Source organism: Pseudoalteromonas sp. SG45-3 (genome assembly GCF_014164075.1).
In the GTDB taxonomy this organism is placed as follows: domain Bacteria; phylum Pseudomonadota; class Gammaproteobacteria; order Enterobacterales; family Alteromonadaceae; genus Pseudoalteromonas; species Pseudoalteromonas distincta.
On record NZ_JACJEN010000011.1, the window covers coordinates 57672 to 115342 of the forward strand.

Below are 57671 nucleotides of genomic sequence, written 5' to 3' on the forward strand. Positions count from 1 at the left end.
CCAATACGTATAATATTTTTAACGCCAAAGCTTACAATTAGCTCACGTGCATAAATAGACATTGATGGAATGCCCATGCCTGAACCCATGATGCTTACTGGCTTACCTTTGTAAGTACCAGTGAAACCGTACATGTTACGAACACCTGTAACTTGTACTGCATCATCTAAAAAGTTTTCAGCAATATATTGCGCACGTAGCGGATCGCCTGGCATTAATACTGTTTCGGCGAAATCACCAACGTTTGCACTGATATGCGGAGTACTCATTAATTGTTTTCCTTTTTATTTGGCGTTGTTAGCTCATTTAAAAAGCTGTCGCCGTAATCAAGCGCAGATAAGTTAAACCACTGTGCCAGTGTTTGACCGATATCTGCAAAGCTGTTGCGTTCACCTAGAGGTGTGTTACTCATACCTGGTTTATATGCAATAACCGGTACGTATTCGCGAGTGTGCTCAGAACCTGGAAAGGTTGGGTCACAACCGTGATCTGCAGTGATCATTAATATGTCATCTGCGTTTAACTGCTTTAGTATAGTTGGTAAATAGTCATCAAATTCTTTTAATGCTTTTGCATAACCTACTGGGTTACGGCGATGACCAAATTTTTCATCAAAATCAACCAGGTTAGTAAAGATTAAGCTGTGTTCTGGTGCGCTTTTCATTACTTCGCTGGTTTTTTCTAGCAAGTTCATAAGCCCAGGTGCTTTATGCTTTTGGGTTATGCCCTGATGCGCGTAAATATCTGAAATTTTACCAATACTAATTACTTCGCCGCCGTCTTTTGCTAACACATCTAGCAATGTTGGTGCTGGCGGAAGCACTGAATAGTCGCGACGATTACCCGTTCGAGCAAAGTCTTGGCTATTTGAACCCAAAAATGGCCGCGCAATCACTCGTCCTATATTCATTTCATCAAGTAGCGCCCGTGCGATTTCGCAAACTTGATAAAGCTTCTCTAGGCCGAATGACTCTTCATGCGCGGCTATTTGAAACACGCTATCAGCTGAGGTGTAACAGATTGGTTTACCTGTTTTTACGTGCTCTTCACCTAGCTGTTCTAAAATGGTTGTTCCCGATGCATGGCAGTTGCCTAAAATGCCAGGAATACCAGTACGAGCTATAAACTCGTCTATAAATTCTTGTGGGAAACTTGGCTGTGTTTTTGGGAAATATCCCCAATCAAATAACACAGGTACTCCTGCCATTTCCCAATGACCTGATGGCGTGTCTTTTCCGCTAGATAATTCTTTAGCGTAACCCCATGCCCCTTGAGAAGCTTGGCGGTCTGAAATTAAACACGGTTCTCCACCGGCAGCTTCACATGCATCCACTAACCCAAGTTTTGATAGGTTAGGAAGCGATAATGCAGCGCCTGTTTCGTCGTAATATGCTTTTAGTAAGTGAGCGAATGTATTAGCCCCAAGATCGCCGAATTTATCTGCATCTGGTGCTGCACCGATTCCTAGGCTATCTGCCATTAAGATAATTGCTCTTGCCATTTTGACCTCACTTTGATTCTAGGTGGTTACTTTATCCGCTGATCGATTTTTCCGTACAGGACAAAAGTCCTGTTTCATAAAACCTAAACATTATAAATTTGCATTCTTAAGCGAAGCAAAAGAGATTAATCGTGTCTTTTTTGCTATTGTGATCTACCAACAATATATCCTTCTGTGTGGGTGAGAACTTTAGTGACACGAACTACTATTATAGCTATTGCAGGCGCGTCTGCGTCGGGCAAATCTCTTTTTAGCCAAACTATATACAATGAATTGGTTAATGAGCTTGAACCAGGCGCTATCGCCATTATTGAAGAAGATGCTTACTACAAGGATCAGTCGCATTTACCGATGGCGCATCGTACGCAAACGAATTACGACCATCCTGATGCATTTGAACATGCGTTAATGCTTGAGCATTTAACACAGCTTCGTAGTGGAAATTCAGTTGAAGTACCAACGTATGATTATGCACAGCATACACGTAGCGAGAAAACTCGCCGAGTGCCTGCTGCTAAAATACTCATTGTTGAAGGTATTTTATTATTGAGTGACAAAGCGCTTAATAAAGAATTTGATATTAAGGTGTTTATAGATACACCTTTAGATATTTGCTTAATGCGCCGTATGCAACGAGATATGGAGCAAAGAGGCAGAACATTACAATCTGTTGTTGAGCAATATCAAGCAACTGTTAGACCGATGTTTTATCAATTTATTGAGCCTTCTAAGCATAATGCTGATTTAGTTGTGACTCGAGGCGGTATGAACCGTGTTGCGATTGATATTATTAAAAGTAAAATCAAATATTTACTACAAGAATAATAACGGGAAACATGGGTATGACAACATTTATGAGCTTAGTTGGCATGGTTGTGCTGCTAAGTATTGCTTTTGCGGCTTCAACAAACCGTAAAGCAATTAGTTTAAGAACCGTTGGTATAGCGTTTGCCATGCAAGTTGTTATCGGCGGTTTTGTTCTGTTTTTTGAAGCAGGAAAAAATGTATTAACTAGCATGTCGGCAGCCGTTTCATCGGTAATTGGCTATGCAAACGACGGTATTGGGTTTTTATTTGGCCCGCTAGCGTCACAAGATACACTGGGTTTTATATTCGCAATTCAAGTATTGCCGGTTATTGTGTTTTTCTCAGCGCTTGTTGCTGTTTTATATCACCTTGGCATTATGGATTGGATAATTAGGATTTTAGGCGGCGGTTTACAAAAATTATTGAAAACCTCTCGCACAGAATCGCTTTCAGCGACAGCAAATATTTTTGTTGGCCAAACTGAAGCACCGCTAATAGTTAAGCCATTTATAGCAACAATGACTAAATCGGAATTGTTTGCAGTGATGGTAGGTGGCTTAGCCACTGTGGCAGGCTCTGTAATGGCCGGTTACGTTATTATTGGCGTAGATCTTAAGTATTTAATAGCAGCGAGCTTTATGGCTGCTCCAGGTGGTTTTTTAATGGCCAAGATGATTGTGCCAGAAACTGAAACGCCTAAAGATAACTTAGCTGATTTAGATTTAGATGACGAAGATAAGCCTGTAAATGTAATTGATGCAGCTGCATCAGGTGCAGCAAACGGTATGCATTTAGCACTTAATGTAGGTGCAATGTTACTTGCTTTTGTAGCGCTAATTGCACTACTAAACGGTTTATTAGGTGGTATTGGTGGGTGGTTTGATTACCCAACATTAACGCTTCAAGAAATATTAGGTTATGTATTTGCTCCTGTTGCATGGTTACTAGGTGTGCCATGGGATGAAGCAATTATAGCCGGCAGCTTTATTGGTCAAAAGATAGTAGTGAACGAGTTTGTTGCTTACTTAGACTTTATAAATTATCGCGATACGTTAAGCGCGCACACACAAGCAATTGTTACTTTTGCTCTATGTGGCTTTGCTAACTTATCATCGATAGCCATTTTACTAGGTGGGTTAGGCGGTATGGCGCCTAGTCGGCGGAAGGATATCGCACGCTTAGGGCTCAGAGCAGTGTTAGCAGGATCTATGGCTAACCTTATGAGCGCAGCAATTGCTGGGTTTTTCCTCTCGCTAGCTTAGAAACTTATTGAGATGAACACCGGTGTTGCAAAACAAGAGGATAGCGCTTTAAGGGGTTAAAGCTCTATCTGACTTGAACGATACTTCACCAAGGGCCGCAAGGCCCTTTTATCGTTTTAGGCCTTCCACATTTATACACTCCCCCACCTTCAAGCTATTTAACCTTATTTATGGTTATATATAACTCAAATAAACCAATATCTTAGTAACAAATTCACATAAATATTTTTTGTGTTTTTCGTATTTTCAGCCACACTTATATTACTTAAGCTAACCGACTAACGATCCGCTATTGTGAAATATATTCTTTATTCTCTTTTTTTAATTTGCTCTGTGTATGTTCAAGCAAAAGAACCCATCCTTGTTGTTACAGAGTTAGCACCGCCAAACCAGGTGTTGATTGATGGTGAGGTAGCAGGTGAAGGTACTCAATTTATTAGAGATATATTTGCTGAGGCTGATCTAACACCTAACATTCAAATGTACCCTTGGGCACGTGCTTATAAAATTGCAGATGAGCTTAAAAATACCTTTATATACAGCCTTGCACGCACTGTAGAGCGAGAAGACAAATTTTATTGGATAGGACCTGTCGAACGTTTTGAACTAGGCTTTATTGGCCTATCAGAGCGAGATGATCTTATTATAAACACTACTGAACAAGCTAAAGTGTACAAAATTGCTATGCAGCGCAATGATTTTTCAACACAAACCCTCGCAAAACTGGGGTTTGAAGTTGTTTTAACCTCTGATATTCAAAAGTCATACTCTTTACTACTCGCTAAAAAAGTAGATTTAATTGTAGACGATCCTTTATATATGCAGCAGATGAGTGATTATCTAAAGCTCAAACCAGCACACTTAAAGTTTATTTATAAAATAGATGAGCTAACAATTGATGCTTATTTAGCTGCGAATAAAAAAACAGATATGCATTTAATAGAATCACTGCAAGCTGCATTTTTAAAAATAAAGCAAAAGAAAGGGCTGCCTTACAGGTACTAACATTAGCGCTTATAACGTTTTTTATAAGCCGAAAAGTTATCCTTCTTTTTAAGCTTTTCAAACTCCCTATTAAAACGCTCTACAATGTAATTGGGTACTGATTTATTAAACGCGATGTAGTTACCTGCTATCTCAGGTAATGGTAATTCCTGCAGCCTAACGACATCGTCTTCACTATACCCAAAAGGCGAAAGTTGATAACCAATGGTGTATTCAGATCCTAAAATCAAATCTATCTTACTATTTAAAAATAAGTGCATGTACTGCATTTCATCGCCTATAGCTAAAAGGTTTTTACCTGATTCAAACCCTACTTTTTTTACTATAGATTCGTAAATATCCCCTCTTACAATAGCAAGTGAAAACTGCTTTGCATCATTTAGGTTATTCATTTTAAGATTGGTATTCTTTTTAAGCTTATAAAAAAATGTTTGACTAGATGCCAAAGGCCCAACCCAGTTAAATATAGGAGCTCTCTCAGCCGTTTTAGCAATAGAGATAATGCCAGAATGCTCTTTTTTTTGAACTAAGCTATAGGCTCTTTTCCACGGCAGCATTTGAAAATCACACTTTATGTCTGAAGCAATACATACATCTTTTACAATATCGAGATTTATGCCAACAAGCTGACCCGCTTTATTTTCAAAGTTGTATGGCGAAAAATGCTCAGTGTAAATTGTGAGCTCAAAAGCTTCAGCTTGTGCATAATAGCTGAAAAAAATAAAAAAGAGTGAAAGGAAGGACTTAATAATAACAATACCTACTTGATAAACTTACATTAATAATAGGTGCAGGTTGAGTTGAGTCAAATTTCAGACACAAAAAAAGCGCCTTAAGCGCTTTTTTTCATTTTACTTAAAAAGTAAAATTATACAGCTGTGATGTTATCAGCTTGAGGACCTTTTTGACCTTGTGAAAGAGTGAACTCTACACGTTGGCCTTCAGCTAAAGTTTTGAAACCTTCGCTTTTGATTGCTGAGAAATGTGCGAAAACGTCTGGGCCATTTTCTTGCTCGATGAAACCAAAACCTTTAGACTCGTTGAACCACTTAACTGTACCTGATACGATGTTAGACATTGTAATATCCTGATATAAAATAAAAAATATGCTCATGTGAGCGGGTGTAGCAAAAAATGAGATGGTACTTTAAAAACTTCAGGACGGTACTACAAGTATTACTTATACAACATCGAAATGGAGATTTATAGCTTACATGCTTTCTTTCTAGCTGCAGCCCACTATATAGATTTTTTAAAATATGTCAAGTACCTATCTATAATCAGAGTGATAAACAACCAAAACCGCTTTCCTTGGTTATTAAAATTCAAATTCTAATGCGAGCCTAAAACTATGATTTTTTTCTGATTGGCTTATCTCAGTGATAAAACCCGCTTCCCATTTTAACTGCTTTTGTCCATCAAAACGCTGCAAACCTATAAACCCAGGCCCTATGCCAACAAAGTCTTCTCCTACGTACACCTCAATAGATGGCTGAAAAGCAGAACGATAGCGATAGCGATATTGCGCTCTAAACTCGCTTTCCCATTCATTTTGAATATCCTGCCCCCACTCGTACACTAAAAGGGCATTCATAGTTAAGCTTGTTTTGCCAAACTCTTTTTCGATCACAAAACCCGAAGTTGCTTCATACACATCTTCATTATGTTTTTTTTCAAGCTCAAATAATGCCCCCCAATCAGCCCATAATTTACCTTGCTCAATTAATTGCCAGCGTAGTTCAAGCTCATAAGCTTCTAAACCAAAGTCGCCGTTGTCATCTCGCTCACCAACTAAATAGCCTTCTAGTGCCATTGTATCGTTAATAGCACCGCCACCACCCAAACGCTGCGCTAGTATGTTGCCACTATCTGTTTGGTGCGACACTAACCGCCATTCAAACTCTCGCTCAAAAGGTAAAACATAGGGGTGATATACCTTATCAACAACAATTCCATCGGCCTTTGCTGGGATTGAAAGTACCAACAAACAAAAAACGGTAAAGCTAAGCGCTAAATATAGGTTGAGTGCTTTCATACACGTTCCTTAGATATTGAAGCCGAAATAACATAACAAAGTGATAAAAATATCACGCTACTAGTACTATATATAAGTACACTCATTAGATCAGGGGTAGCCTCGTAACCAACAAGAGCACGCAGTACGCGCCCGAGCTCAGAGTTTTCGCTTAATACATCGCGTAAATCCCACACGGTTGCGGTGTTGGTAATTAAGTCTATTTGGCTTGCCAAATCCAGTGCAACTAATAACTTAGCCGCGCTGTTAAAAGCAAGCAAAGTAAAAAGCGGATACATACCAAAGCGGTGCTTAATTGCATTCATTAAAAAGTACAGCAATACGCTAAAACTTAAACAAATTCCAACACCTAATAAAGTGCCAATAAATAAGCTTTGCCCTGCATCATTACTTTGCCAAAAACTGGTGAGGTAAATAATATAGTGGCTTAAATACAATGTTATTGTGCTTATAACAGCAATATAAAAAGCCGCTGATTTTTGTTTTATTGCAAATACTAATACGGCTATAAATATAGTAATACATAGCCCTATTTGTGAGTACTCTAGCCCTTGGTGTTCAAACCACTGGCTCACCCACGACGCACTTTGCATGTACAAAAACGACATGAGCGCGCCAATTAATAAAGCAGATCCTATTTTTAAAGCGCTTTGTTTTTTAACTACTTGTAGTAGCACTAATAAAATAGCCACAGGTAGCAATTGATTAAGGCTCATGACTAAACTAGTTATTAGCATGCTTCGCCTCCTCATCACCAACTATTACAACGCCCCTTGCTGTATTGGGCGAAAACTCACCAAAAAATTCGTAATACCCTTTACTAAGCGGCCCTATATAAATAATGCTTTTACGGTTTGGGTAGAGTACTTTTTCTCTGTTTAGATCAAAGCTATCAAACTCTTCTGGTGTGCTGTCTTGGTTTTCTATCAATAATTTTACTTTTTTATTCGCGGGAATGGTAATTTGCGAGGGATAAAACAAATGATCTTTTAAAATAATAAGGTACTCTTTACTCGCCGCGTTAAACGACAAAAGTAGCAAACAACAAAGGCACCGATTAAATAAACGTTTAGTCACTTTTTACTCCTGTAAAAGTAACCTTAACGGTTAGTCCGCCTAAAGGGCTATTCGCTAAATGAATAGTTGCGCCATAAATAGCAATTATGTGTTGAACAATCGCCATACCTAAACCGGCACCTTGCTCGCCTGATGGATGCTGATCACCACCTACGCGATAAAAGCGATTGAATATTCGCTCTTTTTGCTCTTCAGTCATACCCGCACCAGAATCATCAATTTGCCAACTAAAGCCGTTATTACTTGATACTAATTTGATTATAATTTGACCATTATTGGGTGTGTACTTTATGGCATTGCTAAGTAAATTAGCGATGAGTGTGGTTAATGTAAATTCATCACCATTAATTACAAAATCATCGCCTTCAAGACTAATGGTTTGGTTTTTTTCATCTATTTTGTCGTATTGATCCGATACGACTTGCTGAGTAATCGTTAGCAATGATTGTTCACTAAACTGCCTCTGCCATTGTTCAGGCTGAGTGCGCCCTAAAATTAGCATTTGCTCGACAATATTACTTAAGCGATTAATGCCCTGCGACATAGCTTGTAATTCTTGATGGTCTTGCAGATTACTTTGTTTATTAGCCAAATTATGTACGTTAATTTTTAAACTACTAAGTGGAGTACGTAATTCGTGAGCTGCATCTGAGGCAAAAAAGCGCTCCCGTAAGTAGGCCGTTTCTACGCGTTTAAATAAGTCGTTTAAACGATTAATAACCGGTTTAATTTCCTCGTCGGTTACTTGCCAGTTAATTGGCGTAAAGTCGTTCGCTTGGCGAGACGCCAACTGCTTAGATAATCGGGTAAGAGGGACTAATGCGTATTTAACAAAAAAGCTAATAAAAATAGCAAGCAGAGGGACTGCCCAAAGCATAGGTAACATTGCAGATAAAATAACGGCTTCAGCTAATTCAAAACGCTTTGCCATAGGTTCAGCAACGATGACTTTACGGGTGTTTTTACTCATCACAAATACCCGCATACGCTGCCCTGCTACATTGGCCGTTTGAAAGCCCTCGCTAAAACTAATTTGGTTATTCGTTAAACTCGATGAGCCACTAAGTAAATTATTATTTTGCCAAATTTGATACAACAACTGAGCGCTATTATTACTTACTTGTACTGCATCTGTGCTTAGTGCCAATGGTTGCTCAATTAAAACGCCAGCTACTATTTTAAGTTCATCATCAAGCAAACTTTCGCCGTGGTGCATACTTTTTTGATAGCCTTTTACTAATGCTAAAAAGCAAGTTAGCACCATCATTGAAAGTAAAATTAAGGTCAGACGTTTACGAATAGACATTTTCAACCTCGAAAAACAAATACACTCTAACGCTTACCAACCACGTAGCCAATGCCACGTAAGGTTTTAATAAAATCACTAGGGAATTTTTTACGAAGATGATGAATATGCACCTCTATGGCATTAGAGCCAACTTCTTCACCCCATTGGTAAAGTTTGTTTTCGAGTTGTTGTTTTGATTGTACCCTTCCCTGATTTTCCATCAGCGCTTTTAAAAGCATGTATTCTCTTCGCGGTAGCGTAAGTGACTGCCCACTTAGTTTAACTGTATGAGCAGAGGTATCCATTACTACATCACCACAGCGCAATAAGCTTGACTGAGTTTGGTTAATGCGCCGGCTTGCTACACGTAATCGAGCAAATAACTCAGCAGGGTCAAACGGCTTTGCAAGGTAATCATCTGCCCCCATATCGAGCCCTTGGACTTTGTCGTCAATACTGCCGCGAGCAGTTAAAATAACCACAGGAATAACTTTTTTTTGCGCTTTAATATGCTTTAAAACTTGCGAGCCGTCGCCATCAGGCAATCCTAAATCGAGAATAACAAGCTCAATCTCACCACTAGAAAGGCACTCTAAGGCGTGCTTTACTGTGCCACTGTGCTCTACGCTGTAGCCCTCTTGGCGCAAAGAGCGAATAAGCCCTTGCGCCACTAAATGATCGTCCTCAACGAGTAATAAATGCATTATCTGTTTATCTTTTTAATTTTTTATCTACTTTTGCCAATAGCTGACTTATTGCTTGTTGACGATATTTATCTGCTTTTGCCCGAGTATCACGAATCCCAGCAGCTTGTGCTACAACTAGTCGCACTTTAGCTTGTTTATAATCGCCTTCGTCATACAAGTATTCACCGTATAAGTAATTAGTATCAATGCCTTCGAGATTAAAAGCGAGCGCTTGTTTAAATAATTTTTCAGCTTTGTCGTCATCACCAAAACCAATTGGCCAACCAGGTACTTTGCTATAAAGCGTTGCAAGGCTTGCGTAAGCTGAGCCATTTAATGCAGTGCCATCAATCGAGAGTGCATTTTCGAGTGACGCTTTTGCTTCTTTTGCTAAACCAAGTGCGCCCAAGCCCCCTTTTGCGCCAGCAAAGCTGGCTAACACAATGCCATTCCAAATATGTGTTTGCGCTGAGCTTGGATAGTTTTTAACAAATAATGCGCTTTGCTCACTTAGTTGCGTAAACGCGTCTATTTGCGCATCGCCTTCAAGTTCGTAATTAGCAATTGCCCACTTTTGTTGAATATCGGTTAAGTCTTGCGCTTCATCTGCGTTTACTGCAGTTGCAAATACAGAGGTTAGTATTAAATAAAATGCGAGTGTAAATTTATACATAATTTTGCCCTTGTGTGTTTGTTAACTTAAAAAACGTTTAATTTTAGGAAGTTGCTTTGCAATAGCGTTATCAACAACGCTTGGGAATACGCCATTTATGCGTGCAAATAATTTTTCAGGAAAACCAATAAAGCGCCTTGTTTGGTTTGAACTTATAAGTGCTAATAACTCTTGAGCAACTAATTCTGGCGAGTCCATTTTATTACCGAGCTCTTTATTCATTGCCCTCGCTTTACTGCTATTAATAGATGTATCTGTTGCTCTTGGTGCTAAATAGGTCACTTTAATGCCTGAGCCGTTAAGCTCACGCGAGAGCGCTTCTGTAAAGCCACGTAAACCAAATTTACTGGCGCAATAAAGCGTTTGAAACGGGTAGCCAATACTGCCAAACGATGATCCCACGTTAACAATGGTGCCTTTGGTATACGCTAACTGTCCTAAAAATAGCTGGCATAATTTAATAGGCACCGACAGATTAGTAATGAGCATATTATCTATTTGCTCATTACTTGTGTGCTCAATGCTTTGCATCGTATTTATACCTGCGTTATTAATAAGTAATTTAACGCCGCCGAGTTGCTTGGCTTTTATTGCTAGGTTAATACGTGCTGTATCGTCGGTTAAATCGCCCGTAAATATTTCACTGTCTGGGCATGCACGGCTCAGTTTTTCAAGAGCTTGGGTATTTCGCCCTACAAGTAGTAACTTCCACCCTTTTGCATATAGGGCTTTAGCAATCGCTTGCCCTATTCCGCCTGTTGCACCAGTGAGCACACACAAAGAACTACTCATGCCAATTTGCCTTGTGCACTTGCTTTAAAAAATGGTTCGTCATCGAGTCCACGAAATATATCGCCGTATAAACGATAAAAGCGCTTTGCACCATGAAGTATGGCTTGCTGATCCGCCTCGTCTGTTATCTGGTTCATTAGGTTTTCAAAAAACTTTACATGCTCTATATCAAGCGCGCCGTGAGAGGTTAAATAACTAAATGCTTTTTTAGGTAAACCCACAGCATTTGCAATGTTTGAAGCCGCGCCATCCGCAAGCGCTATAGAAGTGCCTTCAAGCACATGCACCATGCCAAAAAAGCTCAACGGATTTTTACGTGCAATGGAGTCGTACGCATACGACACCATCATTTCGGTAGCAAATTGCGGCTGACTACACCGTACTGTTTCTTTGTCAAAACCACAGGCTGCAATGTCATTAAGTACCCACTCTTGATGACCAATCTCTTCTTCAATATATTCTGCGACTGCTTCGCGCAGCCATTCTTGTTCGTCGGTTAATCGTGCACCAACCGACATCATTAATGGCACAGTGTGCTTAACATGGTGATACGCTTGTGCTAAAAACGAGGCGTATTCTTCAAGTGATGCTTCGCCTTTAAAAACACGCTGGATAATCGGCGCTGCAAGCAGGTAGTTTTGCTCTTGTTTAGTTTGCTCTTTAAGGGTGTTAAAAAAATCACTCATTAATTACTTCTCCAAGTCGGTAAAATTGCTCAAACACAGCATGGTACTGCTTACTTATGGCATCTCGTTTTGGGCGATTATTTGTTGTTAATAATCCTTGTTGCACACTTAATGGGGCAGCTAAACGATGCCACTTTTGAATTCGTGCATAGTCGGGTAGTTGTTTATTAATTTCGTTAATGTACTGCGCTAACACTGGGTTACTTAGCTTTGTATCGGCGTAAATAATGGCACTGAGAAAAGGTCGCCCCTCACCAAACACAACCGCTTGTAAAATACCGCTTTGACTGAGTAATAGTGATTCAGGCCACTCGGCACTGATATTGCGCCCCATACTGGTAATAATTAGATTTTTTAATCGGCCTTTAATAAATAAGGTATTTTGATGCTGTTCGACCAAGTCGCCAGTTGCATACCACTGGTTTTTGTCGTGAGGTTGATGGTTTAAGTAACCTAAAAACAAATCGCCTTTTATAAAAAGCTGACCATTTTCAATTTTGGTTTGAATATGAGGTAACACAGAGCCGGCACTGTGGATGTTATCGTTTGTGGGTGTATTTAAACTAACGACAGATGCCGCCTCAGAAAGTCCATAACCTTGGTAAACCGGTAAGTTTAAGCTACGCGCTTTAACTATTAGCATTTCGCTGACACGCGCACCACCTACGGCAATAAACTGTAACGAACTAGGCGGTTGCCAACCATCTTCTGCAAAAGTAACTAAGCATGCTAATAGTTCAGGCACTAAAATAAGCGTATTTGGCTTAACTTTATCAATCGCAGCAATAAGCTGTGCGGGCTGTTTTAATGCAGTACCAACAAAGCCTAATTCATTTAACGGCATTAAATGCACTGTACCGCCACTTTTTAAAGGGGCATACACACCGGCTATATTTTCAAGTAATACAGCAAGCGGCAATAAACATAAATGCACAGGCTTTTTAATATTAATTTTATCGCACAGAGATTGAGCTACCTGCATTTGACTCTTTGCAGATAAACACACGCCTTTTGGTTGCCCAGTCGATCCTGACGTAAATGTTACTTTTTGAGTTTCTGGAAAATAACTGACGGCTTTAGCTACAACGATTTCGTAAATATATAATGTGTAAAGCTCAAATAAAGTAATAGATGCAGTCGGCTCCCCAAATAAAGGGGTTACCGTGTCACTAATAAATACATTAGCGCCGCATTGTGCTAGTACATATTGGGTCTGTTGTTCACTAAAAAAGTGAGCAATTGGCACAGCCACTTTATTAGAAACCGCAGCAGCGGCATCAATAACAAGCCAAGCTGGCGTATTATCGAGCTTATAAGCGATACATTTGCCGTTAAAGCTTTGTAGTACTGTTACTACGTTTTGTATTTGCTGGTTAAATTCACCACTGTTAATTTCACGTGTTAGATCTTTATTATGGGCAATAATTAATGGCGATACTGAATGTGTATTATAGTAATTCATACATTCACCAATGCGTTTACCAACGAATTGATATTTGAGTGGTTTTGCTGCATTAAACTATAAAGCATTGGGGTATTTAATACTTGTTGATGAGCTTGCTCTAAGCTCACAACGCATACGGTAGGCTGATTAGCGTAGTAACTTCCCCAACTTAGCGGATGCTCCACAACAAAACTGTTTGCCACAGCAATTTCAGTGCAGTTAACGCCTAATAAGCGCAGCAGTGCACGCACTTTTTTAGTGGCGCAAAATACTAAATGTTTTGCTCCTACACTTTGCAGGGCTTCATTAACAACAATAAAATGCCCAAGCGTTGCTTTGCGATGTGTAGAGCATAGATTGCCAAGCTCAAATACTTTATTACGCTGTGTGTTCTCAGGTAAAAAATGCTCAATGGGCTGTGCTAAGTATTGCTCTATAAATAGAGGGGCTGTTGCTTGCCTTAAACCCAATGTGCATTGCCCTTCGTTTGTCGTGTATTGGCAAAGTAATGGCATAAAAGAGGTAAGCGTGGCGTTGTAAGCGACTAAAAACCCTTCTTTAACTGTGTTTTCTAACGCACTTCTATGCTCATCATTAACGCGAGCACTAACAAAGCGTGAGTTATTTTGAATATAAACGGGTGATGAAGGTAGGTGTGCTAATTGCATAAACATCGCTCATATAAAGTGTATGTTTGTAACTTAGCGAGCGAAACTTAAAGAAAACTTAAGAAACCTTAATTTAAATAAAAAAGCGCCTTAATTATTAAATTAAGGCGCTTCAGGATGAAAACTGTTTAAAGGCTTAATAAGCTAAGCTATTAAAAATTATAAGCTATCGACATTTTAAATTGCGTAGGCGCCCCCGGATAAACCCACAAAGCGTTGTAACTACTTTGAGCGTAGTCTTCATTAAAAATGTTATTAATGCTCACATTTAGCTCTGTTTTATCTGTTAAATTTAATTGACCAAACAGGCCGACCAATTGGTAACTTGGTAGTCTAAAGCTCAAATCTGCGGCATCACCTAGGCGGCTGCTGGTATATTGGTAACTTGCACCAAATTCAAGCTCTTTACCCATTAATGCTGTTTGATGGCTAAGTGTAAGGTTTAGATTGTTTTTTGGTACATTTACCAGTGGGCTGCCTTTTTCTATTGGCACGCCCCAATCGGCATTAATAATGTCGTTTGCTGTGGTGGCATCTATATAGGCGTACGATAAGTTAAATGCTGTTGCATCGGTAATATAGGTATTTAAATCAAGCTCAAACCCTTTGCTATCAGCTTTACCAATGGGAGCCGAAAAACCAACGTTTACTGGATCTGCCACTAACATATTACTTTTAGAAGCATCAAAAAGTGCCACAGTACCGTTTACACCTAGGTATTCAAACTTAGCACCAACTTCAAACGAGTCGCTGTACTCAAAGCCAAACGGGTCGCCGTTTGCATCAGTACCGCTCAGTGGTAAAAAGCCTTCAGAGTAACTGCTGTAAAAGGTTATTGTATTATTTAGTTCGTACACTACGCCAACGCGTGGGCTTATTTGGCTCTCAGAACTGGTTGAAAATACACCGCTGTTGGTTTCTAAAATATCTTGGTCTACGCTATCAAATCTAAGGCCAAGTAAAAGTTTAAACTTATCAGTGATATCCATTTGATCTTGAATGTAAATACCGTAAGCGTTTTGCTCTTCATCATTTTCATAAAGTAGCGAAACAGCAGGACGTTCACCAGAATAATCAGGCTCAAAAATATCAATAGTATAAGTGCCATTACCGCCACGATAACGAGAAAGCGCCGTGCGCAAATCGTATTTATATGCATCAATACCTATTAATAAATGATGCGTAATGCCGGCTGTATCTAAACGTCCGCTAACTTCAAACTTTACACTTAAATCTTCTACTTCGTAGTCGCGATAGCGCTGCTGGCGGGTAAGTGTGCGGCCATCGTCAAATAACGATTGGCGTGACGGTGCAAGTTCTGCATCTGACGAAAAACCCGTTAAGCTAGAGTCTCGATAATTTGCACCTACAACGAGTGACCATTCGTCGTTAATATCGTGGTTAAGCGTAATTTGGTGGCCTCGAGAGTAAACCTGCGTGTCTCCATCGTTTGGGTTACCCAAATAGCGCGAGCTTGGTACGGTGTCAAAATCGTTATCGAGTACGACAACACCACGGTCGAATAGCTGAGCTAAATCTACGTATTCAAACTCATAAGTTACACTGGTCGATGCGTTTATTTGATGATAAATAGACGGCGTAATCACCTTTTTATTGGTGTATACCTCATCGCGGTAGCTGTCACTATCTTGCCATGCGCCATTTATTCTAAACGCGGTGGTATCGTTAATGCCGCTGGTGTAATCGCCTTCAACGCGATTAAAACTGTCGCTGCCTAAGCTTAGTTTTAGCTCACCTTGTGAATCAAACTGTGGCTTTTTAGTTACAATATTTACAGTCCCGCCTGGCTCTGATCGCCCATAAAGTGCTGAACCTGGGCCTTTTAGTACTTCAATGTAATCAATGTTAGATACATCACGCGGGCCGCTAAAACCACGCCCACCGCTAAAGCCATTAACTAAATAGCCCGATGGCATGTTTTCGTTACCCGAAAGGCCACGAATAGAAAAGCTATCCCACAATGCACCGCTATTGTTTTTACGTGAAATACTAGCTGAAAAATCAAGCGCATCTTGTAGTTGAGTAATTCCTTTTTTATTAAGCTCAGCACTATTAATACTAACTATAGATTGTGGCATTTGCTTTTGAGGAATATCACCGCGATAAGCTTGTTTATAAGTGACAGATATTTTTTCGATTTCTTCTTTTTGATCTTGCGCAATACTGGGCGCACTAATTCCTAGGCAGGCTAAATAAATTAAAGAGTACTTCATGTGATTGATTAACTAAGCAAGTGTTATAGTATAACAAAATTGTAGCATGTGTTACTTTATAACAAAACTTCTTTTTAAAAAATCACTGAGCGATTAATTAATGCACTAGCGACTGCCGTGTCATCACGTTAGTATAGTGTTCTACTTAAGTTACATAACGATAATTATATGAGCATAAAAACAAACGCGTTAATTTACTTTTTAGCTTTTTGCAGCGGTTTTTGCATTATGGGGATTGAACTTTTAGGAGGGAGAATTCTCGCCCCTTTTTTTGGTAGTAGCGTACATATTTGGGGCAGTATAATTACAGTATTTATGCTTAGTTTATCTTTTGGGTATTTACTTGGCGGTAAACTCAGCACTAAAAATGCATCACTTACCAAATATGGTTTAATATTTTTAATAGCCAGCATTATGGTGGTGCCTATTACATTATTTTCGCAGCCAATAATGGAATTTATATTTACCCATATTGAAGATAGCCGCTACGGCTCACTCTTTGCGTCAAGTGCTTTATTTTTTATACCTACCGTTATTTTAGGCATGATCTCGCCCTACTCTGTGCGCTTACTAGTAACCGATAGAGATAAAAGCGGCCAAGTGGCTGGGCGTTTATACTTTGTAAGTACGCTTGGTAGTGCACTGGGTACTATAATTACCTCGTTTTACTTTGTACTCGCGTTTGACGTAAATACTATTATTAGCGCCTTTGCTCTAACGCTTGGGTCACTGGGTTTAGTCGCGATTGTAATTAATACCTTGGCTAATAATAAGGAGCTTGCTCATGCTTAAATATCTACTACTGCCGTTAATTGCATTTTCGGGTTTTGCGTGCAGTAAAGTTATCCACGAAGAGCGCTCGCTTTATCGCAATATTATTGTTGAAGAAACGAGCAACTTACGTTGCCTTAAATTTAATACTAAAAGTAGCCAAACAAGCCAAAGCTGTATGTATAAAAACAATCCCGACAAACTTGTTTTTAATTACACTAAACTTACTTTTGCGAGCCTTTTAGTAGCCGATAATCCTAAAAATGTACTTATTATAGGATTAGGAGGCGGTACGCTTTCTAACGTTATTCATGAGCTATACCCCACTGCAAAAATTCATAATGTTGAAATAGATCCCGCAGTAACTAAAGTTGCACACGATTACTTTAACTTTATAGAAAACGATTTAGTGACATCAAGCGTGCAAGATGGCCGTATTTTTATAAAACGTGCCGCAATTAAAAAACAAAAGTACGATTGGATTATTTTGGATGCATTTAACGGCGACTATATTCCGGAGCATTTGCTTACTAAAGAGTTTTTTGAAGAAGTACAAAGCGTATTAGCCGAAGGCGGTGTTATAGCTGCAAATACGTTTTCAAGTAGTAAACTTTATCAGCATGAGTCGGCAACTTACCACGCTGTATTTGGCGACTTTATAAATGTAAGTCGCGAAAATCGTAGTAATCGTATTATTTTAGCGGGACTTAAATCAATGCCGAGCGAAGCGCAAATTAACACGCGTGTAAATGCTCTCGCCCCTAAATTAGTAAAATACGGTATAGACATAAAAGCGATTAGCCAATTTATGCAATTTACTAAAAACGACCAAGATTGGCCCGCAGATACAAAAGTACTTACCGATCAATACTCCCCTGCTAATTTACTTAACTTTTAAACTCCTGCTAAACCTCACCATTTCTACAAGTGAGGTTTAGCAAATATTTTACCATTTCCCACTCTTTCATATATTTACTTAGCAAGCTAAGTAATGATAAAATAGTTAGCTTGCTAACTATGTTGGGATGGCTATGCCTACACACAAACCTTTTCACGAAACACTCGATTTAACTGTTATCGGTAATATGGGCCGAGTTCATCGCTTATGCCGCGAAGCGGTAACCATTGCAGTTGAGCCTTTAGGGCTTACTCAATCGCGCTGGACTGCACTAATGCATATTAGTATGCGTGGTGAGGGACTAACACAACTTGAGCTTGCTAATAGCTTAGGGATAGAAATGCCTTCATTGACTCGTACGCTTAAGCAATTAGAGGAGCAATCGTTAATTGTTCGCCGTGTAGACAAACATGATAAGCGCAGTAAAAGACTCTATTTTACTGAGCAAAGTGATGCCATTTTACATTCATTGCAAGAGACTATTTCCGATATAAAAAATCAGTTATACAGCGGTTTATCTGTTAAGCAACTAGATGCGATTGCATTTGGTTTGATCAAAATAGAGCAAAACGCCCTTAAATGTATTCAAGTTAATAAGTAAGGCTAAAAATGACACCGGATCAAAAGTTTGCACGCTATGTAAGGTTTTCTCTCATAGGGTTTATCTTAGTATTTATTTACTATTTAGTGGCCGATATGGTTTTGCCTGTGACACCACAAGCACGTGTTTATCACCCTGTTGTGCAAATATCACCGCAAATTAGTGGCCGAGTCACTAGTGTGCAAGTTAGTAATAACCAATCAGTTAAAGCAGGCGATATATTATTTAGTATCGATGAAGGCCCATATAATTTAGCTAAAGAACAAGCTCAACTCGCCCTTGATGATGCCAAATTACAAAATAAACGCCTTGATACCAATGTTAAAGCGCTTGAGGCACAAATAAGTGCTGCAAACGCTAAACAGCATGAGCAAAAACTATTAAAAAGCAGAGGCGAAAAGCTCTATAAGCAAAAGTCTATATCGGAGCAAGAACTTGAAAGCATTCGTGCTAATTTTGAAGCGAGTAAAGCAAATGTTGCAGCCCTTGAAGCGCAGTTAGCTGAAGCGGTTTTAGCTAGAGGTGACTCAGGGAACAAAAACTTAGCCATGCGCCACGCTGCTAACCAGTTAGCGCAAGCTGAGCTAAATTTATCCTACACAAAAGTGCGCGCATTAAGTGACGGCGTAGTTGCTAACTTACAATTATTAAACGGCGCATACGCAGTTGCAGGCAGCCCGTTATTAGCTATTGTTGCTAAAAAGGCAGATTTAGTTGCCGACTTTAGAGAAAAGTCACTCACAAATATGAAGCAAGGCACCCAAGCGCGCGTAGTATTTGATAGCCGTCCAGGTGAAGTTTACGACGCAATACTTGAAACATTTGAAGCAGGCGTTAGCAGTGGTCAACTTAGTGCTAATGGTTTACTAAGTACAACAGAAACCAGTAATCGTTGGGTGCGTGATGCACAGCGTCAACGCATTCACTTAAAGCTCATTAATCATCAAGACTTAATAGCAAACATGCCTAGTGGCTCACGTGCAACAGTACAATTATTACCAGAATCAACAATTGGGCAATGGTTTGGCTCTGCACAAATCAGGTTTATTAGCTGGTTACACTACATTTATTAATGGAGGCTTTATGACTCAAATTGTTAGCCAAGGCCCACAATTAGACTCCAATGGCCTTCGCCAAGCACTGCGCATTGCAGGTGGGTGTACCCTTGGCTTTACTATTAGTAAATTAATGAACTGGCCCAATGGTATATTTTTTACCGTTTATCCTATGTTGATATTGGGCATGGTACCTACGTTAAGTCGTGGGCTTATAAATCAATTTATAGCATCTGCTGCATTTAGCGCACTTATAGTGCTGATAATGCAGGGATTATTTTCTCACTTACCAGTCGTTATGACATTGTTAGTGTTTGGTGTTTTCTGCTTTTTATTTCATAAAATGAGTAGCGGTAGTGCCTTTTTATTTGGCGCTTTAGGCGTGATCAGTCTTTCTATTCAGCTGCATTTTTCCAGCTATGTTGATCAAGGAAGCAGTATTTATCCATTAATTTTAACTAATGGTTTGGCTATATTTTTAACCGTTATTATTGGAGCATTAATGCATGGCCTATTTCCTGATGTAACCGCAAGGCCCGGGCGAGTAATGCCAGCTAAAGCAAAAGAAAGTATTCGCCATGAGGTATTGTTATGCTCAACCGTGGCTACGCTCTCTTTTGTTGTTTTTCAGGTTCTTGATTTACAAGACTCAATATCTGCGCAGGCAGCTTCTGTGCTTATTTTATTTTCGTTGTGCTGGAAAGCCGCAGGTATGGCCGGTTGGCAGCGAGCAATTGGAACGCTTATAGGCTGTAATGCAGCGTTACTATCGCAACTATTTTTGTATAGTCACTCTGATTTTTTACTTTTTCCGATGGCTATTTTATGGATACTTTCGTTTGTTTTTGCGCGCTTTCATATTTTAGGCGGAGGCATACCTGGCATTGGTTTTGGTGTATTGACTACATTTGGTATTTTGTTTGGAAATTCACTCGGGCCAGGCCAAGATCTTGTTTATAGTGCAATGTACCGGTTTAGTTCGGTATCTGTGGCTATAATCTTAAGCTTATGTGTTGTGTATGTTATGCACCATATACTTAATCGGTTTAGCGTAACTCGCCATCATACTTATGATTAGGTAAACCCTGTTTGTAAAACTAAAGGCTGCAATTGCAGCCTTTTTAATAAGCTTGGTTAAACTATTTTAATCATCTATATGAGCAGTATTTTCGCTTTACATATTCACAGTTTTTAGTCTTTCCTGGTGATAATAAGCGTTAGCACACCCGCTATAATCCCCCAAAAAGCAGACCCCACTGAAAGTAATGTTAAGTTAGATGCAGTTACTAAAAAAGTGACTATTGCGGCCTCAGTATATTCAGTACTACTAAGGGCTTGCTGCAAACTATTAGCAATGGTGCCAAATAGCGCAATGCCCGCCAAAGCTAAAATAAGTGCCTGGGGTAAACTTGCTACCAAGCCAACTAATGTAGCTGCGCACAACGCCATTAAAATATAAAATACGCCAGCCGCTATACTCGCCCAATAACGTTTATCATGATTTTTATCCGCCTCATCACTCATACATATAGCTGCGGTAATCGCGGCTAAATTAATAGAGTAGGCTCCAAAAGGAGCGCTAAGCATATTTACAAAGCCAGTAACATTAAGAGATGCAGATATAGGCGCTTTATATTTATGTGCTTTTAAAACCGCAATACCCGGTAAATTTTGCGAAGTCATGGTAACTATATAAAGTGGTAAACCTATACTAATACATGCTTGCAAGTGGAAAGCGGGTTCAATATAAGCAAATTCGCTCATTTTCCAGTGCAGCGCGCTGGTATCAATATGGCCCATTTGCCAAGCGAGTAATACACCTATAATAAGCACGCTTAACATAGCAAAGCGGGCAAAAAAGCGTTTACCAATAAAGTACATAACGACCATTAAACCAATTACTAAAGGCATGTCGTTCATAAAATTAAACACATCGATACCAAAGGTAACAAGCACGCCGGCCAACATGGCGCATGCAAGCTCACTTGGAATACGGTTCATTATTTTTTCAAACCAGCCCGTAACCCCCGACAAAAACACGAGCAATGCACTGAGCATAAACGCGCCAATAGCCTCATTTAAGTTATACCCTTGGGCACTTGAAATAAGTAATGCAGCTCCCGTGGTAGACCACGCAATTAAAACAGGTACTTTGTAATAGTACGATAAACCAATTGACGTTGTGCCCATCACTAACCCGAGCATTAAAATCCAACTAGCTACTAAATCGGGCGTACCACCAAGGGTTATCACTACCTGATAAATTAATGCAATAGAACTCGAAAAACCAATAATTACAGCCACAAGTCCTGCTGTAATTCGGTTAAGCAACTGATCAGACACCTTCATAAATTCCTCGTAATGCATTTATGCAGCTCACAACATACGTGCCCAATAATTACATTGCAATTAGCGATTGGTTTACAAAAGGTGAAATAAATTCACTTTTTATTTTTCATTGTAATTAACGTCAAAAAGTCACTTTTAACCATTGTATTTAACTAAACAAACAAGTACCTACAACTGCGCCAAAGCCCGCGTAAACACTACTAAAAACCAATACTAAAAAGAGCAAAAAACACACCAAAAATAAATATCCTTATATTTTATAAGGAATTATAAAATTAAGAAATAATTCTTTTCGGTTACATTTATTATCTTGATCTAATCCATTTAATAATATAAAACGTAACAAATAGTTAACCAAAAACACTAAAAGAGAAACAAATGAAGAGATCTGTCGTCTTACTAATTGCTATACCATTATCGGCATTTGCAGTTTATGGGCTATTTTTTAATGCAGATGAAACGGGCGAACCTATCGCGCCTGTTGCTATTGATTTTGTTCCTATTGATTTACAAAAAACGCGCAATACGCATCCCCCTGCACCTATTGATATGAGTAAAGATCCAATTACTGTTAAACCCATTGCTGCCCCTGACAACAACTTACCGTTTGAAGAATTTGATGCCGTAAATCGCCTATCAGACAAAGCAAAGCAAGTGCTTATAAATGCAAAAGTTTTACCGACTGACTTACATAACGAGGCCTATATTGAGTTTGATTTAAATTCTTTACAGGCGTTAGAAACTGGCGAAAACTTTGATTTAGCTATTCCGCAAACAGCCGAAACATTCACCGCAGAAGTGACTAATGTGGTTGAGTCTGAAAATGGCGATAAGAGCATATTTGGTAAAATAGTGGGTGTTGACGGTCGCATGCATAATACCGTTTTAACGGTAGGTAAAGATGCCGTATATGGCCAATTTACTGCACCTTCTGGCAACTATGTATTCGAAAGTAAAGGTAAGTACGGATGGATTGCAGCAAAACGCGATTTATATAAAAGCCACATAGAGCATGAAGTAACCGCACCAAAACCCAAATCAGATAAAAGCATCGATATATTTGCACCAAAAATTGATGGCTAACCAAAAAATATAAAAAGCAATTAAAGCCGCACTATAAGGCAGCTTTAGTGTGTCTGCTTTTTATGATCTCAACCAAATTAAAAACAGTTCCAACCACAACAAGAGTAAGGAAATACAATAATGAAAAAAGTAATCACAACAACAGCACTGGCTGCGGCATTATGTGCAGCAAGTGTTGCACAAGCAGAAACAATCGATATCGGTATTTTATATACCGACCAATCAGCTGCCGCAACTAGTAATATTGACACTAAAATAAATCAACTAATTGCTTTTAGTAATCAGGTATATAGCCAAAATGGCGTTGATATAACACTACGCTTAGCTGGCAAACAAAACTTAGGTGACTACGCAGTAACGCCGTCTGAGGATTGGTTAGATTCGGTTACAAATAGCAGCTACGTAGATGGTTTACGCAGCGATTGGAAAGCCGACATGATTGCCGTATTAGGTACTGGCCAAAGTGCTGGCAATGGGCTTATTTCATGTGGTTTAGCGTGGGTTGGCCAAGGCACTAATGGCAATCTATATAGCTCAATGAGCAGCCGTATGTACTCAATCACTGCAATTGATTGTGGTGCAACTACATTTGTACACGAACTTGGTCATAACCAAGGTTTAGCGCATTCACGCAAACAAGGTGACACATCTGGCGGTGTATATGTAGATGGCATGGGTCATGGCGTACAAAATGAGTTTGCAAGTATTATGGCTTACCCGCACGTTTACGGTAGCGCAACTCAGTACGATTACTTCTCTAACCCTAACTGGAGCGTAAATGGTATTGCTTTTGGTATTACAAACCAAGCGTATGCAATTCGCACGGTTACTGCTACAAAAACAAGTATTGCTAACTTTAAATAAGTAGCGCATTAAAAAGTGGGCTAAATAGCCCACTTTAAAGTTTTAACATGTTCTTCCCTGCAGAGCGCTTACGCGCTCTTATAGATTAAGCTAATGCACAACCACTTTTTGCTTAATTGCTGGCATTAATGTTTTACCATTGCCATCTACTTTGTTTAACAATTTAAGCCCCATCACTTTTGCAAGTACTGGGTAGATATCAAGGTTACTCACTTCTTTAAGGCTTATACCTTGTTTAAATGCAGGGCCTACAGCAATAAATGATGCTGCCATATCCTCGGTATATGCATAACCGTGAGTCCCTAAATAGGTTGGTTTTTTACCATTGGTAAATACCGCTGGCGCTGTAGTTTGCACCACAATATCGCCTACGCGAGTGCCTTTATTGTAATGGTACGCTGCTAACTGCTCGTCAGTTAATACTGTATAACGACCGTTTGCTGCTTTTTGTAAACGAGCTTTATAGCCGGCTATATCCGCATTTATTGCATCGGGTTGAGTGTATATGAGTAAACGTGGACCGGTGTTTTTAACTAAAAAGTTTTCATCTTGAGGCAGTGTGGTTACATCAATACTTTTATCTGGATCTATACTCGCCATACCATGATCCGAGACAATAACTAAGTTTACCTCTTGCTCTAATTTACTTAAGCGAGTTTGTAATTGCCCCATTAATTCATCAAGCTGTTTAACTGCATCTCGCGTTTGTGGTGCGTCTGGTCCAAACTCATGGCCCATGCTATCAACTAGCGAAAAGTAACTCGCAATAAAACGTGGGCGCTGTGCTTTTGGCAAACTTAACCATTGAATAATTTGATCAACACGGCTTTGGTAATCGCTGTATTTAGAATAGTGATAAAAGTAATCTGGTGTCATGCCGTTAAATAATGCATCTGACTCAGGCCAAAAATAAGTAGCCGATTTAAGCCCCTGCATTTTTGCTAAATTCCAAAGCGGAATCCCCTTCACCCAAGTGCTATCGCCCAATGCTTTGCCCATGCTGTAACAGTCGTTTTTACGCGCTTTATCACAAAAGCTATTATCAACAATGCCATGGTTTACCGGCAATAAGCCCGTAATAATAGAAATATGGTTAGGAAACGTTTTAGTTGGATAAACAGGTATTAGTTTTTGTGCGCGAACACCGCGCTCGGCCATTGCTTTTAAATTTGGCGCACCGTGTTTTTCAATATAATCCCAACGCAGGCCATCAATTGATACAAGCACCACAGTTTGCTCTTTTGCAGCAAATGCGCTGTTCATTCCTAACATTAGGCAAATTGATACTGCCTTTAAAATCCACTGTTTCATTATAAACACCTATAAATGCACAACAATTACTCAAAAAATTATTTTAAAGCAAGTTGTTACTTTATGATACAAACTGATAGATTAAACCCTGTATATTAAAGACAAATGACTATGTGCTAAAAACTATGCCAGTCATCAATTGTAAAAAGGATAAGTATAAAGATGACCATAGATTTTAGTAAAAAAATAACGCCAGCACGAATGTATCGCACAACCTCTAACTTACAAATGGCGCTAGAAAGCGACCGTGGCCGGATTATTAACAGTGCCGCTATTCGCAGGCTTCAGCAAAAAACCCAAGTGTTTCCGCTTGAGCGTAACGCAGCTGTTCGTTCGCGCTTAACTCACTCGCTTGAGGTACAACAGGTTGGTCGTTTTATAGTGCAACGTATTTTTGCAAATTTAAGCTACCAACAACAAAAAGATTACGGCTTAACCGACCTAGAACGCCCCCTGGAAAGCTTAGTAGAAATGGCCTGCCTAATGCACGATATAGGCAACCCACCGTTTGGACATTTTGGCGAAGCTGCAATAAACCACTGGTTTAATAACAACCTAGCAAGTGTAACACCCGAGCGCTGCAAAGAGCCCAATACCGGTATAGGTGTTGTTTTTAAACACCTTGCGCTTGATATTTGTAACTTTGAAGGCAACGCTCAAGGCATACGTATAATTCATTCGTTGCAAACGCTTAATTTAACTTACAGCCAAAGTGCTGGTATTTTAAAATACACTCGCCCTGCTGGGCTTGATGTAAAAGACATACCGCAAAATAAAAACTACTTAATGAAGAAAGTGGGTTACTACTACAGCGAAAAAAACTTTGTTGAAGCGCTACAAAAAGAGCTCACTATTGAGCCATATTGCCGCCATCCAGCAAGTTATATAATGGAAGCCGCCGACGACATTTCGTATTGCCTAGCCGATATAGAGGATGCTGTTGAAAAAGGGATCATAAGCACCGAATTCTTATGTACACAGCTTAAAAGTCATTATAAAAAAGCACTCATAAACCTAACAATAGACGACACAGAGCACCAAACTTTTGTAGATAAAGCAGTTGACTACGCACATGAGCGCGCCAAAGCACAACCGTATAACTTTAACAGCGAATTTTTTATATACCTGCGCGTAGCACTTTTACATCCGCTAGTTGGACATGCTGCAAAACGCTTTATTGAGAATATAGAACCTATTTACCATGGCGATTTTAACCAAGCACTTTTAGAAGATAGAAGCCATCTACACGCTGTAACCAAAATGCTAAAGCAAGTGGCACTTGAGCATGTTTTTTCAAATAAAGAAGTCGAAAAATTAGAGCTGCAAGGTTATAGAATAATTAATGGCTTACTCGATTGCTACAAACCGCTACTGCAATTGAACAGCGATGACTTTAGGCGCGCTCTGAATGGCGATTCACGTTTATTAATTGAGTCGCGACTTGTAAAAAAGCTCTCTAAAAAGCACTTAAATAGTTACCAACACGCAATAGATGCGATGCAAGAAGAGCCCGATCACTTCGCAGCGTACGAATTTTATTATCGCTGTAGATTAATTCAAGATTATATAAGCGGTATGACAGACCAATTTGCTTACGATGAATATCGCAGCCTTATGGTTATTGATTAGTCGTATTACTCTGGATAATTTTCAATTTTGCGCTTAAAATCAAACTATTAATATTTAAGCGCGCATAACTTTATGATATCAAAACTAATTAGATTTACCCTTTGCTTTGCCCTATTTTATAGTGCGCAAAGTGCTGCCTACAACGAAGCTATGTGCATTTTAATTAAACAAGAAATGCAGCAAAATAGTAATAATAAAGCGAGTCAAAAATATCGTAAGGCAGCGCGTGATTACAAAAACAACTGTAATAAGCCAAAAGAAATTCAAGCACAACCAAAGCCACAGATAATAGAGCCAGAGCCAGCCATTATTACTCAGCCACAACCTAAAATTGTTGAACCTGCCCCTTTAATACAACTCACTGAAGAAGCTGTTAAAGATAGCATCAACGAGCAAACACTTAATTTAACTGATGATCAAAAACAACAAATTAACGATCAGCTAAATACCAATAGTAACGAAATAGTAATTGATGCAGAGCCAACAACAGCAGTACCCGAGCAAGTAGTTACAGAGCAAAAAAACGAAGCTGTGATAGAGCAAGTAAAACCGGCGACGCCAGAGCAAAACGTTCAACCTACGCCTGAAAAGTCTGTACCTGTAAAACCAGCACCGGTGTTAACTAAACCAGCGCCAGTTATTGCGCCGCAACCTATAGCACAAAGCCCAAGCTCGTTACTTTTACCCACTTTAATACTTGTTATAGTGGTACTTATTGGCGCTATGATAGTCGTGCGCCTGCGCCGTGCAAAACAAAGTAAAGTGATGGCAGAACCGACTATAGCGGCTCCACCTGAAGTTAAATCAGAAAAAATTGCTACGCCAGCTAAACCTGAAACTACAAAAGAGCCAGAGATTGAGCCTGTCGTCATCAACGAAGTAACTCAAAATAATAAACCAGTTGAGAGCAGCGTAGAGGCAAATGAAGAGCCTTTAGAGCCTACGAACACTACACAAAATGCTGATATTGAACATACACCACCGCAAATTTCAGATGAGCAAAACAACGTAGCTACACAAGTGCAAACAAGCGAAATTGAGCCTACACCGCTTAACTCAATTGATACTTTAGAGCAAACAAGTACCGCTACGTTTAACGAAGTAAAGCAAAAACCTGAGCCTAATACAGCCGAGTTTGAAGCAGCAGCAAAAACAACCTTAGAGCGTATTAAAAATGCCAGCAGCTTTAATGAGCCAGAAGTACGCGACTTTGATCCAGATGCAAAGCCTGAAAAAAAACAACGTAAGCACCATACAGCGCAAGTAACGGAGCCTGCGCCAATAGAAGCCGAACACAACACTGTAGAGCCGGTTATTAGTACTCCTGAGCCAGTAACAGCGAGTGAGCCGGTTGTAGATTTACACGCACCAGAGCAAATAGCTGACGCTCAATCGACTACATATACAACAGAGCAAGACTTTAAAGAACCAGAGGTACGTACATTTAACCCAGATGCACCATTACCTGGTGAAAAGCCGATGCCTAAAAAACAAAGCGCAACACCTGAGCAAGCACAAACAACACCGCCAGTTGATGAGCCACAAAGTGAGCCTAAAAAAGCAGACAGTAACAATCCATTTGCTAACTTATCGTTAGACTCAAGCTGGGATCCTGACTCAACTGAAAAACCCAAAATAGAAGAGAAAAAACGCGCGCCTAAATCGCAAGCATTAATAGATGCAGAAGAACGCGCTAAAAACATGCAAACCAAATAGTAAGTTTTAAAGTAGCGCCTCATATTTGAGGCGCTGTTTTAGTAACTAAATAATTAACTGCTTTTTTACCGTATTACTTACACTCTTATCCCATCCTAAAATGCGCTTTAGTAATTAGGAGCTTCGCTCCTTGCGCGAGCAAGTTCAGCGCCTGGCGCAATATTCAAGCTTGAGAGTGTTTTATAAGCTTACAACTTGTTGGCGCGATGAGTGCAGAGCATACATTTAACTGGTGGTATTTTTAGACTTGAGTTTAAGGCTACGTTATCCGCAGCCATAAATTAAAGTAACTTGGTCAACATGCCCTAATTAAAAGTCCTAGTTAACAGCCCTAGCGGTACGTTTATTTTTAAGCTTTAACCCGCCAATTAATAGCAGTGGTCCTATAAACATGGCAAGGCCATACACGCCACCGGTAACTGCGTATTCTGGTTTATTTAAAAAGCTAATAGCGATTAAAATAGCTAACGATGCATTTTGAATTCCAACCTCAATTGAAAGCGTCAGCGAATCAGTTAAATTTAATTTTGAACACTTAGCAATTAACCAACCAACAACCATTGAACCAATATTAAGCGCTATGCACGCCCAAAATACGTTGTTAAATGAGCTAACTAATAAATCGCGCTCTTTTATTACTAGTGCGGCAATCATCATAAGCATAAAAAACAACGAGAAGCGTCTAAAAAACGGCTCTGCTTTAATGGCAAAATCACTTTTAAAGTGACGCAACCAAATGCCTATAGCAACTGGCACTAAGGTAATAAAAAATAGCCCTAATGAAGTAGTTAAAATAGAAAAAGTAGCATCGTCTGCTGGGGCAAACTGACTCATAGCAAAGCCAATAATAAACGGTGTGGTTATTATACTAATTGCGGTAGAGGCAGCTGTTAAACTTACCGAAAGCGCTAAATTAGCTTTAGCAAGCTGGCTTACTACATTTGACATAGTACCGCCGGGGCAAGCAGCTAATATCATTAAACCAATAGCGATAGGCGTTGGTAGGTTTAGTAAATAACACAGCCCTAATGCTAATAAAGGCATTGCTACAAGTTGGCCTATTAAACCCATGACAATGCCAAGCGGGCTTTTAAATAAACGAGTAAAATCGGTTGTTGTGAGCCCAAGACCCATACCAAACATAATAAGTGCAAGGGCGAGTGGAAGTATTACTTCAGTTAATATAGATGCATTCAAATTAGACAGCCTCGTTTGTTATTGTTTTTAATTAGAGTGTTAATTTTTAAGTTAACTGTAACGCCCCTTTACAATAACTAGAAGTATTACTTATTTAAAATAGCAGCCACGTGCTTATCTAGTTCTGGAAGTACATCTTGTTCAAACCATGGGTTCTTTTTAAGCCATATATTATTACGCGGACTCGGATGTGGAAGCACTAAATAATTTGGCCAATACTCACGCCACGATTTTACTAACTCCGTAAGTGGCATTTTTTTAGTCTCTGGTAAATGATACGCCTGCGCGTATTTACCAAGCACTATTGTCAGCTCAATATTTGGTAGTGCAGCCAATAATTGCTCGCGCCATGCAGGCGCACATTCTTTTCTCGGTGGTAAATCACCCGACTTCCCCCTACCCGGGTAGCAAAAGCCCATAGGTAAAATGGCTATATTATTAGCGTCGTAAAATTCATCACGTGTTAGCCCAAGCCATTCTCGCAGGCGGTTTCCGCTTGCATCGTTAAACGGCACACCTGTTTCGTGAACTTTGATTCCAGGTGCTTGCCCTGCAATTAAAATACGTGCGTTTGAGTTAAATTGTATAACAGGACGAGCCCCTAAAGGTAAATGAGGTTCACAGATCACGCATTTACTAACTTGCTCTATTAATTGGTGACTATTCATGTTTATTTGGCCTTAAATGCTTAATATTTATCCTAAATGGCCATTTAGGATAAATGAGTTGGTAAAAAATCGGTTTATTTTAATTAAAACGAGCGTTAGTTAGTAAAATCGTGATCTTTAAGCTCATTCGCGCTACAAGCCTTGTAAAACCTAGCGTTGCTCGGCCCATACAGCAAATTCATTGCCGCTTGGCTCTGCAAAATGAAACCGGCAACCACCCGGAAATTCAAAAATAGGTTTTAATATTGTGCCACCATGGAGTTGTACTTTTCTATACGTGGCGTGAATGTCGTTACTATAAAAAACCAATAGCGCAGCACCGTTTTGAGTTAGCGATTTAAGCGGCGCATTAAAAAAGCCACCATCGAGCCCTTGGCCACTAAACGCCGTGTATTCTGGGCCGTAGTCAGTAAACTGCCAATTAAATACACGACTAAAAAAGGCCTTAGTTGCGGGTAAGTCGCATGCAGGAAACTCAACGTAATTTAGTTTTTCATGATCGCTCATCGTTATTCACTCTTTATTTTTACTCAGTTTATTAACCTTAAGCTTTACATAGAGCCTGTGCAATATCATTAAACAATATCAGATCAGTATTTTACTAAGTAATTAAGTAAGCATAACTTACTTAAAAATTAAATATCACAAATGAGAATAGCTATCTTTTGTATTTGTAACATATATAATAGCGCCTTTGTTTTATCCTCAGCTTTAAATAAAGGGATTAATTAACTATGCAAGCACCTTTGCACAGTGCGCCATTCGATAAAGTTAACGTAATTGCGCTTATAGTAAAAAGCGTAAGCAGTTATCGAGTTTTGGTATTTTTACGTTTTTTTATTGCCATAATTGGTGGCTATGCCTTTACCTCTGCAAGCACTGCGTTATTAAGCCTTGTGTTGCCAATAGCTAAACAAGACGCTGTGCTGTTTAGTGTTTCAATCAGCATTTTAATTTATGCCGTTGTATTTATTTATGCCTTTAGTGTTAGATCATTAAAAACAGTGTGGATCAGTATTTTACTAAGTACGGGAGCGTTCATTGGATTGCTTGCATTACTGAAGGGTTGGGTATGAAAGACAGCTTTTTCAGATCGATGACTTGGTTGCACACTTGGGTAGGGTTACTCGTTTGTTGGTTACTATATTTAATATTTTTTGCAGGGACTCTTAGCTTTTTTAGAGACGAAATAACCTTGTGGAATCAACCAGCCATACATAATGTGCAAGCCCAAACACAGCGTATAGAAGCGCAAAAACAACAAATAATTACAGGGTTCGATTACTTAGCTAGCCATGGAGCTAACTCATCAAGCTGGCGTATTACATTACCCGAGCCGCGTATTCCTTATTTAATTTATGGTTATGCAAAACCAAAAGAGCCAGGCCAGCGCCGCAGCCGGTTTGAAAACACACAGCTAAACCCTAATACCATGCAAGAGCTTGAGCCCTTTGTAGATACTAAAGGCGGTAACTTTTTTTATCGGCTGCACTATGATTTACATTACATAGATGCAATAACCGCACGCTGGATTGTGTGCTTTGCTAGCTTTTTTATGCTGATTGCCATTATATCGGGGGTGGTTATTCATAAGCGTATTTTTAAAGATATGTTTAGCTTTAGGCGTAACAAAGGTAGCCGTACATGGTTAGATGCCCATAACTTAAGCTCTGTGCTTGCCCTTCCTTTTCATTTAACGATTACTTACACGGGTATAATTACACTTATATTTATGTTGTTTCCCTACCCTGCGCAAACCTCTTATGATGACGGCATGCGTGGCTTTTTTAACGATGTAACCCCTCGCAACACCATGACCGATAAAGCCCAAGGCGAATCGTCAATGGTGCCGATTCAAAGCATTTTGGATCAGGTTTATACTAAGTGGCCTCATGCAGATATTACTCGCGTACAAGTTAACCAACCAAATATGGCAGCTTCAACAATTACCGTATTGGTAAGCGCAGGTAAAACACTGCGTGACCAAGCACCACGCTTAATATTTAGTGGTGCTACAGGGCAAATGGTCGCTAAAACTGATGACGAGCTAACTAGCAGCAAAGCGCTTTACGAATCACTTAATTCAATGCATACAGGGCGTTTAGCTACGTGGTTGTTGCGCTGGTTATACGTATTAGGCGGTATTGCAGGCTGTGTAATGATTGGCTCTGGCTGTATTATGTGGGCTAAGCGAATTCGCGAGCGAACTAAAAATAACGTTAAACCTTCGTTTGGTTTAAAACTAGTTGAGGGGTTAAACCTAGCCACTATTATGGGACTTCCACTGGCAACGTGTGCATTTTTTATTGCTAACAGACTACTTAGCCCAACTACCGCAGAGCGCGCCGATAAAGAAATACTCGCGTTCTTTTTAACATGGCTAGCGGTTGCTCTTTTAGCACTTATAAAGCGCGACACACTGCAATGGCGAGTTATGGCAGCTATAAATGCTGTTGCATGTTTAAGCGTACCGGTTATTAATGCACTTACAACTAACGGTAATCTAGTTAGCTATTTGATGCACGAACAGTGGGCTTTATTTACTTTTGATGCACTGTTTTTGTTATTTAGTATATTGTTTTTTATACAAACCGAAAAATTACGTACTGCTAAAAACAACTCAAAAATAACCAGCCCTAGTCAATCTAATAACTTTAAAGGGCAAAAACCATGATTGATTTACTTGGGTTTAGCCTATGTTTGCTCAGTTTTAACTGTTTTGCACTGGCTAAGTTTAATCACTTTAAAGACGTATTTAAAAAACGTCCTACAGAATCCCAACGTAAAAAGCTGTTGCTAGCTGCTTGGATCAGTATTTTACTAAGCTTAGTACTTTGTATAGTTACCCAAGGTGGATATGGAGCATTACTATTTTGTGGACTTATGAGTCTAAGTATCTTAATTATAATAGTTTTTTATAATTTTTTAGTAGGCTACGTGAAGTGGTTTAGTGTTTTAAATAGCGTGTTAGTTGTACTAAGTGGGTTGTTTTTAGCATTAAACTAGCCTTAGTTAGTAAAAACGTGATCCGTTACTTTCCCATAGATTAGGCAAAAAAAATGGCAAGCTATATAGCTTGCCAACAATAGGGGATATTCAGTGTTTCCAATACTTGCTGTCTCACGGCAAGTACACACAATATAACCATAATATATTTAAGTTACTTTACAGTTAAATTACTCTTTTATTACTACTTTAAAAACGTATATAACTAACTGTAAACCCCCTTTACATAATCTCTTGGTTTACCCAAATTATTTCATCGGTAGCAAAGCCCAACTCTTTAGCTTTAGTTAAAAAGTGTTCTTTAAGCTCTTTGCTAACCGTTGGTGTACGCGACAAAAACCACAAGTAATCTTTGTTGTAACTGGTTATAAATGCATATTGATAATCGGGTTGGTCAAGTTCAAAAATCACGTAAGCGCCATAAAATGGACCAAAAAACGAGACTTTAAAATGCCCTGTGTCGGTGCCCTTAACAAACTTGGCTAAGCCTTCGGCGTCATCCCATTTTTTATCATCCGTTAAATACCCTTTGTTAAGGACCTTTACTGTGCCGTCGTCGTTAATTGAATAAGTCGCGGTAACTTGCTCCATCCCTTCTTCGAATGAGTGATTAAGACGCGCTATTTCAAACCATTTGCCTTTATATTTTTGTATATCAAAGTTTTTAACGGGTGTTATTCCCTCAGGAGGGCTGGTGCAGGCACTAAGAAAAAATAACCCTGTAATAAGTAAACCGTATTTAATAGCCTTCATGTAAGCTCCTTTTTTAATTACATAAATCGTACGTATTATCTAAATATAGATGGATATAAAGTTTGCTAGCCGATTAAAAAAATTTGCTATAGGATCGTATTAATTCTAAAGCAATAAAAATGACCATAGCATGAAAATTTGGGTAGATGCAGACGCGTGTCCTGTTGTTATAAAAGAAATACTTTTTAGAGCTGCAGAGCGTATGAAAATCGAGACTATTTTAGTAGCGAATCACGCAATGCGTATTCCGCCGTCAAAATACATAAGCCGCGTTCAAGTATCGTCGGGATTTGATGTAGCCGACGACGAAATAGTAAAACGTGTTGAAAAAGGCGATTTAGTTATTACAGGCGATATTCCGCTAGCAAGTGAAGTAATTGATAACGGCGGGCAAGCACTCAACCCTCGTGGCGAGCTTTATACCACCGAGAATATCCGCTCAATACTTAACGTGCGCGACTTTATGGATACCATGCGCTCAAGCGGCGTAGAAATGAGTGGTGGGCCGCCGCCACTTAGCCAAACCGATCGCCAAAACTTTGCAAATAACCTCGACCGTATTTTAGCGCAAAACAAGGCTAACTAACTTGAATACCCAATTAGTTGGCTTGGGTGATACGCAATTTAGCGTGGCGGTATACGTAGCAAAAGCGCCGCCAATGCCGTTTTTTAAAACACTTGAATGCCTAGAACCGGTTATAAATGAGCAAATAAATACCATAAACCAGTACTGTGGTAATGGTTGGCGCAAAGTGTTTAACGTTTACGCCAAAGTGCTATTTTCCCTGCCAAGTGAGCATTATTCATTTGCTAAACAAGCCCCTACTTGGCAACAATATCGCGATGAGTATTTACTGCAAAAAAATAGTAAAACCGCCCTGCTATTTAGCGCGCCTGACACTACTATTACTTGCGCAGATAAAGCTACTAGCAATCAAAATCAGCTACACATAATTGCTGGGCGTACGCACGCTAAAAACTTATTACAACAAGGTAAGTTGCATGCACAATTTGATTGGCTCGACGACGAGTTTGCAATAGACACCAGTAACAACATTATTGTGTGCCCGTATTTTGATTACAGGCAATTAAGTAATATAAAAATTGCGAGATTAAGCGAGCTAGTCGCGCAGCTAAAAGGCACTAAATAACACATTGTAAGGAACGACCATGGCCGGAATTTTAGAGTTAAACGAATTATTAAAATCAATGCAGCCTATGCTTAAACAAGGTGAATACATATTTTGCTGTTTGGCAGGGAAATTGGCTGATTATGTTCACTTAGAGCCACTTGCCACTTACGTTGAAGAGGAAGGCCTAACCCTTATTTTAAAAGCTGAAACCGCCGATAAAGCAGGTATTACTTACGAGGGTAAATATAATTTAATTACTCTTAATGTACATTCAAGCTTAGAGGCCGTTGGGCTAACAGCTGCGGTATCTGCAAAGCTAACTGAGCATGGCATTAGCGCTAATGTGGTAGCTGCGTTTTATCACGACCATATTTTTGTACAAACAGACAAAGCACAAGCTGCAATGAAAGCACTTGGAGAGATTGGTTAGGATTGCTGGCACAGTAATGATCTGAGTGATGTGAATATTAGAGCGTCGGGTGGCGCTTCACTTATCCGACCTACGCTTAGAGAAACTTCGGGGTGTAGAGAGGGTTATATAAAAACACCGAGTTTGTTCACTCGGTGTTTTTATTGGTGCTAAATAGCGGGTGCTTGTTTAGCTTGTGAAACTTAAACTACATATCCGCTAAAGCCTAGTGCTTTAAAATACAGCTTCGGAATGCCAAATTTGCACTCGTTTAGTAGTTCGCTAAAGCGCATTCTATCAAGCGGGTAAAACTCATTTTCTAAGTCGTGCCCTGTTTGTGTTTTACCTGTTTCGGTTAAACCCAATTGCGCGCAAGTTGTAAGCTGGGCTTCGCGCTCAAAAGAAGTTTCGGGGCGCATTAAATCTGCAATATAAAGTTTGGCGTCTTTTTTAAGGCTTCCTTTAATCGCTTTTAATAACTCTTTTTTATCGCCGTTATCTTCTAAAAAATGCATTACTAGTAAACATAAAACGGCATCGGCTTTAACCGATAACTTATCAACGGGGCCATTATGTACATCTACGCGGCTTGTTATGCCTTGCTCATCAAATTGCTGCTGTGCGATAGCAAGCATATCGGCTGATGTATCTTGCGCAGTAAATTGCCACGTAGGGTTTAGTCCAGCCAGTGCAAGTACTTCTTTGCCTGTGCCTGCCCCTACTACCAGAATATGTGCATTGTCGCCCAGCGTTGCTTGTAGTTGCGCATTAGTGAGCTGATGTAATAATTCATAACCAGGCACTAAACGGGTTATGCGGCTATCGTATTGTGTTGCTTGCTCGCCTGTAAACGTTGGCATTGTATCTCCTTGTTTTCAGTAATGTTGCTTATAAAACTTCAACTGTGGAATATCCACCTGGCTTTTTGGCTACATGCACTTGAGTGGCTACACGCTCGCTCATTTGTGTTACGTGCGATATAACGCCTACTTTTCTGCCTTGTGCTTGCAAAGAATCCAAAGCGTCCATTGCAATGCTTAGGGTTTCGCTGTCTAACGTACCAAACCCTTCGTCAATAAACAAAGAATTGATTTGTACTTTGTTAGACGAAAGCGATGCTAAACCAAGTGCAAGCGCTAGCGATACTAAAAATGACTCACCGCCCGAGAGCGTATTAACAGAGCGTTGCTCGTCGGCCATGTCGCGGTCGATAATTGCAATGTCGAGCGTTTGCGCTATGGCGGTTAATTCGTAGCGTTTGTTGAGTGTTTTTAAGTGGCTGTTGGCATAGTGCAGTAATATTTTTAACGTTTGTGTTTGCGCTAAGTTACGCATGGTTTTACCCGTTGCATCGCCCAATACTTTATTAAGCAAGTGCCACTGCTCTACCTGTGTTTTAAGCGTAGTTAACTCGGCTTGTTTGCCTTCAAGCGCCTTTGCGTTTTGGTTGTGTTGCTCAATAGCGGTATTAGTTGCTAGTAATGAATTTTGCAGCTGCGTTTGTTGCTCATTTAAGCTACTTAATTGCGTACTTAAAGCCTCTGCACTTTGTGTTGGCTTATCGCTACTGTTGTGTTTTTCAAGCGTAAGTTGCTGCTGTTTTAATGCGGCATTTGCATCTGTTAACGCTTGAGTTAACTGCTCGTGTTGATTTAAATGTGCTTTAATAGTATCGCTACTGAGCGTTAGTAAAATTTTGACCTGTTCGTGCGTTACATCGCTGTATTGCGCTTTAAAGTCAGTAAACCACTGGTTATAACGTGCCTCAAGTGTTGCTAGTTCTTGGCTGTTTTCAAGTAAGCGTTGCTCCACATTTTTAAGCGTTATAGCGTGCTCATCTCGTTGTTTTATCGCGTCGTCATAGGCTTTTTGGCTCGCTTGAACCTGCGATTGTTTTTGCTCTTGCGCACTTGTAAGTTTTGCTTGGTAGTCGTCTGCGCTTATTTGCTCGTTATTAAATAAAGCTGAGCGCTCACTTTGTACAGCGTCTAATAGCTCTTTTGCTTTTACAAACTCTTCATTAAGTGCTTTTAACGATTGCTCGCTTTTACTAACAAGCGGGGTAAGCTGCTTTATTTGCTCATTAGCTGTGTTTTGGCGCTTTTGGCTTTGCTCAAGTTGCGTTTGAGTTTGCTGATACTGCGTAACCTGCTCGCTCAGAACGCTAAGTTCAAGCGTATTGGCTTGTAGTTGCTGCCAAAAATCACTGTTTTCAAATTGATTATTGAGTGTTGTACCCAGCTCGTTAATTTGTGCACTAAGCTCGCTATGCTTACTCGTTAACTGGTTTTGCTGGTGTGTAAGCTCAAGGTGTTTATTACTCAGTTGCTGCTGTACTTGCTGCTCTGCTTTAAGTGCTGCTTGTAGCTCGTTTACTTTGGTTTGCAATGTACGTTGACGTTTTTGTTGCTCAAAGTATTGCGCTTTTTGCTGCGTTAATTGCTTATAAGTTACTTCAAGCTGATCAGGCGTTAAGTCGTTAAGCTCACTACGTGCGCCTTGCATGGTATTTTTAATGTCGAGCTGTTTGGCTTTTGCTGTTTGTATTATTTGCTCAAGTTGTCCGTGTTCAGCAGTTAATACAGCATGTTGAGTTTGATGTTTATGCAGCTCGCTTTGTGCATGGTCAAATTGCTTTTTAGCGGTATTAAAAGCATTTTCAAAATCGGTAATTAAGTTATTTAATTGCTGATTTTGGTTTACCGCATACGGGTGCTCCGTTGCGCCGCACACTAAACAAGGCTCATTAGGGCGAAGCTCAGTGCGTAAATGTTCTACGTTTTCGCTAGCTCTTAAGCGCGCTTGGTTAAGTGCGTACTCGCTGCTTTTAAGCGCTTGCTCGCTAGTTATTAAATGCTGATTAAGTAAAGCATGGGCTTGCTGGCTTTCATTTAACTGCTGATTAAGGACTTGCTGGCGTTGAGTGCTTTGTTTTAGGTCCGCATTAAATTGCTTATAGCGCTCTCGCTGCTCTTTTAAGTAATCAATACTTTTTAGCTGCGCGTCGCAGTGCTCTGCATTAAATTCATTAAGCTGAGTATTTAATGCCTGTAAAGTTGATTGCTCACCACTAAGTGCCACCTCGCACTGCTGCACTTTGTTATTTTGCGTATTTAAATGCTTGCTCTGACTTGCAAGCTCGCTATTAAGAGTTTGGCTTTGCGTAAGGTTTGCGGTCAATTGCTGCTGTGCATTTAAGTAGGTATTAAAGCTTTGCTGATAGTAGCTCCAGTCTTTTGCTAAAACATGCAGCTGTGCATGCTCATTAAGCCATTGCTGGCTTTTAGTTGAGTCGGTATTAGCGAGTTCTAGCTCGTTATTGCTTTGTTTAAGCTGCTGTTTGAGTTCATCAGACTGAGATTGCTCTTTGGTTATTTGCGACTCAGTACCTTTTACAGCTTGAGTTTGCAAAGCAATGTTACTGTCGAGCTCTCGCGCTTTAGCTATAACGGGCGCTGCATTTTGTTTTTGCTCATTGGCGTTATTAAGCAGCTCGGTGTGTTTAGTAAGCGCGGTATTACGCTCGTTAATTACCGCTAAATGATCAACACTTTTAAGCGATGTTATTTGCTGATCCAAAGCCGTATTTTGATCGGTTAACAAATTAAAACGGCTGCGGTTATCTTTTATTTCAAGCGCTTGTTTAGCTTGTTTTGCCTGCTCGCTTTGCTCAACGATACTTTCAAGCGCTGAGCTTGCTTGTTGCTGGGTTTGCTGTGCCTGCAGTAAGCTTTGCTCAAGCACTGTAGCTTGCTGATACCAGTTAAGTGCTTTTTCGGTTTTGGTTAGCTCTTTTTTAGTGTGTTCGGTTTGCGCTTTTAAATCGGTTAACTTGGTTTGTTGTAACTCAAGTTCATCGGTCGTTAATAAGGTATAGCTTTCAAGACCAGCTTTAAGCGCTTCAAGCTTTGCTACTTGCTCTTTATGGCGCTCAAAAATACGCACGCCAATACGGCTAAATTTATCGGTACCTGTTAAGCACTCTAAAAGTTGCGCTCGCTCATCGCCAGTGGCTTTTAAAAACGCAGCAAACTCATGTTGTGCTAAAAGTACGGCACGGGAGAATTGCTCAAAGTTAAGCCCTATTTTACTCTCGACTTCTTTTATTGTGTGGCTTTTGTCAGCTATAAGGGTTTCGTCTGGCAGGGTTACTAAAGTGTGCTCTGCTACTTTAAGTTTGCCTGTTACTTTTTTATGGGTCCGTGCAATTGTATAGCGCGCACGATAAAGCTGTTTATCTTGCCCTAAAAAGTCGACCTCGGCGTAGCTTTCCCATGTACCTCTGCGTAGCAAGTTTCGCGCATCATTAAGCTTAATGCTGTCGCCGTTAAACTCAATTAAGTTACCTTTATCGCCGCGCAGCCTCGCTGTTTTTGTATAAAGGGCTAAACAAATGGCATCTAAAAAGGTACTTTTACCAGCGCCAGTATCGCCTGTGATGGCAAATAAGCCTGCATCTTTTAATGGGGCTTTAGTAAAATCTATTTCAGCGTCAACTATTGAGGCTAAATTATGAATACGAACTGCGGTTATTTTCATAGTTGTTCTTGCTCCGTTAGCTCGTTTATCACGTCACTTAAAAGTGCTTTTAGCTCATCGGGTACGCTTTGCCCTGCCATGTCTTTATCGTTTGCGAATGCTTGTTCTAATAGGTTTAGTGGGTTGAGCATTTCAACTTCGCTTAAATCTTCAAATACGGTGTTGTCGTCATTTTGCGCTGATTGCTCACGTACACGTTCAATACCACAAAATTTAATATGCTTGCCTTCAAGTGCTTGTTCTATTTGTTCTCTGAAGGTGGTGTCGGTATCGCTTGATTTAAGCTTTACACGTAAATAAGGCGCTATTCTATTTTGTGCAGTGTCGAGCGCTTTAATTTGCTCGCATAGTTCGCTTAATGGCACACACTCCCCTTTTGGTAAAACAATTACATCGGCAGAGCGCGGAATGTAAAGGGGGTTTACAGTTGTACTAATATGTTGTTTTTCATCAATAATAAACTCAACAACATTTACTTGGTGCGTGTAGTTACGTTCTGAAAACGACATAGGGATAGGTGTGCCGCTGTAGCGAATAATATCGCTTTTAGCGACTTGTTGCGCTTTGTGTAAGTGCCCAAGGGCAACATAGTTGGCTTGTTTACCAAATACATTGGCTGAAATAGACTCCTCACCACCTATTACTAAGTTACGCTCAGAATCACTTGAGATATCCCCGCCTTTTGCGTGTAAATGCCCCATAACTATTAATGGTGAGTTTTGCTCGTTTATATTAGTAGCTTGTTCTAGTGCAAGCTCGTAAGCTTTTGCAACGCCTTGAACATAACTAGGGCCGCTTTCGGTTTGGCTAAGTAAACTTACATCGCTTGCACGTAAAAATGGCATAGCGACGATTACAGCGCGTTTACCATTGGTATTTATGGTAATAACAGTTTCATCGGGTGTTGCGACATCAAAGCGCCCTACTACGTGCGTATCAAATTGCGCTAGTAATGGCTGAGCTGCCAAAATACGATTTGCAGAGTCGTGGTTACCCGCAATAATTACTACGTGTAATTGTGGGGATGCCTTTTTGGCGTCTTTAATAAATTGGTAAAGCTGATTTTCGGCGCTAGCACTTGGAGTCGCGGTATGATAAATATCGCCAGCAACTAAAAGTAAGTCTATTTGTTGTTCAACAAGAGTGGCTAATAACCATGTAAAAAAGGCTTGATGCTCAACACGGCGGTCGTGTTCGTAGAATTGTTGGCCAAGGTGCCAATCTGAGGTGTGGAGGACTTTCATGTCGCGCTCTTAATTAAACCGTAAGAGCGCCAATATACCCAAGGCAGTTAAAGATGCAAGCCCAAGCCGTGTATTACCTTAGGTTAAACTGTACCAAGCTGAAAAAACAACCGGTAATGCTAAAAGTGCCATTAATAATGGAATTTTTAACGTTTTAGTTTGTTTTGCGTGTAGCGCCTTTAATGCATTAGTTTCGTTGCACGCTGCTACTTTATCGATATAAAAATAACCCGAATCGAGATACTGCTTACAGTTATTCTCACTTGCTGGAATCGCAATTAGTTCTTGTTGTTTTTTTAGGATGTAAAAATCCATAAGCCCACCGCATTTCTTGCTAGTAATCGATATTAATTTGAGGATAAATGTGACGAATTTATTTGCCTCAAATAAAAAGGTTGGCGATTTTAAATATAAACTGCACTAAAGATCAACCTAAAATTGCACTATTTATCATTTATCGTAAAAATAGCGAACATTAAGGAAGTTCGGCAATATTTGAGCCAATAATTCAGCTGTTTTCACTGTATTTTTGTTCAGTAGAGTGGGCTTTTAGCTCATTTTACTTGTTGGAAATTTGAGACACTTATACATAGGATTATTGGTTTACCTGATAATGTTAAAGCAATACTTTTTTAGCAACGTAGGTAAAATTAATGTGCTTTTACCAAGCTCTAAAACTTGTATTTAACAGCTCAAAACCATTATTAAAACCCACTTTTGTAAAGCCCCTTTACAGTTTTTATTTATTCGTATTTTGTTACAAAATAATTGTACTTTTCAATCTAATAAACTAAGTGAACATCACCCTAAAAATACGGTACTTGGTCGCTAATTTATTGAAGCTAACTGGTATATTTGTCAAAGTATGCTCACAAAATTATATTAGGACTAACAATGAAAAAAATAGGTCTTACGCTAAGTGCTTTTGTATTGCCTTTGGCAATATCTAGTGCAGCTATTGCGTCTTCAGTTGAGCAAACAAAAGGTTCTTTTGTTGATAAATTTCGTCAATTAGACGAAGCGCTTCCTACACCCAACGTTTATCGTAGTGCCGCTGGCGAACCAGGTGAAAGATACTGGCAGCAACGTGTAAACTACGATATTGATGTAAAGCTAGATGAAAAAAAGCACCGTATTACCGGTAGCCAAAGCATTGAATATAAAAATAACTCTCCGCATACACTTAAATATTTATGGTTACAGTTAGATCAAAATATTTTTAAAAGCGATTCAATTGCCGAAACAACTAAAACGTTTAAAAGCACTTTAGAAAGCCTACCAGCTCAAAAGCCTGCTAAATTAAGTTTAGGTGACTTACGCCGTCAGCAATTTATGAGCGACAACGAACTGGGTTATACTATCAGTGGCGTAAAAGATGACGATGGTAAAGAGCTACGCGTAACTGTAGTTGATACTTTAATGCGCATTGATTTAAACGAGCCATTAAAACCAGGTAAAGAAGTAGAATTTAGCATGAACTTTGCCTTCAACATTGTTGAAGAAGATGCTGTAGGTGCACGTTCTGGTTACGAGCACTTTGAAGAAGATGGCAACGACATATTCTTAATTGCTCAGTGGTTCCCTCGCTTAGCGGCTTATACCGATTACGAGGCATGGACAAACAAGCCATTTTTAGGCTCTGGTGAGTTTACGCTTGAGTTTGGTGATTACGATGTTGAGATTACTGTTCCTGCGGATCACATTGTATCGGCAACAGGTAAGCTTGATAACGCGAGTAAAGTACTTACAAGTACTCAGCGCAAACGTTTAAAGCAAGCTGAAACATCTAAGCGTCCTGTGTTTATTGTTAACGCAGAAGAAGCGCTAGAAAACGAAAAAGAAGGCACCGACAAAACTAAAACGTGGCACTTTAAAGCACAGAATGTTCGTGACTTTGCTTGGGCGTCGTCTCGTAAGTTTATGTGGGATGCAAAAGGTTATCAACAAGGTGGTGACGTTCAGCCTTTAGTTATGGCAATGTCGTTCTTCCCTAAAGAAGGTGGTGACTTATGGAAAAAGTACTCAACTGAAGCGGTAGTACACACAATGGAAGTGTACTCTAAGTATTCTTTTGATTACCCGTACCCAACTGCACAGTCGGTTAACGGCCCAGTTGGTGGTATGGAATACCCAATGATCACCTTTAACGGTCCGCGTACTAAGTTACAAGATGACGGTACTCGTACGTATTCTCAGGCTGAAAAGCGCTTTTTACTTGGCGTAGTTATTCATGAAGTGGGTCATATTTACTTTCCGATGATTGTGAACTCAGATGAGCGCCAATGGACGTGGATGGATGAAGGCTTAAACAGCTTTTTAGATGGTGTTGCTGGTCGTGAATGGGATCCTACTATTCCTTGGGGTGTTGAGCCTCGCGATATAGTGAGCTACATGAAGTCAGAAGTCCAAGTACCAATTATGACTCAGTCAGACAGCGTATTACGTTTAGGCCCTAATGCTTATACTAAACCTGCCGCAGCCCTTAATATTTTACGTGAAGTAATTTTAGGCCGTGACTTATTCGACTTTGCATTTAAAGAGTATGCTCAGCGCTGGAAATACAAGCGCCCTACTCCAGCTGATTTTTTCCGTACAATGGAAGAAGCCTCTGGTGTTGATTTAGATTGGTTTTGGCGTGGCTGGTTTTACACCACAGACCATGTTGATATCTCTTTAGATAAAGTGTATCAACTACGTTTAGACACTAAAAACCCTGATATTGATTACAGCCGTTTACGTGATATTGAAGCAGACAAGCCTACGTCATTATTTGTTGAGCGTAACCGCGCCGAAGGTAAAAAAACATGGGTTGAGCAAAACCCTGATGTTACCGATTTTTATGACGAAAACGACCGCTTTACTGTAACCAATAAAGAACGTAACTCGTACAATAAGTTTTTAAAAGGCTTAGAGCCGTGGGAGCGTAAAACGCTTGAACGTGCTTTAGAAGAAGATAAAAACTACTACGTTATGGAATTTTCAAACCTTGGTGGTTTGGTAATGCCTATATTACTTGAGCTAACATATGAAGATGGCACGACTGAAGAGCGTTATATTCCTGCTGAAATTTGGCGTCGTAATTATAAAAATGTTCAAAAGCTAATTGTTACCGATAAAAACAAACCGCTTGTATCAGTTACTGTAGATCCTAATTGGGAAACTGCGGATGTAGATATTGAAAATAATAACTACCCTCGTCGCATTATTCCTTCACGTATTGAAGTGTTTAAAAAGGAAAAGAGTAAAGCTAAAGTAAGTCGCGATATCATGCAAGATATTAAAACTGAGCTTAAAACTGATGAGAAGAAAGACGAAAAAGATAACGGTGAGGAGCCGCAATAATGCGCTTTTTGCTTATTATTGTTTGCCTTTTAGTTGCTGCGCCGAGTATGGCGCATCAACTAAAATCGTCAGTTACAACCGTGCTTTTTAATAAACGAACGCATAATGTTGAGTTAATGCACCGCTTTTATTTACATGATACCGAACATGCCGTAGGAACATTATTTGAAGGCAAAATCGATATTATTAGCAATAAAGCCGATCAGCAACGTTTTGCTAAATATGTTGAATCGCATGTTGCTCTACAAACATTAAGTGGTGAACCTTTACCACTTAACTTTGTGGGAGCACAAGTTGATGGTAAGTTTTTTTGGGTTTACCAAGAAGCACCAATTCCTGAAAACATTGAAGGAATTAAAATGAGCAATGGCGCGCTTCGTGATTTATGGCCATCTCAGGTAAATATGGTAAACGTTGAGGGCAAAGGTAAGATTAAAACTTTAAACTTTGCACAAGATGATACTTGGCTCGAAGCCCGCTTTGAGCAAAATTAACAGTTAAAACTTCCCCAACCAACGCGCACTGCAGTTAATGTGCGCGTTTTCTTCATACGTTTAAACTGCGTTCATTTTTGATCTGGTATATGTAAATTTACGTAAAAATTGGTAGTTCAATTTGTATATTTACCATTTTTTGCGCATGCTACAACTACCAATTATATTTACTGTATTATCAATAGATTGATAGCAGTGCAAATAAATAATTTAAATATAGTTAGTTTCATTTATCCCTTTAGCTATAACTGGCTTGGGCATAAGCAGTAGAGAATTTTATGTTTAAATTTTATTTAGTAATAACTAAATTCAGGGAATGATATGACTACTCAGGTTGAGGCTATTTTTGGAGTGATTTTTGATTTAGATGGAACATTGGTTTCATCAGAATTAGATTTTGCATTAATAAAGGCCCAAATAGGTTGCCCTTGCGAGCAAGACTTACTTGATTACATTGCTCAGTTGCCCTCACCGTATATGCGTGAAGAGGCAATGAATATAGTTCACCAACACGAATTAATAGATGCACAACATGCCAGTATATTACCTGGTGTGAGTGAAGCTATTCATGCTTTAAAGTCTAAAAATATTCCGATGGCGATTGTTACTCGCAATTTTGATAAAGCAGCGGCAATGAAATTACAAAATAATCCACTCCCTATCAGCACAGTTTTAACGCGAAGCGATGCCCCAGCAAAGCCAGATCCCAGCGCTTTAAATGCCATTGCTACACTTTGGAACATTAACGCCAGAAATTTACTTTATGTAGGCGATTACCTTTACGACATTCAAGCTGCGCACAATGCAAATATGCGCGCGTGTTTATACGCTCCAGAGTCAACGCCTGCTTATGCCGATCAGGCAGATTACGTTTTACATGACTTTGCTGACTTAGTGACATTAGTTGAGAGTTATTCTGAAAAAATAGAGTTATGTTAAATAGCATGCCATTTGATTTATTCTGAAATGAGTATGTAGTTATAAAAGTTTTTATTAATCAAGTTTTGCCCATTGCGGAGCTAGCCCAATACGTTTTGAATTGGTAAAATACCGCAAAACGTAACGTATTCATTAGGGGCACAAAATGGGCAGAGCATTTGTAGTTCGTCAAAGTTCTATGATCAAAACAGCCAATGCAAAAACAAAAGTAAACTCAAAGTACGGCAAAGAGATTTACGTTGCAGCAAAAAGTGGTGATCCCGATCCCGAAGTAAACCAAACACTTCGCCGTCTAATCGAAAAAGCTAAAAAAGACCAAGTTCCCGCACACGTTATTGAAAAAGCAATTGAAAAAGCAGCCGGTGGCGCAGGAGAAGATTACTCTGTTGCCCGTTATGAAGGCTATGGCCCTGGTAACTGCATGGTTATTGTTGACTGTTTAACTGACAATCCGAACCGTACTATCAAAGATGTACGTTTACCATTTACTAAAACAGACTCAAAAATTGGTACTCCTGGCTGTGTAGCGCATATGTTTGATCATTATGCGGTACTTGGCTTTGCAGGCGATGACGATGAAGTCGTATTAGAAGCATTAATGATGGCTGATGTTGATGTAAGCGATGTTGAAGCCGAGGACGGTAAAATATCGGTATTTGCACCGCCAACAGAATACTTTAAAGCTAAAACTGCCCTTGAAGACGCATTTGAAGGCATTAACTTTGAAGTAGATGAAATTACGTTTATTCCTCAAGTTAATATTGAAATTGAAGACGAAGAAGTTATTGCTAACTTTGATAAGTTTATAAATATGCTTGAAGATTGTGACGATGTACAAAATATTTATCACAATGCCATTGTAAAAAATTAAACGTAAACGGTTAAAAGCTTTAAAAGCGTGTTTTGTGTATGCAAAACACGCTTTTTTACGTTTGAATAAATGTTAGATATTCATGTGTATTATCTATATACATTTAAAATGCCTTAAAAGTGCTGTTATTCTAATTTTAGGCGATAAAAAACCAGCTTTTAAGCTGGTTTAGTACTTAATTTTAACTTTGATTAAGCAGTTAAAGCGTATTCGACTTTTGTGCTTTATATTTTATACGGTAGCTATGTAGTAGTGGTTCAGTGTAACCACTAGGTTGCGTTACGCCCTCTAAAACTAATGCCGTAGCGGCTTGATAGGCAATGCTGTTATTAAGGGTTTCTTCGCTTGTTGCCATAGGTGTATACGCAGTGTCATGCTCGTTTTGTCCATCAACCACTTTGGCCATTTTAGCCATTGTTGATTTTATTTGCGCTTGTGAGCACACGCCATTTAGCAACCAATTAGCCATATGCTGGCTTGAAATACGCAGTGTGGCTCTGTCTTCCATTAAACCTATATGGTTAATGTCAGGTACTTTTGAGCAGCCTACGCCTTGATCAATCCAACGTACAACGTAACCTAAAATACCTTGTGCGTTATTTTCTAGCTCACTTTGAATATCTTCTTTTGAAAGCGTTTTAGGGTCTGCCATTAGCGGCGGTGTAAGCAGGTCATTAAGACTCGCAATAGTACGTTTAGCTATACTTTGCTGCTCATTAAATACGTTTATATCGTGATAATGCATTGCATGCAGGATAGCGGCTGTAGGGGAGGGCACCCATGCAGTATTAGCGCCTGATTTAGGGTGAGCTTGTTTTTGCTCCATCATTAATGCCATTTTATCTGGCATTGGCCACATGCCTTTACCTATTTGTGCTTTATGACTTAAGCCACAAGCAAGGCCAATATCGACGTTGCGATCCTCATAAGCTTGTATCCATGGTTGCTGCTTAATCTGTGCTTTTGGAAGCACAACGCCCGCTTGCATAGAGGTATGAATTTCATCGCCGGTACGGTCTAAAAATCCAGTATTTATAAATACAACACGCTCTTTGGCTGCACAAATACAGGCTTTTAGGTTTACAGAAGTGCGGCGTTCTTCATCCATAATACCCATTTTAAGCGTGTTTTTAGGTAAGCTTAGCGCTTCCTCTACTAAGCTAAATAAAGTGTTAGTAAATGCCACCTCTTCTGGGCCATGCATTTTGGGTTTTACTATATTAATACTTTGCGCGCTTGAATTTTTGATACCTGTTTTTTTATTTAGGTCGTGCAGGGCAGCAGTGGCTGTAAACATCGCATCCATAATGCCTTCAAACACCGGTTGATTAAACACATCGGTAATAGCAGGGTTCGTCATTAAATGGCCAACGTTTCTTACAAACATCATGCTACGGCCTTTTAAAGTAACGGTGCCGCCATCAAGTGCGGTGTATGTTTTATCACTTTGCAGGGTACGCTCAACAGTTTTATCGCCTTTTTTAAACGATTCAACTAAGTTACCTTGCATCAACCCAAGCCAATTTTTATAAACTTGTACTTTATCTTCTGCATCTACCGCAGCTACTGAATCTTCACAATCCATAATGGTGGTAAGAGCGGCCTCTAGCACTACATCTTTTAAACCAGCCTTATCAGCTTGGCCAATAATGTGGTGGTGATCGATATGTAGCTCTATGTGTAAGTCATTGTTTTTTAATAACACTACAGTTGGGTTTTGTGCTTCTCCTTGATAGCCAATAAGCTGAGATGGGTTAGCTAATGTGGTTTGAGAGCTGTCACGCAAGGTAATTAAAAGTGCGCCATCTACTACTGAGTAATTCGTGCTTTCTATATGCGAGCCATTGGTCAGCGGCAATGCTTTATCTAAAAACTGGCGAGCGTAGGCCATTACCTTAAAACCACGAACAGGGTTGTAGGTATTGCCTTTTTCAGCCCCGTCATCTTCGCTTAACACATCAGTACCATATAAAGCGTCGTATAACGAGCCCCAGCGTGCGTTAGCGGCATTAAGTGCAAAGCGTGCATTACTTACAGGCACAACTAACTGAGGGCCTGCTGTAAGGGCCACTTCGGGCTCTACATTTTGGGTTTCAATTTCGAAGTTGGCAGGCTCTTTTACTAAGTAACCAATATCTTGCAAAAAGGCCTGGTATTTAGCGCTATCCCAGGTTTTATTAGCAAGATGGTAGTCGTCTATTTGCTGTTGAAGCAGCTCTCGCTTTTCAAGCAGTGCCTTATTAATAGGGGTAAGTGTTTGAACGATATGTGCAAAACTTTGCCAAAATTGTGACTCACTTAAGTGAGTGCCTGGTAGCAATTGATTTTTAACGAAATCAGCGAGTTGTGTATCTACGCTGAGTCCTGAATGTGTGAGAGTGTGGGACATAGTTGCCTTCCTTTAAACGGTCGCGATGTTGTTGTGTGCTTGTGCGTAAGGCAACAATAACTCAAAAAGGCAATGTTGAGTGCTTTTTAGCTATTCACAAAATGTATATCCACAATAACAACTATAAATTTACTAAATCTAGAAAAGGAGCCTAATGTTGAATTAAGCGCTACGGAACACACTCCTAGCCACTCTCACAACATTAAAATAATTTACACACTCGTTCGAAGGATTTTATTATGACAACATATCAACGCGAAACAGACACACTCTCTACTCTTTGCCAAACACAAGGCAGCGCATGGAAAGCTATTAACCCTGAATACGCAAGCCGTATGCGTTTACAAAACCGTTTTCGTACAGGGATTGAAATTGCGCAATACACAGCAGACGTAATGCGTGAAGATATGGCTGCATATGACGCCGACACAAGCCAGTACACGCAATCTTTAGGCTGTTGGCATGGCTTTACTGCCCAACAAATGATGATGGCTATTAAGCGCCATCAAAAAACAACTAAACGCAGCTATGTATACTTAAGTGGCTGGATGGTTGCAGCGCTTCGCTCTGCATTTGGTCCGCTGCCAGATCAAAGCATGCATGAAAAAACATCGGTACCTGCGCTAATTGAAGAAATTTACACGTTTTTAAAGCAAGCTGATGCACGTGAACTAGATCACTTGTTTAACGACCTAGATGAAGCAAAAGCGAACGGCGGCGATGTTCAAGCTGTTATTGATAAAATAGACAACTTTGAAACCCATGTTGTGCCAATTATTGCTGATATTGATGCCGGTTTTGGTAACGAAGAAGCAACTTACTTACTGGCTAAAAAAATGATTGAAGCCGGTGCATGTGCCATTCAAATAGAAAACCAAGTATCTGACGCTAAACAATGTGGTCACCAAGCGGGTAAAGTGACCGTTCCACACGAAGATTTTTTAGCAAAAATTAACGCAGTACGTTACGCCTTTTTAGAGCTAGGTATTGATAACGGTATTATTGTGGCACGTACAGATTCATTGGGTGCCAGCCTTACGCAAAAGGTACCTGTTTCGCAAACACCAGGAGACTTAGCAAGCCAATACAATGCATTTTTAGAAACCACGCCCATTAACGGTGTTGATGACTTAAATGAAGGCGACACGGCAATGAAAATTAATGGCCAGTTATGTAAACCAACTCGCCTAGATAACGGTTTATACCAGTTCCGCGAAGGCACTGAAAAAGACCGCGTAGTATTAGACTGTATTACTAGCTTGCAGTCGGGCGCTGATTTACTGTGGATTGAAACAGAAAAACCACATGTTAAACAAATTGCAGAACTGGTGAATCGTGTAAAAGAACACGTGCCAAATGCAAAACTGGTATACAACAACTCGCCTTCGTTTAACTGGACGCTTAAGTTTCGTGAGCAAGTATATCAGGAGTGGGAAGAAGCAGGCCGTGACCTTAGTGCTTACCCAAGCCTTGGCGATAATAAAGGCCTTATGGCACCAGAAATGGATGCAACAGAGCTTGCACAAGCAGCCGATTTACTAGTGCAAAACTTCCAGCGCGATGGCGCACGTGAAGCAGGTATTTTCCATCACTTAATTACTCTGCCTACGTACCATACAGCTGCGCTAAGCACTGATATTTTATCAGAAGGTTACTTTGGCGATATGGGTATGCTGGCTTATGTACGTGATGTACAACGCCAAGAAATTCGCCGTGAGCAAGCTTCTGTTAAGCACCAAGACCTAGCAGGGTCTAACATGGGCGATACACACAAAGAATACTTCTCTGGTGATAACGCGCTAAAAGCCGGTGGTGAAGATAACACCATGAACCAGTTTTAATTCCTAACTAGATAGTGTTACTCAAGGGCCAATAGGCCCTTTTTTATTGCTTTAAACAAAGTTAAAACATTGAAGCACAATTACAGATCAGACTTTAACTAGGGCGTGTTTATCTTTGTGGATTGAAATTTGTTCAAACTAGGGGCGATTAAATCGCGGCGCGAGGTTTGTAACCTAGTGGGCTAAGTAAAAACCGAGCAACAAAGAGTTTATCGTCCCTAGAAAGAACCCAAAGGGCAGCGCATGTTTGGTATTTATGCTACGTTATCGCCTATTCATGGGGAATAACCACACTACATAAGCTCCGCCTTGCCTAAAAACCAAACATACTGCTGCAAATTAACCCACCAAAGTTCAACACGCCCTTGCCAAATCATGTTGGATCACTATTTAACTACCTGAGTGAATTTACAGATCAGAGTTTAACTAACCTTTCATAAAACGGCATATTTGGGGTGATTTTGCTGTAAAAAGCGTTTACAACAACTTTAAAAGGCAGGTAAGTGACTGATTTTTGCTTTAATAGACAAACTTAGCGAATTTATAAACCGATTTTTTACTAACTTCTCCGTGCGATAAAACAAAATTTTACTAACTTAGAGGCTATAAACAGTGACTCAAACCGATTTTTTACCAACTCAAGTTACAAAAAATGCTATAAACCGAAATTTTACTAACTGAAGTTTTAGCTAAGTCCGATATTTAACTGTCACAGAAGTGTAAAGGGGGTTTACAGTTTGAATACTACGGCGATAAATATAAAAGCCACTTATTTAAAGTGGCTTTTATTTGAGCAATAAATGTTATACTAATTTTAGGTTATTTAGTGTGTTTATCAAACCACCATTGAATATAAGCAACTTTGGTCATTAAGTTTGATGGGCGAGCTGTAATACCATGTGAAGCATTAGGAATTCGCACCATTGCAGTATCAACACCTTGTAGTTTTAATGCTTGATAAAACTGTTCAGTTTCTGAAATTGGTGTACGGTAGTCAGATTCACCAGTGAGCAACATAGTAGGAGTTTTAACGTTTCCAACATATCTGATAGGCGAGCGTTTCATGTAATGCTCAATGTGATCCCATGGTTTTCCTGGAAACCAGTAATCAGCAAAAAACGGGTAAAAATCGGCAGTTAGTACAAAACTGATCCAATTAATAACCGGTTTGGCAACTACAGCCGCAGCAAAGCGATCGGTATGACCCACAATCCAAGCTGTTAATACACCGCCACCAGAGCCACCGGTTACAAACAATTTAGACTCGTCGATAAAGCCTTTCCCTATTAGCGCATCAACGCCCGTCATTAAGTCGTCAAAATCGTTACTTGGGTAATTATGATGAATAGTTTGTGCAAACTCTTTACCGTATGAATCACTACCACGTGGGTTCATGTATAAAACGACATTACCTTTGGCTGCAAACAGTTGAATTTCGGCGCTAAAATGCGGCCCATAATTAGCGACAGGGCCGCCGTGTATTTCTAGTATTAACGGATACTTTTTGCTGCTGTCAAAACCTGGCGGATAGGCAATCCATCCTTGAACAGGGAGTTCATCGTAGCTTGATTTAACCCAAATTTCTTCCACTTTAGCCAAAGCTTTATCACCTAGAGCATCAGCATTAAGGGTAGTTAAACGCTGCGCTTTACCGCGTTTAATTGTTGCTATATCAGCAGGGCGCTGAGTATCTGCAAGGGTAAAGGCTATTTCGCCATCTTCGCTTACATCAAAGTCGCCACCAGAATAAGGGCGACCAAATGCAACGCTGCCAATTTGGGTTGTTATTATTTTACGCTTGCCACTGCGTGGTTGATACGCAAGGGCAGTTTGGCCTTTATCTGCATAGCTAAAGTATATGCCTTTGGAGTTTGCACTCCACTTTATTTGACCTACGCTGCGGTCAAAATTCGGCGTTAAGCTAACTGTGTTACCTGTTTTTAAATCACGAATATAAAGCTGAGCGTTTTCGTAGTTAGTGCGTTTATCATCGTAACCTGTGTACGCTAAGTAACGACCATCGGGAGAGATTTTAGGCTGCTCGTCAGGACCATTTCTATCGGTAATTTCTGTTATATTTTGCGAAGCTAAATCGAGTTTATAAATTTCACTGTTTGTGGGTTTTAGTTGGTTGTTTGTGTGCCTGTTTGCAGAAAAATAAAGCGACTTACCATCGTTGCTAAAACTTACATCGCCCGCGTTATCAAACTCATCATGAGTGAGTTGTTTGGCATTACCACCGTTAGCATCTATGGAAAATAATTGGCTAAAGCCCTTTTGTGTGTAACCGCCACCATCTGAACGGTAGTAAACATCATCAATAAATTTAGCAGGCTCTGCCCACGTTGCACCTTTTGGTTTACCTGGTAAGCTCACTGGTGCTGAATTAGCGCTTGGAACAAACATGCTAAATATTAATTGGTTGGAATCAGGGCTCCATGTAATCGAACGAGGACTACTTGTTAAGTTACTTATTTTTGCCATAGCACCTGTTTTAAGCCATTTAATATATATTTGGCTGCTGCCATCGCGGGTTGATATAAACGCAAGGCGTTGGCCATCAGGAGAGAGTACTGGCGAGTAATCCATGTGCACGCCAGAGGTTAATGGCTGCATTTGTTTGGTTTTGTAATCAACAGACCAAATATTCCCCACTTTACGATCTGTTTTTATATCCATGCGATTACGCACAAAATAAACAGTTTTACCGTCTTCGGTTATATCTATTTGATTGGCATATTCTAAATTAAATACATCTTGCAGTTGTAGTGTATTTTTTTCAGCGTAGGCTAAATTGCTACAGCCTAAAACGAGGCTAAGTGTTAAAAACTTTTTCATTTTTATCCCTGTTGTTACTTTTTTAATTTTCTAAGTAGTTATATGTTAGGGATTATTAAATTAACAGTAGGATGCGATGAAGCTCTTATTTAACTCTATGAGTTAAAGCTGTAAAGGGGCTTTACAGCTTATAATTTAAGGTTGTGTGGAAAGCCTAATTGGCTGAGTTACACAGGGCTTTTATATCTTTTATAAGTGATATGCCATCAGCGTTGTCGCCATGTACACATAAGCTATGGGCGTTGAGCGTTAGTTTTTTTCCTGTTCGTGTTGTTACACTACCATCGGATAAAAGCTGAGTTACTTGCTCTAGTAATGCGGCTTTGTTGTGAACGCTGCCCTCAAGTGTTCGCGACACTAAATGCCCATCGTCGGTGTACTGCCTATCTGCAAAGGCCTCTAGTATTAACTCAACTCCTAAACTTTTAGCTATTTGAATGTGCTTATTGGCATTTTTAGTCGCTAAAACCATTAGTTTTAAATCTGTTGGGTAGCTGGCAATTGCATTTATAACGGTTTGTAATATTTGATCATTTGCCATCATGTCGTTATAAAGTGCGCCATGCGGTTTTACATAGCTAAGTGTCAAACCTTGCACTTTTGCCATGCCCTCAATAGCGGCTATTTGATAATGCAGGCAATTTGTAAGCTCTTTTTCACTAAGTACTATTGAGCGCCTACCAAAGCCTTGCTTATCTGGGTAGCTTGGGTGAGCACCAATTAGTACGTTATTTTGCTTGGCAAGTATAAGAGTGTTTGCCATTACGTCGGCATCACCTGCATGGAACCCACACGCAATATTAGCCATATCAATATGTGGCATAACGTCATCGTCTAGTCCCATTTTCCATGCGCCAAAGCTTTCACCTAAATCACAATTGAGCTTCATATTAGTGCGCCTTTTGCGGTTTTATTGTGACAGGTAATACGCCGTTAGCCGGTGCTTCTCCTAGTAACACTTTTGCAAGTGCGGTAAAAGCAGGACCAGATACAATATCGTTTTTATCTACATCAATATTATATGCATACGATGCAAGTACGGCATTTGCATAATTGCCAAATTTAGCAATGTCGTAAGGGGCTCTTAGGCTTATAAAAACAGTGCTTTTGTTTTTCTCTTTTGCCATATTTAATAATGACTCAAGTGCTTTTGGTTGCTCTGCATTATTAAGTGCAAAATTAGGGTCGTCTTTTAAATCATCCATACCGCCAATTTCTACCGCACTTTGATTAGGTGTTGCATTGCCGGCTATAACTACATCAGCAGCGTGTATTTGTGCTTTTGCGAGTGCAGGGTCGAACCCTTGTAAGCTACTACAGCTATAAGTGAATTTTTGCTGGCTGATAGCTTCAATTGCTTGCTGCATTGCCATACATTTACGCGTGTCGGGCATAATAATATGAACATTACTTCCTGCTTTTAAATTAAGTGGCAAAGTACTGTTATTATTTTTAACCTGCGTTATTGCCTCTACAGCAAGCTGCGCTTCTATTTCACGATGTGTTGCACTGCCAATTGTTTGCTTTGCATTTATGAGCGCGGTAATAGGGTCAAAATTAGTGCTTAATCTAAATTTATTTTTAAGTGTAATTATACGCTGTGCCGATTGTGCTATTTCTTGCTCATCAAGTTGGTTTGATTTAACCGCTGCAATAAGCTCTTTAATAAGATCATCGAGTTTATTTAAATCATCTGGTGTTCTAATTTCAATAGGCATTAGGGCAATGTCAGCTCCAGCGGCAAATGTATTTATTACCGCTTGAGTTGGTGTGAAGAAGTTACTAATACCAGCCATATCAAGCGCATCAGTTACTACAACTCCTTGGTAATTAAGCTCGCCACGTAAAATATCAGTAATGATTGCGCGCGACATTGTTGCTGGTTTTACCATAGTTTTGCCATTAACACTTATAAACGTTGTGCTATCAAGCGCTGGGTATTGAATATGCGCCGTCATTATCATACCTGGGTTTTGCTTGGCGATAATGTGTTTAAACGGTGCTAGGTCTTGCTCGTAAATAACTTCTTTTGCATGGTTTACTTTAGGCAAGCCTGTATGGCTATCTACGTTTGTATCGCCGTGACCCGGAAAGTGCTTTAACGAGGTAATCACGCCATTGCTTTCAAATCCTGCAACCTGTGCGGCGCCCAATTTACTCACTAATGCTGGGTTTTCACCAAACGAACGAACGTTAATAACAGGGTTATCGGGGTTCATGTTTACATCAACCGTGGGCGCGTAGTTTACATTTATACCCAGCGAATTTAGCTCTTTAGCTATTACTGTTGCTGTTTTTGTCGCAAAGCTTGTACCGTGTTTTTTGTAGGTTGCGCCAATCGACATATTACCGGTAAATGAGGTGACAACATCGCGTGGTAAACGCGCTACACGTCCGCCTTCTTGATCTATTGATATAAATAGCGGCAGCTTACTACTGGATTTACTTGCAGCTGTTTGCAATTGGCTATTAAGCGCAATTGTTTGCTCTATCGATTGAGTGTTTTCAGAAAATAAAATTACCCCACCAATATCGTATTTTGCAATAGCGGTAGCGAGTTCATTAGGTAACTCGGTCATTGGAGTTCGGCATTTATTACTAACTCCTTGCTGGCAGAAGTAACGAAAGTCGAGTATTAGCTTTTGCCCAAGTTGTTGTTCAAGAGAAAGCACGGGTTTAGCAAGCGAGGATTGTAATGGCATTAAGCACCCAGATAAAAAAACGATAGACGATACAATACACTTATTTAGCAAAACACACTCCAAAGCTAAAAAGTAGATAAGTGTAAGCAGCTTAACTACTTTTTGAGGTAACTGCAAAAGAAGGATTTTTTGCAGAGGAACCAATAACGTATTGTAAAATTTAAAGAAAATTCATAATCTTGCAACTAGCGAAAAGTTATATTTAGTTATATTTTTTGTGGCTTTGTTAATATTAGATAATAAATTTTCAAGAGGGTATAATTGCGGGCTTTATATACAATTATAGGTTCGGGTACTGAATACCTGTACTTAGGATGGCATACGTTTGCGAAAAAAAATTATTAACGGCCTTAAATCTTCGATTTCTTATTTTGCTTTTAGCGATTACGGCTTCTATTAGTACTTTAGTAAGTAGCTTTTATTCTACCTACCAAGTACAAAAAGAGCAGTTAACAGCTTACACGCTAAAAAGTAACTATGCTTATGCCAATAAACTGGCATCCGCAACAGATAATTTTTTAGAATCCGCAATGCAACAACTGGCCTATTCAGCTAAAAAAATAGAGCAAAGAGTTGATGATGAAGATTTATTAAACCAAGAAGCGACCCGCTTACACTTACAAACGAATAGCTTTAACTCGGTTGTAATTAATAAGCATAGTGTTGTTGTCGCAACCTCTCCTAAATTTCCGTAACTTATTGGTGAATCAATCCACTCACCTGGCGCTGTACAAGCGCTACAAGAAAAAAGACCATTAATCAGCGCGCCTTATATGTCGGCTGCTGGGAACTTTATTGTTTTTATTTCTCATCCTTTGTTTGATAAAAGTGGAGATTACCTTGGTTATATTGGTGGCTCTCTTTATCTAAA

General features: G+C 39.7%; 52 protein-coding genes and 1 pseudogene (2 of these 53 cut by a window edge). 24 read left to right on the forward strand and 29 right to left on the reverse strand.

Annotation, left to right across the window (positions count from 1 at the left end):
* Together deoD and H5126_RS13285 are read right to left on the reverse strand one after the other, a co-directional pair.
* Positions 1-269, reverse strand: the start of a protein-coding gene (gene deoD, locus H5126_RS13280; protein ID WP_007376638.1) for a purine-nucleoside phosphorylase. It extends 436 nt beyond the left edge of the window; only the first 269 of its 705 coding nucleotides appear in the window; the start codon lies at positions 267-269; its stop codon lies beyond the left edge, outside the window.
* A complete protein-coding gene (locus tag H5126_RS13285; RefSeq protein ID WP_149592761.1) occupies positions 269-1501 on the reverse strand; it encodes a phosphopentomutase in 1233 nt (410 codons plus the stop codon). The genes deoD and H5126_RS13285 overlap by 1 nt, the downstream gene beginning before the upstream one ends.
* Positions 1502-1693: 192 nt before the next feature.
* Here H5126_RS13285 and udk point away from each other — a divergent pair, with 192 nt between their 5' ends.
* The 3 genes from udk to H5126_RS13300 all read left to right on the forward strand — a co-directional run bounded on the left by udk (position 1694) and on the right by H5126_RS13300 (position 4575).
* Positions 1694-2326 (forward strand): uridine kinase, encoded by a 633-nt coding sequence (gene udk, locus H5126_RS13290; protein WP_024596281.1) that lies wholly within the window; start codon positions 1694-1696, stop codon positions 2324-2326.
* Positions 2327-2343: 17 nt separating this feature from the next.
* Positions 2344-3570: a NupC/NupG family nucleoside CNT transporter gene (locus H5126_RS13295; RefSeq protein ID WP_182720264.1), complete on the forward strand. Its 1227-nt coding sequence runs from the start codon at positions 2344-2346 to the stop codon at positions 3568-3570.
* Positions 3571-3864: 294 nt separating this feature from the next.
* The gene (locus H5126_RS13300; RefSeq protein ID WP_024605581.1) at positions 3865-4575 is read left to right on the forward strand and encodes an ABC transporter substrate-binding protein; all 711 of its coding nucleotides are present in this window, start codon (positions 3865-3867) and stop codon (positions 4573-4575) included.
* Between the two features lie 2 nt (positions 4576-4577).
* Here the strand turns inward: H5126_RS13300 and H5126_RS21385 are convergent, their stop codons facing one another.
* From H5126_RS21385 to H5126_RS13365, 13 genes are all read right to left on the reverse strand, one after another.
* Entirely contained in the window at positions 4578-5333 is a 756-nt protein-coding gene (locus tag H5126_RS21385; protein ID WP_310736035.1) for a transporter substrate-binding domain-containing protein, read from the reverse strand.
* A gap of 110 nt (positions 5334-5443) precedes the next feature.
* Positions 5444-5653: a cold-shock protein gene (locus H5126_RS13310; RefSeq protein WP_002959120.1), complete on the reverse strand. Its 210-nt coding sequence runs from the start codon at positions 5651-5653 to the stop codon at positions 5444-5446.
* Between the two features lie 240 nt (positions 5654-5893).
* On the reverse strand, positions 5894-6610 hold the full coding sequence (locus H5126_RS13315) for a hypothetical protein (RefSeq protein ID WP_182720263.1): 717 nt from the start codon (positions 6608-6610) through the stop codon (positions 5894-5896).
* Positions 6607-7347: a hypothetical protein gene (locus tag H5126_RS13320; protein WP_024595838.1), complete on the reverse strand. Its 741-nt coding sequence runs from the start codon at positions 7345-7347 to the stop codon at positions 6607-6609. The genes H5126_RS13315 and H5126_RS13320 overlap by 4 nt, the downstream gene beginning before the upstream one ends.
* Complete coding sequence (locus H5126_RS13325; protein ID WP_182720262.1) at positions 7334-7687, reverse strand: cupredoxin domain-containing protein; 354 nt, start codon at positions 7685-7687, stop codon at positions 7334-7336. The genes H5126_RS13320 and H5126_RS13325 overlap by 14 nt, the downstream gene beginning before the upstream one ends.
* Positions 7680-8993 carry an ATP-binding protein gene (locus H5126_RS13330; RefSeq protein WP_182720261.1) on the reverse strand — a complete coding sequence of 438 codons (1314 nt, stop codon included), beginning with the start codon at positions 8991-8993 and terminating at the stop codon, positions 7680-7682. Before H5126_RS13330 ends, H5126_RS13325 begins: the two co-directional genes overlap by 8 nt.
* A gap of 26 nt (positions 8994-9019) precedes the next feature.
* The gene (locus H5126_RS13335; protein ID WP_024595841.1) at positions 9020-9679 is read right to left on the reverse strand and encodes a response regulator transcription factor; all 660 of its coding nucleotides are present in this window, start codon (positions 9677-9679) and stop codon (positions 9020-9022) included.
* Between the two features lie 7 nt (positions 9680-9686).
* Positions 9687-10334, reverse strand: coding sequence for a hypothetical protein (locus H5126_RS13340; RefSeq protein WP_182720260.1), 648 nt, complete (start codon positions 10332-10334; stop codon positions 9687-9689).
* Between the two features lie 21 nt (positions 10335-10355).
* Complete coding sequence (locus H5126_RS13345) at positions 10356-11126, reverse strand: SDR family oxidoreductase (RefSeq protein WP_182720259.1); 771 nt, start codon at positions 11124-11126, stop codon at positions 10356-10358.
* Positions 11123-11812: a TenA family transcriptional regulator gene (locus H5126_RS13350; protein ID WP_182720258.1), complete on the reverse strand. Its 690-nt coding sequence runs from the start codon at positions 11810-11812 to the stop codon at positions 11123-11125. Before H5126_RS13350 ends, H5126_RS13345 begins: the two co-directional genes overlap by 4 nt.
* On the reverse strand, positions 11805-13274 hold the full coding sequence (locus H5126_RS13355; RefSeq protein ID WP_182720257.1) for an AMP-binding protein: 1470 nt from the start codon (positions 13272-13274) through the stop codon (positions 11805-11807). The genes H5126_RS13350 and H5126_RS13355 overlap by 8 nt, the downstream gene beginning before the upstream one ends.
* Positions 13271-13924: a thermostable hemolysin gene (locus H5126_RS13360; protein WP_002959142.1), complete on the reverse strand. Its 654-nt coding sequence runs from the start codon at positions 13922-13924 to the stop codon at positions 13271-13273. The genes H5126_RS13355 and H5126_RS13360 overlap by 4 nt, the downstream gene beginning before the upstream one ends.
* 152 nt (positions 13925-14076) lie before the next feature.
* Positions 14077-16158, reverse strand: coding sequence for a TonB-dependent siderophore receptor (locus H5126_RS13365; protein WP_182720256.1), 2082 nt, complete (start codon positions 16156-16158; stop codon positions 14077-14079).
* 168 nt (positions 16159-16326) lie between these two features.
* Between H5126_RS13365 and H5126_RS13370 the strand changes: the two genes are divergently transcribed.
* The 5 genes from H5126_RS13370 to H5126_RS13390 all read left to right on the forward strand — a co-directional run bounded on the left by H5126_RS13370 (position 16327) and on the right by H5126_RS13390 (position 20561).
* Positions 16327-16950 carry a fused MFS/spermidine synthase gene (locus H5126_RS13370; protein WP_182720255.1) on the forward strand — a complete coding sequence of 208 codons (624 nt, stop codon included), beginning with the start codon at positions 16327-16329 and terminating at the stop codon, positions 16948-16950.
* Positions 16943-17827, forward strand: a complete 885-nt coding sequence (locus tag H5126_RS13375) for a spermidine synthase (RefSeq protein WP_182720254.1) — start codon at positions 16943-16945, stop codon at positions 17825-17827. The genes H5126_RS13370 and H5126_RS13375 overlap by 8 nt, the downstream gene beginning before the upstream one ends.
* Positions 17828-17960: 133 nt before the next feature.
* Positions 17961-18428: a MarR family transcriptional regulator gene (locus H5126_RS13380; RefSeq protein WP_182720253.1), complete on the forward strand. Its 468-nt coding sequence runs from the start codon at positions 17961-17963 to the stop codon at positions 18426-18428.
* 8 nt (positions 18429-18436) lie between these two features.
* Positions 18437-19501, forward strand: coding sequence for an HlyD family secretion protein (locus tag H5126_RS13385; RefSeq protein WP_165723799.1), 1065 nt, complete (start codon positions 18437-18439; stop codon positions 19499-19501).
* Between the two features lie 10 nt (positions 19502-19511).
* On the forward strand, positions 19512-20561 hold the full coding sequence (locus H5126_RS13390; RefSeq protein WP_138490145.1) for a DUF2955 domain-containing protein: 1050 nt from the start codon (positions 19512-19514) through the stop codon (positions 20559-20561).
* A 113-nt stretch (positions 20562-20674) separates the two neighbouring features.
* Here the strand turns inward: H5126_RS13390 and H5126_RS13395 are convergent, their stop codons facing one another.
* Positions 20675-21832, reverse strand: a complete 1158-nt coding sequence (locus H5126_RS13395) for a benzoate/H(+) symporter BenE family transporter (protein ID WP_002959155.1) — start codon at positions 21830-21832, stop codon at positions 20675-20677.
* Between the two features lie 378 nt (positions 21833-22210).
* On the opposite strand from H5126_RS13395, the gene H5126_RS13400 reads away from it, so the two are divergent.
* On the forward strand, positions 22211-22915 hold the full coding sequence (locus H5126_RS13400; protein WP_182695288.1) for a hypothetical protein: 705 nt from the start codon (positions 22211-22213) through the stop codon (positions 22913-22915).
* 120 nt (positions 22916-23035) lie between these two features.
* On the forward strand, positions 23036-23779 hold the full coding sequence (locus H5126_RS13405) for a zinc-dependent metalloprotease family protein (RefSeq protein ID WP_002959157.1): 744 nt from the start codon (positions 23036-23038) through the stop codon (positions 23777-23779).
* 90 nt (positions 23780-23869) lie between these two features.
* Here H5126_RS13405 and H5126_RS13410 read toward each other — a convergent pair whose 3' ends face one another.
* Positions 23870-25090, reverse strand: a complete 1221-nt coding sequence (locus H5126_RS13410; protein WP_039488828.1) for an alkaline phosphatase family protein — start codon at positions 25088-25090, stop codon at positions 23870-23872.
* Between the two features lie 162 nt (positions 25091-25252).
* Between H5126_RS13410 and dgt the strand changes: the two genes are divergently transcribed.
* Both dgt and H5126_RS13420 read left to right on the forward strand, forming a co-directional pair.
* On the forward strand, positions 25253-26719 hold the full coding sequence (dgt, locus tag H5126_RS13415) for a dGTPase (RefSeq protein ID WP_138490139.1): 1467 nt from the start codon (positions 25253-25255) through the stop codon (positions 26717-26719).
* A gap of 72 nt (positions 26720-26791) precedes the next feature.
* On the forward strand, positions 26792-28435 hold the full coding sequence (locus tag H5126_RS13420; RefSeq protein WP_182720252.1) for a cell surface protein: 1644 nt from the start codon (positions 26792-26794) through the stop codon (positions 28433-28435).
* Between the two features lie 318 nt (positions 28436-28753).
* Here the strand turns inward: H5126_RS13420 and H5126_RS13425 are convergent, their stop codons facing one another.
* The 3 genes from H5126_RS13425 to H5126_RS13435 form a co-directional block, all read right to left on the reverse strand.
* A complete protein-coding gene (locus tag H5126_RS13425) occupies positions 28754-29632 on the reverse strand; it encodes a bile acid:sodium symporter family protein (protein ID WP_165723796.1) in 879 nt (292 codons plus the stop codon).
* Between the two features lie 86 nt (positions 29633-29718).
* Positions 29719-30300: a uracil-DNA glycosylase family protein gene (locus H5126_RS13430; protein ID WP_182720251.1), complete on the reverse strand. Its 582-nt coding sequence runs from the start codon at positions 30298-30300 to the stop codon at positions 29719-29721.
* Between the two features lie 150 nt (positions 30301-30450).
* On the reverse strand, positions 30451-30807 hold the full coding sequence (locus H5126_RS13435) for a VOC family protein (RefSeq protein WP_024595859.1): 357 nt from the start codon (positions 30805-30807) through the stop codon (positions 30451-30453).
* Positions 30808-31034: 227 nt separating this feature from the next.
* Between H5126_RS13435 and H5126_RS13440 the strand changes: the two genes are divergently transcribed.
* From H5126_RS13440 to H5126_RS13450, 3 genes are read left to right on the forward strand one after another with little or no spacing between them, the layout of a single operon-like run.
* Positions 31035-31376: a hypothetical protein gene (locus H5126_RS13440; protein WP_182720250.1), complete on the forward strand. Its 342-nt coding sequence runs from the start codon at positions 31035-31037 to the stop codon at positions 31374-31376.
* Positions 31373-32974, forward strand: a complete 1602-nt coding sequence (locus H5126_RS13445; RefSeq protein ID WP_182720249.1) for a PepSY domain-containing protein — start codon at positions 31373-31375, stop codon at positions 32972-32974. The genes H5126_RS13440 and H5126_RS13445 overlap by 4 nt, the downstream gene beginning before the upstream one ends.
* Positions 32971-33306, forward strand: coding sequence for a DUF3325 domain-containing protein (locus H5126_RS13450; RefSeq protein WP_182720248.1), 336 nt, complete (start codon positions 32971-32973; stop codon positions 33304-33306). Before H5126_RS13445 ends, H5126_RS13450 begins: the two co-directional genes overlap by 4 nt.
* Positions 33307-33528: 222 nt before the next feature.
* Here H5126_RS13450 and H5126_RS13455 read toward each other — a convergent pair whose 3' ends face one another.
* A complete protein-coding gene (locus H5126_RS13455; protein WP_182720247.1) occupies positions 33529-34059 on the reverse strand; it encodes a lipocalin family protein in 531 nt (176 codons plus the stop codon).
* A 130-nt stretch (positions 34060-34189) separates the two neighbouring features.
* Here H5126_RS13455 and H5126_RS13460 point away from each other — a divergent pair, with 130 nt between their 5' ends.
* Genes H5126_RS13460 through H5126_RS13470 form a run of 3 tightly spaced genes read left to right on the forward strand, consistent with a single transcriptional unit; the run spans position 34190 to position 35622 of the window.
* Positions 34190-34645: a YaiI/YqxD family protein gene (locus H5126_RS13460; protein WP_002959175.1), complete on the forward strand. Its 456-nt coding sequence runs from the start codon at positions 34190-34192 to the stop codon at positions 34643-34645.
* Between the two features lies 1 nt (position 34646).
* Positions 34647-35210, forward strand: coding sequence for a DUF6942 family protein (locus H5126_RS13465; protein WP_182720246.1), 564 nt, complete (start codon positions 34647-34649; stop codon positions 35208-35210).
* A gap of 19 nt (positions 35211-35229) precedes the next feature.
* Positions 35230-35622, forward strand: a complete 393-nt coding sequence (locus H5126_RS13470; RefSeq protein WP_182720245.1) for an ACT domain-containing protein — start codon at positions 35230-35232, stop codon at positions 35620-35622.
* A 182-nt stretch (positions 35623-35804) separates the two neighbouring features.
* Here H5126_RS13470 and H5126_RS13475 read toward each other — a convergent pair whose 3' ends face one another.
* The 4 genes from H5126_RS13475 to H5126_RS13490 form a co-directional block, all read right to left on the reverse strand.
* Positions 35805-36461: a class I SAM-dependent methyltransferase gene (locus H5126_RS13475; protein ID WP_182720244.1), complete on the reverse strand. Its 657-nt coding sequence runs from the start codon at positions 36459-36461 to the stop codon at positions 35805-35807.
* Positions 36462-36489: 28 nt separating this feature from the next.
* Positions 36490-40140 carry an AAA family ATPase gene (locus H5126_RS13480; RefSeq protein ID WP_182720243.1) on the reverse strand — a complete coding sequence of 1217 codons (3651 nt, stop codon included), beginning with the start codon at positions 40138-40140 and terminating at the stop codon, positions 36490-36492.
* Complete coding sequence (locus H5126_RS13485; protein ID WP_182720242.1) at positions 40137-41384, reverse strand: exonuclease SbcCD subunit D C-terminal domain-containing protein; 1248 nt, start codon at positions 41382-41384, stop codon at positions 40137-40139. The genes H5126_RS13480 and H5126_RS13485 overlap by 4 nt, the downstream gene beginning before the upstream one ends.
* Before the next feature lie 78 nt (positions 41385-41462).
* On the reverse strand, positions 41463-41699 hold the full coding sequence (locus tag H5126_RS13490; RefSeq protein WP_002959190.1) for a hypothetical protein: 237 nt from the start codon (positions 41697-41699) through the stop codon (positions 41463-41465).
* A 579-nt stretch (positions 41700-42278) separates the two neighbouring features.
* Between H5126_RS13490 and H5126_RS13495 the strand changes: the two genes are divergently transcribed.
* The 4 genes from H5126_RS13495 to H5126_RS13510 all read left to right on the forward strand — a co-directional run bounded on the left by H5126_RS13495 (position 42279) and on the right by H5126_RS13510 (position 47030).
* Positions 42279-44726, forward strand: coding sequence for a M1 family metallopeptidase (locus tag H5126_RS13495; RefSeq protein ID WP_182720241.1), 2448 nt, complete (start codon positions 42279-42281; stop codon positions 44724-44726).
* Complete coding sequence (locus H5126_RS13500) at positions 44726-45220, forward strand: DUF6702 family protein (RefSeq protein ID WP_165723789.1); 495 nt, start codon at positions 44726-44728, stop codon at positions 45218-45220. The genes H5126_RS13495 and H5126_RS13500 overlap by 1 nt, the downstream gene beginning before the upstream one ends.
* Before the next feature lie 321 nt (positions 45221-45541).
* The gene (locus H5126_RS13505; RefSeq protein WP_182720240.1) at positions 45542-46159 is read left to right on the forward strand and encodes an HAD family hydrolase; all 618 of its coding nucleotides are present in this window, start codon (positions 45542-45544) and stop codon (positions 46157-46159) included.
* 145 nt (positions 46160-46304) lie between these two features.
* The gene (locus tag H5126_RS13510) at positions 46305-47030 is read left to right on the forward strand and encodes a YebC/PmpR family DNA-binding transcriptional regulator (RefSeq protein ID WP_002959197.1); all 726 of its coding nucleotides are present in this window, start codon (positions 46305-46307) and stop codon (positions 47028-47030) included.
* A 199-nt stretch (positions 47031-47229) separates the two neighbouring features.
* Here the strand turns inward: H5126_RS13510 and H5126_RS13515 are convergent, their stop codons facing one another.
* Positions 47230-49419 (reverse strand): malate synthase G, encoded by a 2190-nt coding sequence (locus tag H5126_RS13515; RefSeq protein WP_182720239.1) that lies wholly within the window; start codon positions 49417-49419, stop codon positions 47230-47232.
* Between the two features lie 239 nt (positions 49420-49658).
* On the opposite strand from H5126_RS13515, the gene H5126_RS13520 reads away from it, so the two are divergent.
* Positions 49659-51260 (forward strand): isocitrate lyase, encoded by a 1602-nt coding sequence (locus H5126_RS13520; RefSeq protein WP_002959200.1) that lies wholly within the window; start codon positions 49659-49661, stop codon positions 51258-51260.
* A gap of 819 nt (positions 51261-52079) precedes the next feature.
* Here H5126_RS13520 and H5126_RS13525 read toward each other — a convergent pair.
* From H5126_RS13525 to H5126_RS13535, 3 genes are all read right to left on the reverse strand, one after another.
* Complete coding sequence (locus H5126_RS13525) at positions 52080-54098, reverse strand: S9 family peptidase (protein ID WP_182720238.1); 2019 nt, start codon at positions 54096-54098, stop codon at positions 52080-52082.
* Between the two features lie 154 nt (positions 54099-54252).
* Positions 54253-54987, reverse strand: coding sequence for a 5-oxoprolinase subunit PxpA (locus H5126_RS13530; protein ID WP_182720237.1), 735 nt, complete (start codon positions 54985-54987; stop codon positions 54253-54255).
* Position 54988: 1 nt separating this feature from the next.
* Positions 54989-56800, reverse strand: coding sequence for a glycoside hydrolase family 3 protein (locus H5126_RS13535; protein WP_182720236.1), 1812 nt, complete (start codon positions 56798-56800; stop codon positions 54989-54991).
* A 314-nt stretch (positions 56801-57114) separates the two neighbouring features.
* On the opposite strand from H5126_RS13535, the pseudogene H5126_RS13540 reads away from it, so the two are divergent.
* A pseudogene (locus H5126_RS13540) lies at positions 57115-57671 on the forward strand (diguanylate cyclase) (it continues 1018 nt past the right edge of the window).

What these genes read in the sequence shown, in the direction of transcription:
- H5126_RS13400 (WP_182695288.1), top strand. Translation starts at nt 22,211, where the DNA reads ATGAAGAGATCTGTCGTCTTACTAATTGCTATACCATTATCGGCATTT.
- H5126_RS13375 (WP_182720254.1), top strand. Translation starts at nt 16,943, where the DNA reads ATGCTTAAATATCTACTACTGCCGTTAATTGCATTTTCGGGTTTTGCG.
- H5126_RS13520 (WP_002959200.1), top strand. Translation starts at nt 49,659, where the DNA reads ATGACAACATATCAACGCGAAACAGACACACTCTCTACTCTTTGCCAA.
- H5126_RS13335 (WP_024595841.1), bottom strand. Translation starts at nt 9,679, where the DNA reads ATGCATTTATTACTCGTTGAGGACGATCATTTAGTGGCGCAAGGGCTT.
- H5126_RS13420 (WP_182720252.1), top strand. Translation starts at nt 26,792, where the DNA reads ATGATATCAAAACTAATTAGATTTACCCTTTGCTTTGCCCTATTTTAT.
- H5126_RS13440 (WP_182720250.1), top strand. Translation starts at nt 31,035, where the DNA reads ATGCAAGCACCTTTGCACAGTGCGCCATTCGATAAAGTTAACGTAATT.
- H5126_RS13470 (WP_182720245.1), top strand. Translation starts at nt 35,230, where the DNA reads ATGGCCGGAATTTTAGAGTTAAACGAATTATTAAAATCAATGCAGCCT.
- dgt (WP_138490139.1), top strand. Translation starts at nt 25,253, where the DNA reads ATGACCATAGATTTTAGTAAAAAAATAACGCCAGCACGAATGTATCGC.
- H5126_RS13390 (WP_138490145.1), top strand. Translation starts at nt 19,512, where the DNA reads ATGACTCAAATTGTTAGCCAAGGCCCACAATTAGACTCCAATGGCCTT.
- H5126_RS13450 (WP_182720248.1), top strand. Translation starts at nt 32,971, where the DNA reads ATGATTGATTTACTTGGGTTTAGCCTATGTTTGCTCAGTTTTAACTGT.
- H5126_RS13340 (WP_182720260.1), bottom strand. Translation starts at nt 10,334, where the DNA reads ATGTATAAATTTACACTCGCATTTTATTTAATACTAACCTCTGTATTT.
- H5126_RS13500 (WP_165723789.1), top strand. Translation starts at nt 44,726, where the DNA reads ATGCGCTTTTTGCTTATTATTGTTTGCCTTTTAGTTGCTGCGCCGAGT.
- H5126_RS13490 (WP_002959190.1), bottom strand. Translation starts at nt 41,699, where the DNA reads ATGGATTTTTACATCCTAAAAAAACAACAAGAACTAATTGCGATTCCA.
- H5126_RS13405 (WP_002959157.1), top strand. Translation starts at nt 23,036, where the DNA reads ATGAAAAAAGTAATCACAACAACAGCACTGGCTGCGGCATTATGTGCA.
- H5126_RS13285 (WP_149592761.1), bottom strand. Translation starts at nt 1,501, where the DNA reads ATGGCAAGAGCAATTATCTTAATGGCAGATAGCCTAGGAATCGGTGCA.
- H5126_RS13435 (WP_024595859.1), bottom strand. Translation starts at nt 30,807, where the DNA reads ATGAGCGATCATGAAAAACTAAATTACGTTGAGTTTCCTGCATGCGAC.
- H5126_RS13430 (WP_182720251.1), bottom strand. Translation starts at nt 30,300, where the DNA reads ATGAATAGTCACCAATTAATAGAGCAAGTTAGTAAATGCGTGATCTGT.
- H5126_RS13515 (WP_182720239.1), bottom strand. Translation starts at nt 49,419, where the DNA reads ATGTCCCACACTCTCACACATTCAGGACTCAGCGTAGATACACAACTC.
- H5126_RS13380 (WP_182720253.1), top strand. Translation starts at nt 17,961, where the DNA reads ATGCCTACACACAAACCTTTTCACGAAACACTCGATTTAACTGTTATC.
- H5126_RS13455 (WP_182720247.1), bottom strand. Translation starts at nt 34,059, where the DNA reads ATGAAGGCTATTAAATACGGTTTACTTATTACAGGGTTATTTTTTCTT.
- H5126_RS13505 (WP_182720240.1), top strand. Translation starts at nt 45,542, where the DNA reads ATGACTACTCAGGTTGAGGCTATTTTTGGAGTGATTTTTGATTTAGAT.
- H5126_RS13410 (WP_039488828.1), bottom strand. Translation starts at nt 25,090, where the DNA reads ATGAAACAGTGGATTTTAAAGGCAGTATCAATTTGCCTAATGTTAGGA.
- H5126_RS13330 (WP_182720261.1), bottom strand. Translation starts at nt 8,993, where the DNA reads ATGTCTATTCGTAAACGTCTGACCTTAATTTTACTTTCAATGATGGTG.
- H5126_RS13485 (WP_182720242.1), bottom strand. Translation starts at nt 41,384, where the DNA reads ATGAAAGTCCTCCACACCTCAGATTGGCACCTTGGCCAACAATTCTAC.
- H5126_RS13310 (WP_002959120.1), bottom strand. Translation starts at nt 5,653, where the DNA reads ATGTCTAACATCGTATCAGGTACAGTTAAGTGGTTCAACGAGTCTAAA.
- H5126_RS13355 (WP_182720257.1), bottom strand. Translation starts at nt 13,274, where the DNA reads ATGAATTACTATAATACACATTCAGTATCGCCATTAATTATTGCCCAT.
- H5126_RS13535 (WP_182720236.1), bottom strand. Translation starts at nt 56,800, where the DNA reads ATGCCATTACAATCCTCGCTTGCTAAACCCGTGCTTTCTCTTGAACAA.
- H5126_RS13495 (WP_182720241.1), top strand. Translation starts at nt 42,279, where the DNA reads ATGAAAAAAATAGGTCTTACGCTAAGTGCTTTTGTATTGCCTTTGGCA.
- H5126_RS13480 (WP_182720243.1), bottom strand. Translation starts at nt 40,140, where the DNA reads ATGAAAATAACCGCAGTTCGTATTCATAATTTAGCCTCAATAGTTGAC.
- H5126_RS13350 (WP_182720258.1), bottom strand. Translation starts at nt 11,812, where the DNA reads ATGAGTGATTTTTTTAACACCCTTAAAGAGCAAACTAAACAAGAGCAA.
- H5126_RS13320 (WP_024595838.1), bottom strand. Translation starts at nt 7,347, where the DNA reads ATGCTAATAACTAGTTTAGTCATGAGCCTTAATCAATTGCTACCTGTG.
- H5126_RS13345 (WP_182720259.1), bottom strand. Translation starts at nt 11,126, where the DNA reads ATGAGTAGTTCTTTGTGTGTGCTCACTGGTGCAACAGGCGGAATAGGG.
- H5126_RS13295 (WP_182720264.1), top strand. Translation starts at nt 2,344, where the DNA reads ATGACAACATTTATGAGCTTAGTTGGCATGGTTGTGCTGCTAAGTATT.
- H5126_RS13360 (WP_002959142.1), bottom strand. Translation starts at nt 13,924, where the DNA reads ATGCAATTAGCACACCTACCTTCATCACCCGTTTATATTCAAAATAAC.
- H5126_RS13445 (WP_182720249.1), top strand. Translation starts at nt 31,373, where the DNA reads ATGAAAGACAGCTTTTTCAGATCGATGACTTGGTTGCACACTTGGGTA.
- H5126_RS13530 (WP_182720237.1), bottom strand. Translation starts at nt 54,987, where the DNA reads ATGAAGCTCAATTGTGATTTAGGTGAAAGCTTTGGCGCATGGAAAATG.
- H5126_RS13475 (WP_182720244.1), bottom strand. Translation starts at nt 36,461, where the DNA reads ATGCCAACGTTTACAGGCGAGCAAGCAACACAATACGATAGCCGCATA.
- H5126_RS13315 (WP_182720263.1), bottom strand. Translation starts at nt 6,610, where the DNA reads ATGAAAGCACTCAACCTATATTTAGCGCTTAGCTTTACCGTTTTTTGT.
- H5126_RS13460 (WP_002959175.1), top strand. Translation starts at nt 34,190, where the DNA reads ATGAAAATTTGGGTAGATGCAGACGCGTGTCCTGTTGTTATAAAAGAA.
- H5126_RS13370 (WP_182720255.1), top strand. Translation starts at nt 16,327, where the DNA reads ATGAGCATAAAAACAAACGCGTTAATTTACTTTTTAGCTTTTTGCAGC.
- H5126_RS13395 (WP_002959155.1), bottom strand. Translation starts at nt 21,832, where the DNA reads ATGAAGGTGTCTGATCAGTTGCTTAACCGAATTACAGCAGGACTTGTG.
- H5126_RS13510 (WP_002959197.1), top strand. Translation starts at nt 46,305, where the DNA reads ATGGGCAGAGCATTTGTAGTTCGTCAAAGTTCTATGATCAAAACAGCC.
- H5126_RS13365 (WP_182720256.1), bottom strand. Translation starts at nt 16,158, where the DNA reads ATGAAGTACTCTTTAATTTATTTAGCCTGCCTAGGAATTAGTGCGCCC.
- H5126_RS13525 (WP_182720238.1), bottom strand. Translation starts at nt 54,098, where the DNA reads ATGAAAAAGTTTTTAACACTTAGCCTCGTTTTAGGCTGTAGCAATTTA.
- H5126_RS13385 (WP_165723799.1), top strand. Translation starts at nt 18,437, where the DNA reads ATGACACCGGATCAAAAGTTTGCACGCTATGTAAGGTTTTCTCTCATA.